At 51.9% G+C, this 57671-nt stretch carries 50 protein-coding genes, 2 pseudogenes and 1 riboswitch (1 of these 53 running past the window's edge); of the genes and pseudogenes, 42 read left to right on the top strand and 10 right to left on the bottom strand.

The window, feature by feature from the left end; genetic code table 11:
* The 6 genes from xdh to CLFS41_RS28150 form a co-directional block, all read left to right on the top strand.
* On the top strand, window positions 1-2362 hold the 3' portion of the coding sequence (xdh, locus tag CLFS41_RS28175; RefSeq protein ID WP_007860315.1) for a selenium-dependent xanthine dehydrogenase. 221 nt of this gene lie to the left of the window's left edge; 2362 of the gene's 2583 nt are visible here — the last part of the coding sequence; the start codon falls outside the window, past its left edge; its stop codon occupies window positions 2360-2362.
* Window positions 2363-2469: 107 nt separating this feature from the next.
* Window positions 2470-2955, top strand: coding sequence for a GNAT family N-acetyltransferase (locus tag CLFS41_RS28170; protein ID WP_040415668.1), 486 nt, complete (start codon window positions 2470-2472; stop codon window positions 2953-2955).
* Window positions 2956-2989: 34 nt separating this feature from the next.
* Window positions 2990-4372 carry a dihydropyrimidinase gene (gene hydA, locus CLFS41_RS28165; protein ID WP_045094252.1) on the top strand — a complete coding sequence of 461 codons (1383 nt, stop codon included), beginning with the start codon at window positions 2990-2992 and terminating at the stop codon, window positions 4370-4372.
* A 162-nt stretch (window positions 4373-4534) separates the two neighbouring features.
* Window positions 4535-4837 carry a metal-sensing transcriptional repressor gene (locus CLFS41_RS28160; RefSeq protein ID WP_045094251.1) on the top strand — a complete coding sequence of 101 codons (303 nt, stop codon included), beginning with the start codon at window positions 4535-4537 and terminating at the stop codon, window positions 4835-4837.
* A gap of 44 nt (window positions 4838-4881) precedes the next feature.
* Window positions 4882-7392, top strand: coding sequence for a heavy metal translocating P-type ATPase (locus CLFS41_RS28155; RefSeq protein WP_007860310.1), 2511 nt, complete (start codon window positions 4882-4884; stop codon window positions 7390-7392).
* 189 nt (window positions 7393-7581) lie between these two features.
* Window positions 7582-8337: an EFR1 family ferrodoxin gene (locus CLFS41_RS28150; protein WP_045094250.1), complete on the top strand. Its 756-nt coding sequence runs from the start codon at window positions 7582-7584 to the stop codon at window positions 8335-8337.
* Between the two features lie 67 nt (window positions 8338-8404).
* On the opposite strand, the gene CLFS41_RS28145 is transcribed toward CLFS41_RS28150, so the two are convergent.
* On the bottom strand, window positions 8405-8986 hold the full coding sequence (locus CLFS41_RS28145; protein ID WP_007860301.1) for a dipicolinate synthase subunit B: 582 nt from the start codon (window positions 8984-8986) through the stop codon (window positions 8405-8407).
* Between the two features lie 14 nt (window positions 8987-9000).
* Window positions 9001-9828, bottom strand: coding sequence for a dipicolinate synthase subunit DpsA (dpsA, locus tag CLFS41_RS28140; protein ID WP_045094249.1), 828 nt, complete (start codon window positions 9826-9828; stop codon window positions 9001-9003).
* 191 nt (window positions 9829-10019) lie between these two features.
* Here dpsA and dapA point away from each other — a divergent pair, with 191 nt between their 5' ends.
* The 8 genes from dapA (at window position 10020) to CLFS41_RS28100 (ending at window position 16891) form a co-directional block, all read left to right on the top strand.
* Window positions 10020-10901 (top strand): 4-hydroxy-tetrahydrodipicolinate synthase, encoded by an 882-nt coding sequence (dapA, locus tag CLFS41_RS28135; RefSeq protein ID WP_007860299.1) that lies wholly within the window; start codon window positions 10020-10022, stop codon window positions 10899-10901.
* Between the two features lie 227 nt (window positions 10902-11128).
* Window positions 11129-12190, top strand: coding sequence for a YedE family putative selenium transporter (gene yedE, locus CLFS41_RS28130; protein WP_045094248.1), 1062 nt, complete (start codon window positions 11129-11131; stop codon window positions 12188-12190).
* 15 nt (window positions 12191-12205) lie between these two features.
* Complete coding sequence (locus tag CLFS41_RS28125; protein ID WP_007860297.1) at window positions 12206-12412, top strand: sulfurtransferase TusA family protein; 207 nt, start codon at window positions 12206-12208, stop codon at window positions 12410-12412.
* Between the two features lie 240 nt (window positions 12413-12652).
* Entirely contained in the window at window positions 12653-13039 is a 387-nt protein-coding gene (locus tag CLFS41_RS28120; protein ID WP_045094247.1) for a LysR family transcriptional regulator, read from the top strand.
* Window positions 13040-13080: 41 nt separating this feature from the next.
* Window positions 13081-14106 carry a selenide, water dikinase SelD gene (gene selD, locus CLFS41_RS28115; RefSeq protein WP_045094246.1) on the top strand — a complete coding sequence of 342 codons (1026 nt, stop codon included), beginning with the start codon at window positions 13081-13083 and terminating at the stop codon, window positions 14104-14106.
* 98 nt (window positions 14107-14204) lie between these two features.
* Window positions 14205-14873 (top strand): sulfurtransferase-like selenium metabolism protein YedF, encoded by a 669-nt coding sequence (gene yedF / locus CLFS41_RS28110; RefSeq protein WP_045094245.1) that lies wholly within the window; start codon window positions 14205-14207, stop codon window positions 14871-14873.
* A gap of 48 nt (window positions 14874-14921) precedes the next feature.
* A complete protein-coding gene (gene yqeB, locus CLFS41_RS28105; protein ID WP_007860293.1) occupies window positions 14922-15752 on the top strand; it encodes a selenium-dependent molybdenum cofactor biosynthesis protein YqeB in 831 nt (276 codons plus the stop codon).
* A gap of 2 nt (window positions 15753-15754) precedes the next feature.
* Complete coding sequence (locus CLFS41_RS28100; protein ID WP_045094244.1) at window positions 15755-16891, top strand: aminotransferase class V-fold PLP-dependent enzyme; 1137 nt, start codon at window positions 15755-15757, stop codon at window positions 16889-16891.
* Window positions 16892-16943: 52 nt separating this feature from the next.
* Here CLFS41_RS28100 and CLFS41_RS28095 read toward each other — a convergent pair whose 3' ends face one another.
* Complete coding sequence (locus tag CLFS41_RS28095; RefSeq protein ID WP_007860291.1) at window positions 16944-17234, bottom strand: DUF2325 domain-containing protein; 291 nt, start codon at window positions 17232-17234, stop codon at window positions 16944-16946.
* A 321-nt stretch (window positions 17235-17555) separates the two neighbouring features.
* Between CLFS41_RS28095 and CLFS41_RS28090 the strand changes: the two genes are divergently transcribed.
* The 6 genes from CLFS41_RS28090 to CLFS41_RS28065 all read left to right on the top strand — a co-directional run bounded on the left by CLFS41_RS28090 (window position 17556) and on the right by CLFS41_RS28065 (window position 23358).
* Window positions 17556-18065 (top strand): CarD family transcriptional regulator, encoded by a 510-nt coding sequence (locus CLFS41_RS28090; protein WP_007860290.1) that lies wholly within the window; start codon window positions 17556-17558, stop codon window positions 18063-18065.
* An 88-nt stretch (window positions 18066-18153) separates the two neighbouring features.
* Window positions 18154-18849, top strand: a complete 696-nt coding sequence (locus CLFS41_RS28085) for a YoaK family protein (RefSeq protein ID WP_007860288.1) — start codon at window positions 18154-18156, stop codon at window positions 18847-18849.
* 212 nt (window positions 18850-19061) lie between these two features.
* Entirely contained in the window at window positions 19062-19928 is an 867-nt protein-coding gene (locus tag CLFS41_RS28080; protein WP_045094243.1) for a xanthine dehydrogenase family protein subunit M, read from the top strand.
* 13 nt (window positions 19929-19941) lie between these two features.
* The gene (locus CLFS41_RS28075; RefSeq protein WP_045094242.1) at window positions 19942-20433 is read left to right on the top strand and encodes a (2Fe-2S)-binding protein; all 492 of its coding nucleotides are present in this window, start codon (window positions 19942-19944) and stop codon (window positions 20431-20433) included.
* Window positions 20426-22789: a molybdopterin cofactor-binding domain-containing protein gene (locus tag CLFS41_RS28070; RefSeq protein ID WP_045094241.1), complete on the top strand. Its 2364-nt coding sequence runs from the start codon at window positions 20426-20428 to the stop codon at window positions 22787-22789. Before CLFS41_RS28075 ends, CLFS41_RS28070 begins: the two co-directional genes overlap by 8 nt.
* A gap of 287 nt (window positions 22790-23076) precedes the next feature.
* Window positions 23077-23358, top strand: a complete 282-nt coding sequence (locus tag CLFS41_RS28065) for a hypothetical protein (RefSeq protein ID WP_007860284.1) — start codon at window positions 23077-23079, stop codon at window positions 23356-23358.
* A gap of 102 nt (window positions 23359-23460) precedes the next feature.
* Here CLFS41_RS28065 and CLFS41_RS28060 read toward each other — a convergent pair whose 3' ends face one another.
* Window positions 23461-23991 (bottom strand): hypothetical protein, encoded by a 531-nt coding sequence (locus tag CLFS41_RS28060; protein WP_007860283.1) that lies wholly within the window; start codon window positions 23989-23991, stop codon window positions 23461-23463.
* Between the two features lie 319 nt (window positions 23992-24310).
* Complete coding sequence (locus CLFS41_RS28055) at window positions 24311-25198, bottom strand: TylF/MycF/NovP-related O-methyltransferase (protein ID WP_045094240.1); 888 nt, start codon at window positions 25196-25198, stop codon at window positions 24311-24313.
* 258 nt (window positions 25199-25456) lie between these two features.
* Here CLFS41_RS28055 and CLFS41_RS28050 point away from each other — a divergent pair, with 258 nt between their 5' ends.
* The 3 genes from CLFS41_RS28050 to CLFS41_RS28040 are packed head-to-tail and all read left to right on the top strand — an operon-like array spanning window position 25457 to window position 30674.
* On the top strand, window positions 25457-25972 hold the full coding sequence (locus CLFS41_RS28050) for a (2Fe-2S)-binding protein (RefSeq protein WP_007860281.1): 516 nt from the start codon (window positions 25457-25459) through the stop codon (window positions 25970-25972).
* Window position 25973: 1 nt separating this feature from the next.
* On the top strand, window positions 25974-28250 hold the full coding sequence (locus CLFS41_RS28045) for a xanthine dehydrogenase family protein molybdopterin-binding subunit (protein ID WP_007860280.1): 2277 nt from the start codon (window positions 25974-25976) through the stop codon (window positions 28248-28250).
* 15 nt (window positions 28251-28265) lie between these two features.
* On the top strand, window positions 28266-30674 hold the full coding sequence (locus CLFS41_RS28040; protein ID WP_045094239.1) for an FAD-dependent oxidoreductase: 2409 nt from the start codon (window positions 28266-28268) through the stop codon (window positions 30672-30674).
* A 9-nt stretch (window positions 30675-30683) separates the two neighbouring features.
* Here the strand turns inward: CLFS41_RS28040 and CLFS41_RS28035 are convergent, their stop codons facing one another.
* Together CLFS41_RS28035 and CLFS41_RS28030 are read right to left on the bottom strand one after the other, a co-directional pair.
* Complete coding sequence (locus CLFS41_RS28035) at window positions 30684-31019, bottom strand: hypothetical protein (protein WP_007860278.1); 336 nt, start codon at window positions 31017-31019, stop codon at window positions 30684-30686.
* Between the two features lie 112 nt (window positions 31020-31131).
* On the bottom strand, window positions 31132-32013 hold the full coding sequence (locus tag CLFS41_RS28030; RefSeq protein ID WP_045094238.1) for a TylF/MycF/NovP-related O-methyltransferase: 882 nt from the start codon (window positions 32011-32013) through the stop codon (window positions 31132-31134).
* A gap of 248 nt (window positions 32014-32261) precedes the next feature.
* On the opposite strand from CLFS41_RS28030, the gene CLFS41_RS28025 reads away from it, so the two are divergent.
* The 12 genes and pseudogenes from CLFS41_RS28025 to CLFS41_RS27970 all read left to right on the top strand — a co-directional run bounded on the left by CLFS41_RS28025 (window position 32262) and on the right by CLFS41_RS27970 (window position 44810).
* A complete protein-coding gene (locus CLFS41_RS28025) occupies window positions 32262-32972 on the top strand; it encodes a Crp/Fnr family transcriptional regulator (RefSeq protein ID WP_045094237.1) in 711 nt (236 codons plus the stop codon).
* 256 nt (window positions 32973-33228) lie between these two features.
* Entirely contained in the window at window positions 33229-34608 is a 1380-nt protein-coding gene (locus tag CLFS41_RS28020) for an MmgE/PrpD family protein (protein ID WP_045094236.1), read from the top strand.
* A 24-nt stretch (window positions 34609-34632) separates the two neighbouring features.
* Window positions 34633-36555: an aconitate hydratase gene (locus CLFS41_RS28015; RefSeq protein WP_045094235.1), complete on the top strand. Its 1923-nt coding sequence runs from the start codon at window positions 34633-34635 to the stop codon at window positions 36553-36555.
* 56 nt (window positions 36556-36611) lie between these two features.
* Window positions 36612-37979, top strand: coding sequence for an acyclic terpene utilization AtuA family protein (locus tag CLFS41_RS28010; RefSeq protein ID WP_045094261.1), 1368 nt, complete (start codon window positions 36612-36614; stop codon window positions 37977-37979).
* 2 nt (window positions 37980-37981) lie between these two features.
* Window positions 37982-38287 carry a DUF4387 domain-containing protein gene (locus tag CLFS41_RS28005; RefSeq protein ID WP_045094234.1) on the top strand — a complete coding sequence of 102 codons (306 nt, stop codon included), beginning with the start codon at window positions 37982-37984 and terminating at the stop codon, window positions 38285-38287.
* 30 nt (window positions 38288-38317) lie between these two features.
* Window positions 38318-38797: pseudogene (locus CLFS41_RS31085) on the top strand (beta-propeller fold lactonase family protein); the annotation flags it as partial.
* The gene (locus CLFS41_RS31080; RefSeq protein WP_082082713.1) at window positions 38788-39387 is read left to right on the top strand and encodes a beta-propeller fold lactonase family protein; all 600 of its coding nucleotides are present in this window, start codon (window positions 38788-38790) and stop codon (window positions 39385-39387) included. The pseudogene CLFS41_RS31085 and the gene CLFS41_RS31080, both read left to right, overlap by 10 nt.
* A gap of 17 nt (window positions 39388-39404) precedes the next feature.
* Window positions 39405-40376 (top strand): LysR family transcriptional regulator, encoded by a 972-nt coding sequence (locus CLFS41_RS27990; protein WP_045094233.1) that lies wholly within the window; start codon window positions 39405-39407, stop codon window positions 40374-40376.
* Window positions 40377-40401: 25 nt separating this feature from the next.
* Window positions 40402-41487 (top strand): tripartite tricarboxylate transporter substrate binding protein, encoded by a 1086-nt coding sequence (locus CLFS41_RS27985; RefSeq protein WP_045094232.1) that lies wholly within the window; start codon window positions 40402-40404, stop codon window positions 41485-41487.
* 14 nt (window positions 41488-41501) lie between these two features.
* Window positions 41502-41996, top strand: coding sequence for a tripartite tricarboxylate transporter TctB family protein (locus CLFS41_RS27980; protein WP_045094231.1), 495 nt, complete (start codon window positions 41502-41504; stop codon window positions 41994-41996).
* Window positions 41997-42058: 62 nt separating this feature from the next.
* Window positions 42059-43555 (top strand): tripartite tricarboxylate transporter permease, encoded by a 1497-nt coding sequence (locus CLFS41_RS27975; protein WP_045094258.1) that lies wholly within the window; start codon window positions 42059-42061, stop codon window positions 43553-43555.
* A 43-nt stretch (window positions 43556-43598) separates the two neighbouring features.
* Window positions 43599-44810, top strand: a complete 1212-nt coding sequence (locus tag CLFS41_RS27970; RefSeq protein ID WP_045094230.1) for a permease — start codon at window positions 43599-43601, stop codon at window positions 44808-44810.
* A 188-nt stretch (window positions 44811-44998) separates the two neighbouring features.
* On the opposite strand, the gene CLFS41_RS27965 is transcribed toward CLFS41_RS27970, so the two are convergent.
* Window positions 44999-46882, bottom strand: coding sequence for a PEP/pyruvate-binding domain-containing protein (locus tag CLFS41_RS27965; protein WP_007860275.1), 1884 nt, complete (start codon window positions 46880-46882; stop codon window positions 44999-45001).
* Window positions 46883-47060: 178 nt separating this feature from the next.
* On the opposite strand from CLFS41_RS27965, the gene CLFS41_RS27960 reads away from it, so the two are divergent.
* On the top strand, window positions 47061-47444 hold the full coding sequence (locus tag CLFS41_RS27960) for a BlaI/MecI/CopY family transcriptional regulator (protein ID WP_007860274.1): 384 nt from the start codon (window positions 47061-47063) through the stop codon (window positions 47442-47444).
* On the top strand, window positions 47437-50163 hold the full coding sequence (locus tag CLFS41_RS27955; protein WP_045094229.1) for a M56 family metallopeptidase: 2727 nt from the start codon (window positions 47437-47439) through the stop codon (window positions 50161-50163). The genes CLFS41_RS27960 and CLFS41_RS27955 overlap by 8 nt, the downstream gene beginning before the upstream one ends.
* Here the strand turns inward: CLFS41_RS27955 and CLFS41_RS27950 are convergent.
* Together CLFS41_RS27950 and CLFS41_RS27945 are read right to left on the bottom strand one after the other, a co-directional pair.
* Complete coding sequence (locus CLFS41_RS27950; protein ID WP_007860272.1) at window positions 50135-51577, bottom strand: alanine/glycine:cation symporter family protein; 1443 nt, start codon at window positions 51575-51577, stop codon at window positions 50135-50137. The genes CLFS41_RS27955 and CLFS41_RS27950 overlap by 29 nt on opposite strands.
* 146 nt (window positions 51578-51723) lie before the next feature.
* Window positions 51724-51821: riboswitch (glycine riboswitch) on the bottom strand.
* Between the two features lie 132 nt (window positions 51822-51953).
* Window positions 51954-52868, bottom strand: a complete 915-nt coding sequence (locus CLFS41_RS27945; protein WP_045094228.1) for a DMT family transporter — start codon at window positions 52866-52868, stop codon at window positions 51954-51956.
* Window positions 52869-52970: 102 nt separating this feature from the next.
* Between CLFS41_RS27945 and CLFS41_RS27940 the strand changes: the two genes are divergently transcribed.
* The 5 genes and pseudogenes from CLFS41_RS27940 to CLFS41_RS27920 form a co-directional block, all read left to right on the top strand.
* Complete coding sequence (locus tag CLFS41_RS27940; RefSeq protein ID WP_007860270.1) at window positions 52971-53633, top strand: cyclic nucleotide-binding domain-containing protein; 663 nt, start codon at window positions 52971-52973, stop codon at window positions 53631-53633.
* A gap of 223 nt (window positions 53634-53856) precedes the next feature.
* On the top strand, window positions 53857-54396 hold the full coding sequence (locus tag CLFS41_RS27935; RefSeq protein ID WP_007860269.1) for a DUF4489 domain-containing protein: 540 nt from the start codon (window positions 53857-53859) through the stop codon (window positions 54394-54396).
* A 29-nt stretch (window positions 54397-54425) separates the two neighbouring features.
* The gene (locus CLFS41_RS27930; protein WP_007860268.1) at window positions 54426-55007 is read left to right on the top strand and encodes a DUF4489 domain-containing protein; all 582 of its coding nucleotides are present in this window, start codon (window positions 54426-54428) and stop codon (window positions 55005-55007) included.
* 24 nt (window positions 55008-55031) lie between these two features.
* Window positions 55032-55781 carry a hypothetical protein gene (locus tag CLFS41_RS27925; protein ID WP_045094227.1) on the top strand — a complete coding sequence of 250 codons (750 nt, stop codon included), beginning with the start codon at window positions 55032-55034 and terminating at the stop codon, window positions 55779-55781.
* A gap of 292 nt (window positions 55782-56073) precedes the next feature.
* Window positions 56074-57671, top strand: a pseudogene (locus CLFS41_RS27920) (collagen-like protein); the annotation flags it as partial.

Raw genomic sequence — 57671 nt, 5'->3', positions numbered from 1 at the left:
AGAGGGGTTAAGCGATGCGGAGAAGGAAGCCTTTGTGTACGCTTTTGGCGCAATGGGATCCGTGCAGTGCGGGTTCTGTACTCCCGGTATGGTAATGGCCGGAAAGGCGCTGATCGACAGGGTTCCGGATCCCACAGAGGAGGAGATCAAGTTTGCCCTGAAGGGAAATATCTGCCGCTGTACCGGATATAAGAAGATCATAGAAGGGATCCAGCTGACAGCAGCGATCCTGAGAGGGGATGCAAAGATTGAGGAATCCCTGGAAAAAGGGGATTCTTATGGCGTGGGAGAGCGCGCATTCCGTCTGGATGTGAGGGAAAAGGTGCTGGGATATGGTGAATATCCGGGAGATGTGGAGATGGAGGGAATGGTATATGCCTCCGCAGTGCGTTCTAAGTATCCCCGGGCCAAAGTGCTGGATATCAATTTCCAGGAGGCCATGGCACTTCCGGGCGTACTGGCTGTGCTGACAGCCGAAGACGTGCCCAATAATAAGGTGGGGCATCTCCAACAGGACTGGGACGTTATGATCGCAAAGGGTGACATCACCCGGTGTGTAGGCGATGCCATATGCCTGGTAGTGGCTGAGACAAGGGATATCCTGGAAGATGCAAAAAAACTGGTCAAGATTGATTATGAGGAACTGACACCCGTATGCTCCATCCATGAGGCCATGGCTGAGGATGCGCCAAAGGTGCACGAAAAGGGAAATCTGTGCCAGAGCCGCCATGTGACCCGCGGAGATGCAAAGAAAGCGCTGGAGAATTCCAAGTATGTGGTGACCCAGACCTATACCACGCCGTTTACAGAGCACGGATTCCTGGAACCGGAATGTGCTGTGGCATTCCCGTACAAGGACGGTGTTAAAGTCTACTCCTCAGACCAGGGCGTGTATGATACCCGCAAGGAGATATCCATTATGCTGGGCTGGGATCCGGACCGCATTGTAGTGGAAAATAAACTGGTTGGCGGCGGCTTTGGCGGAAAAGAAGATGTTTCCACCCAGCATATTGCCGCACTGGCTGCATTAAAGGTACAGAGACCTGTTAAGGTGATTTTCTCCAGACAGGAATCCATTAATTTCCATCCGAAGCGCCACGCAATGGAAGGAACATTTACCCTGGGATGTGATGAGAACGGAATCTTCACAGGCCTTGACTGTGAGATCTATTTTGACACAGGTGCATATGCGTCTCTGTGCGGGCCGGTGCTTGAAAGAGCCTGTACCCATTCCGTAGGACCATACTGTTACCAGAACACGGATATCCGCGGATTTGGTTATTACACCAACAATCCTCCGGCAGGAGCCTTCCGGGGATTTGGAGTATGCCAGAGTGAATTTGCCCTGGAATCCAATATCAACCTGCTGGCTGAAAAAGTGGGCATTTCCCCCTGGGAGATCCGTTACCGCAACGCCATTGAACCGGGCAAGGTGCTGCCCAACGGCCAGATCGCAGACTGCTCCACCGCACTGAAAGAAACACTTCTGGCAGTTAAGGACGCATATGAGAGTAATCAGGGCAGGGCCGGAATTGCCTGTGCCATGAAGAATGCAGGTGTGGGCGTGGGCCTTCCTGATAAGGGACGCGCAAAGCTGAAAGTCCATAACGGCAAGGTGGAATTATATGCAGCTGCCTCCGATATCGGCCAGGGATGCGCAACCGTATTCGTACAGATGGTGGCTGAGGTGACCGGGCTTAAGAAGGAACAGATTAAGAACATGGGCGCCAATTCCGAGGTTGCACCGGATTCAGGAACCACCTCCGGTTCCCGCCAGACCCTGATCACAGGCGAGGCGGTCAGAATGGCTGCAGCAGATGTTTTAGAGGCGCTGAAGGAAGCGGGCGGCGATATGTCCCAGCTGGAGGGAAGAGAGTTCTTTGCGGAATTCTTTGACCCCACCGACAAACTGGGAGCAGATGTGCCCAATCCCAAGAGCCATGTGGCTTATGGTTTTGCAACCCATGTGGTGATCCTGGATGATGAGGGAAAAGTAAAAGAAGTATATGCGGCCCACGATTCCGGCAAGGTGGTGAACCCGATCTCCATTCAGGGACAGATCGAGGGCGGCGTGCTTATGGGACTGGGCTATGCCCTGACAGAGGACTTCCCGTTAAAGAACGGTGTTCCCCAGGCCAAGTATGGCACACTGGGTCTGATGCGTTCTACCCAGATTCCGGATATCCACGCCATCTATGTGGAGAAGAAAGAACAGCTTCCATTTGCATACGGCGCAAAAGGAATCGGAGAGATTGCTACCATTCCTACGGCTCCGGCCGCCCAGGGCGCTTATTATGCCATGGATCATATACTGCGTACCAAACTGCCAATGGAGAATACATTCTATAAGAAAAAGAAATAAAGACATTTGCCGGGCCAGATACACCCTGCCGGGCAGTGTAAAAGGACAGCGAAAGGCGGACATCCCGCTTTTCGCTTGTTCCACATAAGGAGGGAAAGATGACATCTATGGATGAAACAATAGAGTTCCGCTTTGCCAGACGTGGCGATGTGCCTCAGATACTTACTTTTATAAGGGAACTGGCTGACTATGAGGGGATGCTGGACCAGGTGGTCGCCACGGAGGAGCTGCTGACCAAATGGCTGTTTGAAAAGGAGAAGGCCGAGGTCCTTTTGGGAAGCTGCGGGGGAAAGACCGTGGGATTTGCCCTGTTCTTCCACAATTTTTCCACCTTTTTGGGCAGGGGAGGCATTTATCTGGAAGATCTGTATGTCTGTCCGGAGTACCGGGGCCGCGGATATGGCAAAGCATTTCTGATGCAGCTGGCAGCCGTTGCAGTGGAGCGGGGATGCGGCCGTCTGGAATGGTGGTGTCTGGACTGGAATAAGCCCAGTATTGATTTCTATCTGGGTATGGGAGCAAAGGCCATGAGTGACTGGACCGTGTACCGTATTGACGGGGAGCGGCTTCAGGAAATGGCGGATGAGGCATAACTTGTGTAGATCACAGAACAGGAGAGTGAGGAAGATGAAACAAGTATTAAAAGGCGGAACAGTGGTGACCGGCAGCGGCAGCTTCCGGGAGGATGTGCTGATCCATGGGGAAAAGGTGGTTGCAGTGGGAAGCCCGGAGGAGATTGAGCGCCTGACGGACCGGGATACCGGTGTGGTGGATGTGGAAGGCTGTCTGCTGTTTCCGGGATTTATTGACGCTCACACCCATTTTGACCTGCATGTGGCAGGTACTGTAACAGCGGATGATTTTGCTACAGGCACTAAAGCAGCTGTCAGGGGCGGCACCACCACCATTGTGGATTTCGGCACCCAGTATACAGGGGAGAGCCTGGCGGACGGATTAAGGAACTGGCATGAAAAGGCGGATGGGAAATGCTCCTGCGATTATGGCTTCCACATGTCCATTTCAGACTGGAACCCGTCTGTGAGCAGGGAGCTGGACGATATGATGGAGGAGGGAATTACCTCCTTTAAGCTGTATATGACATATGATACCCAGGTGGATGACAAGACTATTTTTGAGATCCTGCGCAGGTTAAAGGAAGTGGGCGGTATCACCGGGGTGCACTGTGAGAACAGCGGAATGATCGCGGCCCTTCAGGCAGAGGCCAAGGCAGCCGGAAAGATGGGAGTGGAAAGCCATCCGGCCACCCGCCCTGCGGCAGCGGAGGCGGAGGCCATTGACAGACTGCTGCGCCTGGCAGAGGTGGTGGACATTCCTGTAATCGTGGTTCATCTCACCTGTAAGGAAGGCTATGACGTGATTATGGAAGCCAGGAAAAGGGGACAGAAGGTCTATGCGGAGACCTGCCCGCAGTACCTCCTTATGGACGACAGCCTGTATTCTCTTCCGGGCATGGAAGCAGCTAAATATGTGTGTGCCCCGCCTCTGAGGAAAAAGGAAGATTCACAGTGTTTGTGGAATGCCCTGGCAGACGGAACCATCCAGACGGTTTCCACGGACCACTGCAGCTTTACCACAGAGCAGAAAGCCCTTGGCAAGGATGACTTTACCAGGATACCGGGGGGGATGCCCGGAGTGGAGACCAGGGGAACCCTGTTGTATACATATGGTGTGGATGGAGGAAGGATCACACAGGAGAAGATGTGCCAGCTGCTCTCAGAGAATCCGGCCAAACTCTATGGAATGTACCCGGTCAAGGGCGCCATCGCCCCTGGCAGTGATGCTGACATTGTAGTGCTCCGGCCTGGCGTGGATGATGTGGTGACAGCCGGGAACCAGGTGCAGAACGTGGATTATGCGCCGTTTGAGGGCACAAGGCTGACAGCCCGCATTGAAAGCGTATTCCTGCGGGGCAGTCAGGTGGTGAAAGACCATCAGGTGGTGGTTGAAAAGGCCGGCAAGTTTGTGAAGCGGGGAAAATATAATTTATAGTCATAAAAGCGCTTATGTACGCAGCTGATCACGTGCATAAGCGCCTTTTTTTATGAAAAAATAAAAAAAGGCTTGCAATATACCCCGTCAGGGTATATAATCAGCTTGTAAGCAGATACCCCATTGGGGTATATAAAAATACAACAGACAGGAGAATGCAAAGTGGAGAAGGAAACATGCTGCTGCCATAAAACAAAGGAGCGTTCAGAGCAGGAATATAAAAGCCTGATCAACCGGTTAAACCGGATCGAAGGTCAGGTGCGGGGGGTTAAGAGCATGGTGGAGAAGGATGCGTACTGTACGGATATCCTGGTACAGGTGGCGGCTGTGAACGCAGCGCTCAACAGCTTCAGCAAGGAACTGCTTGCCAGCCATATCCGAAGCTGTGTGGTAAATGATATCCGGGACGGCAAGGAGGAGACCATAGACGAGCTGGTGGCCACCATCCAGAAACTGATGCGTTAGAGATCTGAAGGATTGCTTTTAGATAGAGAAAGGAGATGTGCAATATGGAACAATATACAGTGACAGGCATGAGCTGTGCGGCCTGCAGCGCCAGGGTGGAAAAGGCAGTGGCCAAGGTGCCGGGCGTCACTTCGTGCTCGGTCAGCCTGCTGACCAATTCCATGGGCGTGGAAGGAAGCGCGTCCAGCCAGGAGATTGTAAAGGCAGTGGAAGCCGCAGGGTATGGTGCGGCTGTGAAGGGGGAGACGGCAAGTAAGCCCTCTGCGGGTGACACCGATGACATGTTAAAGGACAGGGAGACACCTGTTTTAAAGCGCCGTCTGTACTATTCCCTGGGATTTTTGATCGTCCTTATGTATTTTTCAATGGGGCATATGATGTGGAACTGGCCGGTTCCCGCTTTCTTTGCGGATAATCACGTGGCCATGGGGCTTTTGCAGCTACTTCTCACCGGTATTGTCATGGTGATCAACCAGAAGTTTTTTATCAGCGGTTTTAAGGGGCTGATACATAGGGCTCCCAACATGGATACGCTGGTGGCTCTGGGATCAGGGGCTTCCTTTGTTTACAGTGTGTATGCACTGTTTGCAATGACGGATGCCCAGGTGAACGGGGACATGGCCGGCGTCATGTCATACATGCATGAATTTTACTTTGAATCAGCAGCCATGATCCTGACCCTGATCACAGTGGGAAAGATGCTGGAAGCACGCTCCAAGGGCAGGACTACGGACGCCTTAAAGAGCCTGATGAAGCTGGCGCCCAAGACAGCCACCCTGAAGGTGGACGGCGTGGAGACGGAGGTTTCCATTGACCAGGTGAAAAAGGGGGATATCTTTGTGGTCCGGCCGGGGGAGAATATCCCTGTGGACGGGATCGTGCTGGAGGGAAGCAGTGCGGTGAATGAGTCCGCTCTGACAGGAGAGAGCATACCGGTGGACAAAAGCGCGGGTGACCAGGTTTCCGCAGCCACAGTGAACCAGTCCGGTTATATTGTGTGTGAGGCATCCCGGGTGGGGGAGGATACCACGCTGTCCCAGATCATACAGATGGTAAGTGATGCGGCGGCCACCAAAGCGCCCATTGCCAAGGTGGCGGACCGGGTATCCGGGGTATTTGTGCCGGCCGTGATCGCCATTGCGGCTGTGACCATGCTGGTATGGCTGATCGCCGGAGAAAGCATTGGATTCGCCCTGGCAAGGGGAATTTCCGTGCTGGTCATCAGCTGCCCCTGTGCCCTGGGACTGGCAACGCCGGTGGCCATTATGGTGGGCAACGGAATGGGAGCAAAGCACGGGATCATGTTTAAGACAGCCGTTTCCCTGGAGGAGACGGGAAAGATGGAGATCGTGGCCCTGGATAAGACAGGAACCATTACCAGCGGCGAGCCCAGGGTAACGGATGTGATACCCGCGGAGGGTATCACGGAACGGCAGCTGCTGGAGCTGGCATTCTCCCTGGAGAAAAAGAGCGAGCATCCCCTGGCAAAGGCGGTGCTTGTAAAGGCCGGGGAGCTGGGCATCCGGGCACAGGAGGTAAGTGATTTTAAGGCCCTTCCCGGCAACGGATTGTCCGCAGTTTTGGAAAACCGCCTTTTATGCGGCGGCAACTTTACATTTATCAGCAGCCAGGCTCAGGTGACCGAGGAGATGAAGACCCAGTCCGAGCGGCTGGCGGAGGAAGGAAAGACGCCTCTGTTCTTCAGCCGTGACGGCGTGATGGCCGGCATCATTGCCGTGGCCGACACCATGAAGGAAGACAGCCCTCAGGCCGTAAAGGAGCTTCAGGACATGGGAATCCATGTGGTGATGCTTACCGGCGACAATGAGCGCACGGCCAGGGCAGTGGGAAAACAGGCCGGTGTGGACGAAGTGATCGCAGGCGTGCTGCCGGATGGAAAAGAGAGCGTGATCCGCTCCCTGAAAAAGAAGGGCAGAGTGGCCATGGTGGGCGATGGCATCAACGATGCTCCGGCCCTTACAAGGGCTGATATCGGTATTGCTATTGGGGCAGGAACGGATATTGCCATTGACGCGGCGGACGTGGTGCTGATGAAGAGCCGTTTAAGGGATGTGCCGGCCGCGATCCGTATGAGCCGTGCAACTCTTCGCAATATACACGAGAACCTGTTCTGGGCATTCTTTTACAATGCAGTGGGAATACCTTTGGCAGCAGGTCTTTGGTATCCGGTGTTTGGATGGAAACTGAATCCCATGTTTGGAGCAGCGGCCATGAGTCTGTCCAGTTTTTGTGTGGTGACCAACGCGCTCCGGCTTAACTTTTTTAAGATGTATGATGGCTCAAGGGATAAAAAGATCAAGGTAAAAAGAAAGGAAGAAAAGAAAATGGTAAAGACAATGAAGATTGAAGGAATGATGTGCGGACATTGTGAGGCCAGGGTAAAGAAGTGCCTGGAGGGCCTGGCACAGGTGGAAGAGGCGGTGGTAAGCCACGAGGCGGGCACGGCAGTGGTGACCCTGAACGGGCCGGTGGATGACAGTGTGCTGAGGAAGACGGTGGAAGACCAGGATTACAAGGTTTTGGATATCCGGTAAAGGTGCTCTTGTCCACTGGGGGTGTATAAGTATATTGCGTGGCGGGGAAAACAGCTGCCACGCAATATTTTTAGTTTTAGGCGCTGCATCACATGGATGAAAAGCGCTTGCCGGGATCATTTCCGGGATTACATATATTTGTACTGTTCTGCCAAATGTGATAGAATAACAATTATTGGAGGTGGCAATATGAAGAACATAACAGCAGTCTATTTTAGCCCTACGGGAGGAACCAAAAAGGCGTGTATGGCGCTGGCATCAGCCATGTCACAGGATGTGAAGGAGGTGGATCTCTGCACCTCTGACTGGGAATGGACATTCGGCCCCGGGGATGTGGTGATTGTGGGGATGCCGGTGTTTGGCGGCAGGATCCCCGGATTTGCGGCAGAGAAACTTAAGCATTGCCGTGGAAACGGGGCAGTGGCGGTGACCGCTGCGGTTTACGGCAACCGGGCGTTTGAGGACGCCCTTTTGGAACTGGACGACTGCCTGAAGGCGCAGGGGTTTCGGATCGCGGCCGGAACGGCTCTGCTGGCAGAGCACTCCATGGTGGGGGATATAGCATCAGGCCGCCCCGATGAGCAGGATATGGAGGATATCCGGTCATTTGCGGCAAGGATACTGGATAAGCTGCAGGAGGAGGGCTGGCAGGAACCTCAGGTTCCGGGAAACCGCCCTTACCGCGACTGGAAGCAGATGCCTGTGGTGCCGGTTACTAATGATTCCTGCACGGCCTGCGGCCGGTGCGCAAAACTGTGTCCCGCAGGAGCCATACCCCTGGATGCCCCTGGCACAACAAAGGCAGACCAATGCATACTCTGCATGCGCTGCGTATCCGTCTGTCCCACCCGGGCCAGAAGCCTTCCGGCCCCGGCCCTTTTAATGCTGGAGCAGAAACTGTCCCCGGTAAGGGAGATAAGGCGGGAGAATGAGCTGTTCTTGTAGGCTTATCTCTCAGGCTTTCCCCGAAAGCCTGCCCTGAAAGCCTGCCCTGAAAGCCTGCCCTGCGGGCTTAACCCTGGATGACCGGTTGGATCTGCCTGCCCTCCAGGGCTTCTTTTAATGTGTTTTCAATCAGCCCGGTGCGTGCGATCATGGAACTGGGTTTTTTTACCGGGTCATCCTGGCCAAAGGGGACAAAGTAAATGTTTTTTGAATTAAACAGTTCCCCTATATTTTTAAAGTTGATTCCCAGGGCATCGTTGGTGGACACGGAGATGACCAGGGGCTTGGCGTTTCTCAGATGGGCCTTTGCAGCCATGAGCACAGGGGTATCCGTGATCCCGTTGGCCAGCTTAGCCAGGGTGTTGCCTGTGCATGGGGCAATGAGAAGGATATCCAGATATGCCTTGGGACCAATGGGCTCCGCGTCCTCAATGCGCAGGATGGGATCATTTCCCGTGATATAGGTGATCCGGCTGATGAATTCACCCGTGTCCCCAAAGCGGGAATCCATGGTCTGGACATTTCCGGAGATAATGGGGTGGAGGATGGCTCCGGTTTCCTTCAGCTTCAGGATTTCCTGTTCTATTTTTGCAAAGGTACAAAAGGACCCGGTGATGGCCAGGCCAATGTGTTTTCCTTTTAATTCCATTGTAAACTCCTTTCTTACAGATGGTCCATAACCGCCTGGCACAGGATCCTTGCAGAGGTCATGGGGGAATAAATGCCGGGCAGCCCCGGGCACAGCTTTGCCCTGACAGCGTGTTTACGGCAGGTGTCAAAATCCACGCCCCCGGGAGCTGACGCTATATCAATGACAACGGCATCCGGCTGGATGCCCATGGCCAGCGGAGCGTCCAGGACCATGGCAGGTATGGTGTTGAATATAAAGTCAAAGGTATGGATATGGGGATCCAGGTCTTCCAGCAGCAGGGTGTCATAACCATGGCAGAAGGCATGGGCCAGTTTGTCTTTGCAGCGTCCGGCAACGGTTACCCGGGCATCCATGCCCTTTAATTTAGCGGCCAGGGCCTCGGCGCACCTTCCCCACCCGGTTACCAGGCAATTGCTTTGGTGAAGGTTCATGGGGCTTAGGGAAATGGCCTCGGCAATGGCGCCTTCGGCCGTGGCAACGGCATTTTTGCAGGCCACCTCATCCATTTTCATAAAATCATAAAAGGGAACACCTGCGGATACGCAGTGTTCCTTTACAGCAGCGGGGATGTTTCCTCCAAAGAGGACGTGACCTTGTCTCAGATGCTGCAGAAAACGTTTTATTTCCAGTCCGGAAAGCCGGTTGTGGGAATGGATGTTTTTCTGGTCCTTGGTAAATGGGACCGGGCAGAGGATAATATGGGAATGCTCCATTGCTTCCTGCAAGGAGAAAGAGAGGTCGGTTTCATAATATAGGGATATTTCATGGCCTGCCTGTTTCAGGAAGCGGGCCATGTAAAGCTGTCTGGGGTCGCCCCCCAGAATGAGGAATCGGTACATCAGATTCTCCTTTCATCTCGTCTCCCTTCCGCAGATTCCACAGCGCTGTTAAAAGGCCCCTGGGGCTGGCTGGAAGAGATTTGATCCATAGTTTTTTATATGTCTGAAGGAAATAAATGGTGAATGGTACCAATGAGGAATGTTTGTCATATTTTTAATAATATAGATTATGAATTGAAGGACAGATGCTTATGAAGCGCAGTATATTTGAAGGAAGTGCAGCGGCCGTGGTCACGCCCATGGATGAATACGGAAACCTGGACCTGGATGCCATGGGCAGGCTTTTGGACTGGCTGCTTGAGGAAAAGACAGATGCCATTGTGGTAAATGGGACCACAGGGGAATCCGCCACCCTGGATGACAATGAGAAGATGGAAGTGATCGGCTTTGTGATCCGGCATGTGAACGGGAGGGTTCCCGTGATCGCGGGTACGGGAAGCAACTGTACCGAGCACGCGGTAAAGCTTTCCAGGGAGGCGGAAAAACTGGGGGCAGATGCCCTGCTGCAGGTGACTCCCTATTATAACAAGGCATCCCAGGAGGGGCTGGTACGGCATTTTACCCAGGTAGGCGACCATGTGGGGATTCCCATGATCCTTTACAATGTGCCCAGCCGCACGGGCGTGACCATACAGCCTGAGACTTACCGGATCCTGTCTGAACACCCCAATATCAGGGGGGCCAAGGAAGCGGGCGGAAACATGTCAATGATTGCAAAGACAGCGGCCCTGTGCGGGGACGGATTTGATATTTACTCTGGAAATGATGACCAGACCATACCCATCATGGCACTGGGAGGCAAGGGTGTGATCTCCGTGCTGGCCAACATCATGCCCAGACAGACCCATGACATGTGCAGACTGTTCCTGGAGGGTAAGCTGGAGGAGAGCAGGAAAATGCAGCTGTACCTTCTGGATATCATGGAGGCGCTGTTCTGGGATGTGAACCCCATTCCCGTAAAAGCCGCCCTGTCCATTATGGGGATGTGTATGGACAGCTGCCGCCTGCCTCTCACACCCATGAAGGCCGGTGAGAAAGCAAAGCTGGAGGCGGTGATGAAGCGGTACCGGTAAGCGGTTCCTTTGACCGCGGCCCGGCCTTATAAGCCCTGTCTCATAGGTGAAAATCCCTTTGACATGGGTGGAAGGATATGGTATATTTTAAAGGTAAAGAGAATAACAGTTTGGAGCTTTCCATGAAAAGATAAAAAGCCGGCTATGACCAGAGTCCCAATATGGTCATGCCGGCTTGTTTATTAAAAGCGTTATTCTTTGAAAAATATAACGAGTGGAGGAAGAAAATGGAGAGGAAATGGGATGGAAAAGTAATGTTATTGGTTTGGGGAGGGCTGTTGGGGCTGGTTGCGGCCGTGCTTGCCTTTATGGGCAATCCGGGGAATATGGCGTTTTGTATTGCCTGTTTTATCCGGGATATAGCGGGAGCTGCAAAATTCCACACCGCAGCGGTGGTGCGGTATATGAGGCCGGAAATCGTGGGGCTTGTGGCAGGTTCCTTTGCCGTGTCAATGGCGGCTAAGGAATACCGGTCCACATCAGGCTCCTCTCCCATGATCCGGTTCCTACTTGGAATGGTGACCATGATAGGCGCCCTCATATTCCTGGGATGCCCGCTGCGGATGGTGCTGCGCATGGCGGCCGGTGATCTGAATGCTTATGTGGGACTGGCTGGGTTTGTTCTGGGAGCGGCTACAGGATGCTTTTTCCTGAAAAAGGGATTCAGCCTGGGGCGGGCATATGATACCAGGCCGGAGAGCGGATACATACTGCCGGTAATCCTTGTTGTTATGCTGATCCTCAGTGTTACCACCACATTGTTTGCAGTGAGTGCCGAGGGACCGGGAAGCATGCACGCGCCTGTTCTGATCTCGCTGGCCGGCGGACTTGTATTCGGAGCCGCTGCACAGCGGGCGAGAACCTGTTTTGCAGGCGGGATCCGGGACGTGATCCTTATGAAGAATTTTGATCTGCTCACCGTGATCGCAGGATTGTTTGTTGTTATGGCAGTGTACAATCTGGCCACGGGCGGTTTTAAACTGGGATTTGAAGGACAGCCGGTTGCTCATACCGAGGCTGTGTGGAATGTGCTGGGAATGTATGTGGTGGGATTTGCAGCCGTGCTGGCCGGAGGCTGTCCGCTGAGACAGCTGATCCTGGCCGGACAGGGATCAGGAGATGCTGCAGTCAATGTGGTGGGAATGCTGGTAGGAGCTGCGGTCTGCCATAATTTCGGACTGGCATCCAGCGGAACGGGCACCACTGCTGCGGGCAGGATCATGTGCGTTGTTTGCATTGTATTGCTGTTTGTTATTGGATTTTCATGCAAAGGAAAACAGGGAAAGTAGGAAGGGGAGGATCGTATGAGTGAGATTGATGTAAGAGGGCTTTCGTGCCCGGAACCGGTGCTGATCGTTATGGATGAGATGGACAAACATCCTGGTGTAAAACTGACCGTATTGTCTGATGCGGCCCATACCAGGGACAACATTGTGAAACTGGCAAAAGAATACGGAAGGGAAGCCGCCGTGGCCATGAGAGGCAGGGATATTGAGATAACCATTTTTTGAGATGGAGGCAGCCGTATGTGCCGACCATGTTTCCGTTGGATCAAGTGCTGTTTTAAGAGGAAAAACCATTTGCATAATGGACTGAATCTGCTATAATAGAAGCAGTGAAAGAATAGCAGTTTGGAGCTTTATGCGTATAAAAGTGAAAGCCGGCATTGGTCATTGTCTTATGAATGGCAGGTTCGGCTTTTTTCGTTGGAAACGTTATTCTTTTGAAAATATAACCAAGGAGGCCGCCAGATGAAACAGAACCAGCCGAACCAAGATCATCTGCACTATGGCATATCACTGAAACTGTATTTTGAAAACAAGGCATTTGGCCCTGGAATGTCCGCACTGCTTCGGGGAGTGGAGGAGACAGGATCCCTCCAGGGGGCTGCACAGGGCATGAACATGGCCTACAGCAAGGCATGGAAAATGTTGAAGGAGTCTGAAAAGGCATGGGGATTTCCTCTGACGGAACGTGAGACCGGCGGTAAAGATGGAGGAGGTTCCACCCTTACCGTCCAGGCGGTCCGGCTGCTGGAGGCATATGACTCCTTTATGAAGGAGGCCAGGGAGGAGCTGGACCGTTTGTTTGAAAAGCATTTTTCACAGGATATGGTAGAGAAACTTAAAAACAGTTAAATGAGTCCCTTTGCCGGGGCTTATGACAAGGAGGAAGGAACGTGAAACAGGAAGAGATCGTATTTTGTAAAGGGGGAGGGTGTACGGCCAAGCTTGGACCGGGAGCGCTTGCAAAGGTACTGGACAAACTGCCCAAGACCTATGACCCCAATCTGCTGATCGGCTATGAAGGGTCGGATGATGCGGCTGTCTATAAACTGACGGATGATCTTGCCATGGTCCAGACGCTGGATTTTTTCCCTCCCATGGTGGAGGACCCATATGTTTTCGGGCAGATCGCGGCAGCCAATGCCCTGAGCGATATCTATGCCATGGGCGGTGATGTGAAGACAGCCCTTAATATTGTGTGTTTTCCTGAGGCCATGGATCTGAATATACTGGGAAAGATCCTCTTAGGCGGCAGTGAAAAGGTAAAGGAAGCAGGCGGTGTCCTGGCAGGGGGCCACTCCATTGCGGATGCGGACGTGAAATACGGTCTGTCCGTTACCGGGACCATTCATCCGGACAAGGTGTTTGCCAACAGCGGATGCCGGGAAGGGGATGTGCTTCTTCTCACCAAGCCTCTGGGCGTGGGGATCGTGTGCACGGCTTCCAGGGTAGGGGAAAAGACCGGCGCTGCCATGGATCTGGCTGTGAAGTCCATGACCAGCCTGAACAGGTATGCCTCAGAGATCGTAAGGAAATACAGGGTCCACGGCTGTACGGATGTGACAGGCTTTGGTTTCCTGGGACATCTGTGCGAGATGCTGGGAGACAGCTACACGGCTCTGATCCATAAGGACAGGATTCCCTTTATACCGGGGTGTGAGGCGTATGTGGAGGAGTTCTATATCACGGCGGCCGGGCAGAGAAACCGGAACCATGTGGGGGCCAAGGTGGAGTTTGTGGACTGCAGTTTTGCCCTGGAGGAAATCCTGTATGATCCTCAGACGTCAGGAGGTCTTCTTGTATCCATGGAACGGCAGGATGCAGACAGGGCGCTGGAGGAGCTTCGGGGCCTGGGCTTGCCCTGTGGCATGGTCGGGGAGATACAGGCCAGGGGTGAAAAGGCAGTGGTTGTGAGTTAAGCAGTGACCGTGGGCCTGCAGAGCCAAAGGCGAAAAGGCAGTGGCCGTGGGCTGACAGGGAGTAGGGCGGCAGATAGTAAGAGAGGAAGGAAAAGCATATGAAATTAGACGAACGTGGCAAGCAGTGTCCGTTGCCGGTGATCGATACAAAAAAGGCACTGGACAGCAGCAGTGACGGGGAAATCGTAGAGGTTTTGGTGGACAACGAGATCGCGGTCCAAAATCTGCGCAAGATGGCGGACCACAAGGGGCTTGTGTCATCCTATGAAAAAATCGGCGACAGGGAGTTTCAGGTAAAGATTACGGCCAAAGGCCGGGAAGCGGGGGGCGCCGAAGATCTTAAGTCCCAGTCAAATGAGGGAGCGGCAGACGGATCCATGGAAGAAAACAGTTCTTTGGAAGATATTGCCTGCCAGCCGGACAGCAGAAGAAAGGGCATGGTCGCGGTCATCTCCTCCAATCTTATGGGTCAGGGGGACGAGACCCTGGGCGGGATCCTGATGAAGGGGTTTGTATACGCATTGACGCAGCAGGACAACCTGCCTGAGGCCGTGCTTTTGTATAACAGCGGCGCTTATCTTTCCTGCGAGGGCTCTGATAACCTGGAGGATCTAAAGGAGCTGGAAGCCCAGGGAGTGGAGATACTTACCTGCGGCACCTGCTTAAACCATTATGGGTTGGGAGACAAGCTGAAGGTGGGCGGCGTCACCAATATGTATGAGATCGTGGAGCGTATGACAGGAGCAAGGCTTCTGGTGCGCCCCTAAGGAGCATGGACCAAACATGCTCTAACACATGGAAGGATATGAATTGAAATGATGACAGACAGGAAGAAACAACTGATCGTGGTAAGGGGCGCGGGAGATATTGCCACGGGGACCATACACCGGCTACACCGCTGCGGCTACCCCGTGCTTGTGCTGGAAACCGGGTTTCCCTCAGCGATCCGCAGGTGCGTGGCTCTGTCGGAAGCTGTATATGACGGAACTGCGGAAGTGGAGGGGGTTACCTGTATCAAATGCGCCGGCTATGAGGAAGCGTGTGCCGTGCTGGAACAGGGAGATGTTCCGGTCATGATCGATGAGACATGCCGGGTGCTGGAACAGGTGAGACCCTGGGCCCTGGTGGATGCCATACTGGCCAAGAAGAATCTTGGGACCACAAGGGATATGGCGGACAAGACCATTGGGCTGGGCCCCGGATTTACTGCAGGACAGGATGTGGATCTTGTGATCGAAACCATGAGGGGGCATAATCTGGGCAGGATCATTGGAAACGGAACGGCTGAGCCCAATACCGGCATACCGGGCGTCATAGGCGGCTTCGGAGCGGAACGTGTCATCCATTCTCCGGCCAGGGGGATTTTCTTTGGAAAAGCCCTGATCGGCGATATGGTGGAGAAAGGACAAAGGATCGGAACCATTGTCACCGGCCAGGGGGAGGTGTCTGTGGAAGCATCCCTCACAGGTTTGCTGAGAGGGATCATAAAGGATGGATATCCTGTGGTCAAAGGATTTAAGATCGCAGATATCGATCCAAGAAAAAGCGAGTATGAAAACTGCTTTACCATTTCGGACAAAGCCAGATGCATTGCAGGCTCTGTTCTGGAAGGTCTGCAGATGCTGGAAATGAAACAGGGGTATTGATCATGATCTATTTAGATAATGCGGCGACATCATATTACAGGCCGGATACCGTGGCCGAGGCAGTGGCCCAGGCCATACGGACCATGGGAAACTGTTCACGGGGCGCCTATGAGGCCGCCCTTACAAGCGCCAGGGCCGTGTATGGGACAAGGGCTCTGGTGTCAGAACTGTTCCATGGGGAAGGTCCTGAGCAGGTTGCCTTTACCGCCAACTCCACAGAGAGTCTGAACATAGCCATAAAAGGAGTGTTGGAGCCCGGGGACAGGGTGGTGGCCACGGTTCTGGACCACAACAGTGTTCTGCGTCCCCTCTATGAGATGGAAAGACAGGGCGCAGAGCTGGTAATTGTGGGATGCACGGATGAAAAGGACAGGGGATGCCTGGATTATGGGGCCATGGAGGCGGCTATCCGGCCGGGGACCAAGGCGGTGGTGTGCACCCATGCCTCCAATCTGACAGGTAACCTGGTAGATATCCGCAGGATCGGCGGGTGGTGCAGGAAGGCAGGAGCCCTGTTTATTGTGGATGCTTCACAGACAGCCGGGGTATTTCCCATTGACATGGAACGGGATATGATCGATATCCTTTGTTTCACCGGCCATAAGGGGCTTATGGGCCCCCAGGGCACAGGGGGGATGTGCGTCAGGAAGGGAGTAGGGATCAGGCCGCTCCTGTCCGGCGGGAGCGGTATTATGACGTATTCCAGGACACATCCGGACAGTATGCCCACGGCACTGGAAGCCGGAACCCTGAATGCCCACGGTCTGGCAGGACTTCGGGCCTCCCTGACCTATATCAGGGAGCAGGGCGTGGATGAGATCCGGGAAAAGGAGATCGCGCTGATGCGGCGTTTCTATGACCAGGTAAAAACCATTCCCGGCGTACGGATCTACGGCGATTTTGAACAGGAGCAGAGGGCTGCCGTGGTGGCCCTGAACCTGGGGGATGAGGATTCAGGGGAGGTCAGCGATTATCTTGCCCAGGAGCACGAGATCTATACCCGCTCGGGCGGGCACTGTGCCCCTCTCATGCACGAAACCCTGGGAACCAGGGAACAGGGGGCTGTCAGATTCAGCTTCTCGCATTTTAACAGGGAGGAAGAAGTTGACATGGCCTGTCTGGCTCTCAGGGCCTATTAAGGGGGCTGTTGGGCGTAAGGCGGCTTAAGGATATCAGGACTTAACCAGAGTGTTATCCGGCACAGACCGCGCATTTTTCCTCAAGGATCTCTGTGAGGGCTGTGCCGCTGCTGGTGTGGCAGCGTACAATCTCCGTACCGCTTCCCACCTCGTCCAGGGCGCAGCGGATCATCTTATGGGAGACAGTGTTGGTGAACAGAACCAGAAGGTCCGGTTTCCCGATCTGTTTGTCCAGGCTGGCGCTCATCTGGGTAAATACCTTTGCTTTGCATTTGTAATTCTTACAGATCTTTTTGTACTGACTGACCATGCGGTCGTGTCCTCCGATAATGACAACGCTCATAAAAATTCCTCCTACTTATTTGTGGTGATCCTGTATAATGGGCGTCATATTCCATATAACGCTTGCTGCATGTGGATAGGTGTTCCAAATAGTTAGCTTAAACTAACTTATGAAAATATCATACAATATAGCCATGGAAATGTCCAGCCCCTTATTTGAGAATGTTTATCACAACCGGCGCATAGAATAGATCTTAGTTGTGTTTTCACAGCCAAAAACATATGGGGGAAGAAGGATAGGTTTACATAAATCAAAAAGTGTGCTATACTATATAAATACCCCGTAAACAGTTGAACAGAACGTGTTCAGAAAGGTGGGACTTTGTTCAAAAAAGGAGCGAATATCCTCTATGGAACAGTGGGCGTATGCCAGATAGAGGATATATCTAAAACTGATTTCTCAGATAACGACAGACTGTACTATTATCTTGTACCAAGATTTGAGAAAGAGACCACGATCTACATTCCGGTAAACAGTGATAAGGTAAAGATGAGGGAAATTATGACCCGTCAGCAGGCGGAACGCTTTGTGACGGCCTGGCCCTCTGTACAATGTAAAAAGTATGCCAGCGACAGGGAAAGACCGCAGGCGTACAAGGAAGTACTCCAGTCCGGCGACTGCCTGGAGCTGGCATCCATGATCAAGGAGATCGCCAACATGGAGCAGTCCCGCAGGGGAAATGGAAAGATGCTGTCCATAAGGGAGAGGGATGGTGTGAAATGTGCCCGTAAGCTTTTGTTCGGGGAACTGGCGGCTGCCCTTGATATCCATCCGGAGGAGGTGCCGGATTATATCCAGGACCAGACCGGATGCAGCACCGGAACGATATGATGATTTTATATTTCATTTTTCCGTGACCTGTGGTAGAATCTTGAGTTGGAAATAACAGTGACCGAACTCAGGAAAGGTGGCAGGTGAGATGGAAAAAAGGATCTATACCCGTGGACAGATGTCGGAGGCTGTTTCAACGGGTATTTTTCTGACTTTATCCGGCGGATTTCAGGATGCTTACACGTATTATTGCAGAGGCGGTGTGTTTGCCAATGCCCAGACAGGCAACATTGTCCTTATGGGAAGCCATCTGGCTTCCAGGGAGTGGGGGATGGCTTTCCGTTACATGGCGCCCGTGGCGGCATTTGCCTGCGGCGTATATATGGCCGAACACATCCGGCGCCAGCATAAGCATAACCGGCAGTTCCACTGGAGGCAGATGGTGGTGGCCATTGAGATCATCCTTTTGTTTCTGGTAGGATTTATGCCGCAGTCTATGAATATGGCTGCCAATATCGCGGTATCCTTTGTGTGCGCCATGCAGGTCAATGCGTTCCGCAAAATTAAGGGAAGTCCTTATGCCACCACCATGTGTATCGGGAACCTGCGCAGCGGTACGGAGCATTTTTACACATACCGCCATACAAAAAGCCCGGAGAGCCGCGATCAATGCATCCGGTACTATGGGGTGATTGTTATTTTCCTGGTGGGTGCCGTATTGGGAGCCGTGCTCACCGCCCGGCTGGCTGAGAAGACCATATGGGTCAGCTGCGGCCTGCTTTTGATCAGCTTCCTTATCATGTTCCTGCAGGAGGACATGGGGGAACGTGAGAGGACACAGTAAGGGGCCGGCAAAACCATAAGATATATGTTAAAAGCACACGGGAGGGCAGGTGACTGCCCTCCTGATGTGCTTTTATCTTACTACACCTGTAACAATTGCAACATATGTGATATACACTTCTGGCATGTTCCTTCATTTCCCACTACAATCAAGCTACAGGGAGAACGTAACCATTAACAGGCAAAAACGGAAATGTAAGGAGGAAAATGTAAATGGTATTACCTCAATTCGAGTATCTGGCTCCTAAGACCATAGGGGAGGCATGTAATCTGCTCCTTGAGCTTGGAAGCCCGGCAAAAGTCATGGCAGGAGCAACGGATCTGATCCCGCCCATGAAAGACAAAGCGATTTTGCCGGAGTATCTCATTGATCTGAAGAAGATCCCGGATCTGGATTATCTGGAATATGATGAAAAGGAAGGGTTAAAGATCGGCGCACTGACAACCCTGCGCACCATTGAGACCTCACCTTTGGTAAAAGAAAAGAACCCGGCTGTGGCCCATGCCGCCAAGGTAGTGGCTTCCACACAGATCAGGGCAAAGGGCACCATGGCGGGAAATATCTGCAATGCTTCCCCCTCCTGTGACACGGCGCCCAACCTTTTGGCCCAGGGGGCAAAGATCTTAGTACAGGGGCCCAACAAGGACCGTATCATTCAGGCGGAGGATTTTTTCCTGGGTGTAAAGAAAACCTCACTGGAACCGGGGGAGATCGTAACAGGGATTGTGATCCCGCCCCTGGCAGAGAATGAAAGGGCTGCTTACATAAAACACGCTGTGAGAAAAGCCATGGATCTGGCCATTATCGGTGTTGCGGTTAAGATCAAGGTGGAGGACGGCATATGCACGGATGCGCATATCGCCCTGGGCGCAGTGGCAGCCACACCTATCCGCGCCCCCAAGGCAGAGGAGGCTCTGATCGGCAAGGCCCTTACCGATGAGGTTATTGTAAAGGCATCGGAGGAGGCCATGGATTCCTGTCATCCTATTTCTGATATCCGTGCATCAGCCGAATACCGCAAGGATATGATCCGTGTATTTACCAAGCGTGCCGTCAGGCAGGCCATGGAATGTTTATAGGGAGGGCAGGAAAATGAAGCATAGTATAAGTTTAACCGTTAACGGAGACTGCGTTGACGCCGTTGTGAAAGATAACCTGACACTGCTGGATTTCCTTCGTGACCAGCTGTTTTTAACCGGTACAAAAAAAGGATGTGAGGAAGGGGAATGCGGCGCATGTACGGTTATGCTGGACGGGAAAACGGTCAATTCCTGCTGTACCCTGGCCGTGGAGTGCGATGGCCATGACATTATCACCGTGGAAGGCATTGCAGAGAACGGAATGCTCCACCCCATCCAGAAGCAGTTTATTGAAAAGTGGGCCATGCAGTGCGGTTACTGTACCCCGGGCATGATCATGTCCGCCAAGGCATTGCTGGATGTTAACCGTCATCCCACGGAACTGGAGATCCGGGAAGCCATTGAGGGCAACCTGTGCCGATGTACCGGCTATGCCAAGATCGTGGAGGCGATCCAGGCTGCCGCCGCACAAATGAACTGGGAGGAGGAATCAGAGAATGCATAAAGACTGTGACAAACATTATTTTAAAAAGCCGGAATTCTACCGTCTCACCGGTGAGAATCATTATGTGAGGATTGACGCGGAAGACAAAGTGACGGGCCACGGCCAGTATGTGGGCGACATCATGTTTCCGGATATGCTGACCGGCAAGATGGTGAGAAGCCCCTATGCCTCGGCCAGGATCCTTTCCATTGACACCAGCGAAGCCGAAAAGCTGCCGGGTGTAAAATGTATCCTCACGGCAAAGGACTTTGAGTGGAAGTCCTTGGTGGGCAACGGAGAGTTTGCCGCTGAATTTGCAGACAAGGAAGTACTTTGCTCCGAGAAGGTCCGCCAGGTAGGGGATGATGTGGCGGCAGTGGCGGCAGTGGATGAGGAGACGGCCCAGAGGGCGGTTGACCTGATCAAGGTGGAGTATGAGGTGCTTCCGGGTGTATTTGATCCCTTTGAGGCCATGGAGGAAGGCACTCCCGAGGTCAACTGGGAGGGCAAAGGACTTCACAATATCGGTATGCAGTCCGTGATGAAGGCGGGCACGGACATTGACCAGGAGTTTGACAACGCGGGCTATGTACAGCACAGGGATTACAAGACCCACCGTATGGTCCATGCGGCCATGGAGCCCCACGGCGCGGTGGCCACGTTCAGAAACGGCACCTATACCATCTGGATGTCCACGCAGATGTCCTATGTGGACCAGTTCTGGTATGCCCGCTGCCTGGGCGTGGGGGAGAACCAGGTGCGCGTGATCAAGCCGCTGGTAGGCGGCGGATTCGGAGGAAAGCTGGATTCCTATTCCTTTGGACTCTGCGCTGCCAAGATGTCGGAACTGACCGGACGGCCTGTGCGTATGATCCTGTCCCGTGAGGAGGTATTCCAGACCACACGTAACCGCCATCCCATCTATATGCACATTGACACTGCCTTTGGCGCGGACGGAAAGCTGCTGGCGAAAAAATGCTACCATGTGCTGGACGGCGGCCCCTACGGCGGTTCCGGTGTTGCGGCCTGCGCCCAGTCCACACTGTGGGCCAACTTCCCATATAAGATGAATTCCGTGGATTTCCTGGCAAGACGTGTGTACACCAACAACCCGTCAGCCGGTGCCATGAGGGGCTACACGGCGTGCCAGGTGCATTTTGCCCATGACCTGAATATGCAGTTTGCAGCGGACCAGATGGGGATCGACCCGGTTAAGTTCCGTAAGATGAGCGCGGCGGACCCTGGATATGTGGCTCCCGCGGGGCTGGCTATTACCAGCTGCGCTTACAAAGAGACTTTGGATACGGCTGCCAGGGAAATTGGCTGGTATGATAAAAAGGATCAGATGAAAAAGGGCGAGGGCATTGGCTTTGCCGGAACCGGATTTGTATCCGGAACCGGATTCGCGGTGCTGGAAGCTCCGAACCAGAGTTCTGCGTGCGTGACACTGCGCATGAACAAGCGGGGCATGGCAACTCTTTACATTGGTTCCCATGATATCGGCCAGGGCTCAGATACGGTCATGACAGCGATCGTGGCAGAGGAACTGGGCCTTCCCATGGATATGGTAAAGACATTCATGTCCGATACCTTCCTGACACCCTGGGATTCCGGTTCTTACGGAAGCCGTGTTACCTTCCTTGCGGGAAATGCTGCCCGCCGCGCTGCCGTGGATGCAAAGCGCCAGCTGTTTGAGGTGATCGCTCCCATGTGGGGTGTGATGCCTGAAACACTGGAGTGTCTGGACGGCAAGGTGATCAGCAAAGAGAACGCAGAGCTTCAGATGCCCATTGGGGACGCCATGTTTAAGTATATGACCGTTAAGGGAGGCGATGAGCTGGTGGGTATCGGCTCATATTACCACCGCACCGACAATTCCCAGTACAATGGTACCAATACCACCAACTACGCGCCGGCTTACAGTTTTTCCACAGGAGCGGCCCATCTGACCGTGGATGAGGAGACAGGCGTGCTGGATATCGATGAGTTTGTATTTGCCCATGACTGCGGCCGCGCCCTGAACAAGAGGGCTGTGGAAGGCCAGCTGGAGGGTTCCATCGGCATGGGACTTGGATATGCGGTCTACGAGCACAACGTGACCAAGGAGGGCAAAATATTAAATCCTAATTTCCGTGATTACCGCCTGCCAACCGCCCTTGACATGCCGAAGATGCGTACCTTTTACGATTTTACACCGGATGAGGAAGGACCTCTGGGTGCAAAGGAAGCAGGGGAAGGCTCGGCAGCGCCGGTGGCGCCTGCCATTGCCAATGCGGTCAACATGGCTACCGGTGTATATTTTACGGAGCTTCCACTGGATCCCGAACATATCTGGAGAGCGCTCCATGGACTTAAGGATGACAGGAATTCCAAATAAAGGGCCGGCGTGACCTTCATTCAGGGGATAAACCCGCCGCAAAGGTGGGGGCCGAGGAGACTCCGGGAGTACACCTTAGAAAAGCGGAGGTTGACTTTGTCAACAAAAGAAGGCGGCTCTATGCCGCCTTTTTAACATTACGGGGATTGCACTGCGGCGGAAGGGAAGATGCCGCTGAAGCGACCGTCCGCAGGCGGAGAAGCCTGCGAGCAGGATTCTTTGTTTCATTCAGTACAGGAACTCTGCCCCAAAGGCAGGGAAAAGAACAAGTAAAGGGGAGAATGTATATGGGACACCAGTTAAAGAAGATGCGCCTGCCGGGCGGTATGGAAGCGGAAGAGAGGGCCTGCGGGGATTATGTCTGTCGATACTGTAAGGGAAAGGCCACGGCCTGTAACTTCGTAGCGGATATGTGCCTTCAGGTATATGCCCGCCACAACGGGCTCTGCGGCGCCTATGTTGAATCCGATCAATATGTGGGATATGTTACGGACTGTACGACCTGTACCTATGAGGGACTGGCCGGGGACTGCCGGTTTGGGGATCAGGGATCAGCCGCCCATGGCTGACGCTCATACCGGTGACAAAATAACAGCCTGCGGGAAACAGGTATTTCCCGGCGGCTGTTGTTTTTGTACCAGCATCAACTGTGACGGCAGTGACAGCAGGAATCATGCATTCACATTCTGGGGTGAATGGGGGGATTTCAGCTCCCCCACGGAGGAGCGCGCGATTTTTATGGCGGCTTTTGTCACAAAGAACGCAAATATGTAGCTTATGATAAACATAATAGGCCAGTCGTGTATCACGCTCTGGGTATATACTGCTGAAACACTGGGGATAAAGCCGGCTGCAGCGGCTGCCTCTATCTCCGGATTGTTAAAGACATTGACAGCGGTGAGCACAAGGGTGGCCGTGGTGTTAAAGAACAAGGTGGCCACAAAGTTTTCAAGGAGTACATGGGGCAATGTCTCGGGCTTCAGCCCCATTTTCCTGCCAAGGGCAAAGGACCAGTCCGTGAGGGGAAAGATCATGCCTGTCAGGGAGATCACAAGGAATGCGGTTCCCCAGTTCTTAACCAGCAGCGGCACTGTGAATGTGAGTTTGTCTACGAAGATTGCCGAGGTAGCCATGATCAGGGAGATGCAGATGGCTACCACGGATGATATGATCATACCAAAATGATTTTTGTAAAAATTCATAAAATACGTCCTTTCTGGTCTTTAATACAAAGCTTGGCGGTATGGATCCGCCATTCGATTTCTTTACAACCAGGGTTGGATAGCCGATACAAAGCGCTGCACAGGCCGGCAGACCTGTATCGGTGTTTCGTTTATACCCCCTAAATACTTTCTTTTCCTATCCCTCCTTAATCGTGGTGAACCAATGATGGACACCGTTTTATGGCGGCGGGCAGCGCCCTTTACCATCCATAAATGCGGTTAAAAACCAGGAGAACGCACAGGGTTTGTTTTCAGCCGCATCCTTTGCCGAATGAGATCATGGGTGCACAGGATTGAGTTACGGGTGCACGATCATAAGGGTGTCATCCAGTCCGCCAGCAGGCAGCATCAGCAGGGCGCCGTATTTGGCTTCCAGGTCCTCCACTGCCTTGGCAACGCCTCCGTATCCCACGTGGCGGCCTCCCTTTAGCAGGATAACGCCGCCCCGGGCCATGCGCGGAAAAAAGAATTCCAGTCCGGAAAAGGTGGGATTGTACAGGCAGGCATCCATATAAACCAGCGCAAATGTCTCATCCTCCATGTCAAAGGCGGTTTCAGGAAACCAGCCCTTTTTAATGATTACCTGTTCTTTTACCGGCATGCGCTCCATCAGTTTTTCTTCGTCCGCACCGGAGAACTGGCCGGCTTCTGCATTGGAACATGCGAGCTCCTGTTCTTTGGCGGTATCCCTTGGGTCAAATCCCTCAAAGGTGTCAAAGAGATAGAGCCTGCGGTCAGGCATCAGGGCATTGAGCTGCCAGGAGGTATCTCCGCGGTAACATCCCAGCTCCGCCACATTTCCCTCTATGCAAAGGCCTGTAAGCCGGCGGCAGATACGGCGCAGAACATTGCAGGTGGCGGAAAACTGCTGGCAAAGGTCCCGGATAAAGATGAGGTCGTTTAAAAATCCTGCCCGGATCGCCATGTATTGCAGTGCATGGCTTTTCTCAGGGTCCGTGGTGGCGATGACAATGATATCCGGCTGAAGGGCCACAGCCAGGTCAATGGGCATCACAGGCATGCCCTGGATCTCCTCCTTTAGCTCTCCTTTTTCCAGATCGGAGAATACGTTCCAGGTTTCAGCCCTGGTATCTCCCAGACCCACCAGTTTCATTTCACGTGGATTCAGCATATCCGCCACAGCCATCCCCATACTGTCGGCTCCAAGAATTACAACGGTCTTCATTTTCCAGCCCTCCTTGTCATCTATTTAACAATATTGTAGGGCGGCCAGGGGGAAAGGGCAAGTAGTGCAGGTCACACCTGATGCTATATTACATTTGTTGTTTGGCTTTCATCTGTAACCTGCCATACTTAATTATGGGGAAATGAAATGATATCATAGAAACATGATCTGACACATCCGGTGTGACGGGGAAACGGCCGGAAATACGGTGTACTCTCGGAATCTCCTGGAGTACACCACGAAAAACAGGAGGAAACTATGGACAAGGTTTCAATATGGATTAACGGGGTTGAGCGGAAATTTATCATTGGCGATGCGCAGGGGTGCGTCAAGCCTTCCGAGACGCTGGTCCACACGCTCAGGGACCGGCTGGACCTGACCGGCACCAAGATCGGATGTGACCACGGGGCATGCGGAAACTGTACGGTCATTTTAAACGGCGATCCGGTGGCATCCTGCATGATCTTAACGGCCGACTGCCAGGGGGCAGAGGTGACCACCATTGAGGGCCTGGAGGACCAGGACACAGGGGAGCTGAGCATACTACAGCAGGCATTTGTGGACAATTCCGCGTTCCAGTGCGGATTCTGCACTCCCGGCATTGTGATGTCCGCAAAGGCGCTTTTAGACAAAAATCCCGATCCCACCAGGGAGGATATCAGGGAGGCGCTGTCCGGCAATTACTGCCGCTGCATCAGCCATTACCAGGTGGAGGCTGCCATTGAGGACGCCATCAGGAGAATGAAGGATCTCAGAGCAAAGGGGGAGGCATAGTATGGGAGACAACAATTACAGATACATAGGCAGGCATGTAAACCGTGCAGACGGACGGGAGCTGATCTCCGGCCGCCGCCAGTTCATCGATGATGTCCGTATTCCCGGCATGCTCACGGCCAGGGTACTGAGAAGCCCTTATCCCCATGCCAATATCGTGGACATCCACGTAGAAAAGGCAAAGGCCCTTGCGGGAGTTAAAGCGGTACTGACTTATAAGGACGCCCCTGACTGGAAATGCGGACTGCCGCAGCACAGGAGAGTGCTGGACCGCAGGGTGCGTTTCACTGGGGACAGTGTGGCGTTGGTGGCTGCAGAAACCCTGGAGGCCGCTGACGAGGCATGCAAGCTCATAGAAGTGGAATATGAGGAGCTTCCCTTTGTATTGGACTGCGAGGAGGCGATCAAACCGGAGGCACCCCAGCTCTATGAGGAATTTCCGGGAAATGTCCTTCCAAAAGTCACACCATTTTCAGAGGAGCCCTTTAATCAGATCCATGTGGGGGATGTTGAGAAGGCCTTTGAAGAAGCAGCCTATGTGGCGGAGGGATATTACTGCTATGACAAGCTGCCACACCCCCTTCCGCCTGAATCACCTGGTGTGATCGCGCAGTGGACCAGTCCCAGCGCGGTAACCCTTTATTATAACGGCGGCGCACCCCATCTTCAGAAGTTTAACACGGAAGCATCCATTCCGGGGGTGGCGGTGCGGGTGATCGCATGCCATTCCGGCGGTTCCTACGGCAGCAAGCAGCTGATCCCCCATCTGGCCCTTCAGGCCATTGCCCTTGCACGTGAGACGGGCAGGGCTGTAAAGCTGATGATGGACCGTACGGACCATATGCTGTCCTATGAACTGCGCCAGGGAAGCCGTATCCGCGGCAAGGTGGGGATCACAGAGGATGGTATCATAAGTGCCATACAGGGCATGTGGTATATTGATTCAGGCATGTCCTCCACCTATGCCCAGGCAATGACCGCGGTAGGGCTGGGGGAAGCCCAGGCATTCTGCGGAAAATGCAAAAACTGGGATCTGGATACCATGCTGATCGCGACCAACCACAGTTCCCAGGCCCCCATCCGCGGTTTTGGCGGCCAGGAGTTAAAGGGCGCTTTGATCCCGCTTGTATGTACCGCCATCCGGGCAGCCCATATGGACCCCTATGAGGTGTTTAAGAAAAACTTTGTAAAGGCAGGGGATTCCTACATATGGCGTGATTACAAGTGGTGGGAGGTGCGTTCCGTGGACTTTACCGCCGCATTTGAGGAGTCAGCTGCCAAATTTGGATGGAAGGATAAATGGAAGGGATGGGAGGTTCCCACCTGGGTCAGTGAAGACGGAAAGCGTGCCATCGGCGTGGGCGTAGGGGTGCACGGCAATGCGGATATCGGGGAAGACCCTACGGAGGGATTTGTAAAGCTCCATCCCTTTGGAAGCGTGACCGTGGAAATGTGTATCGGAGAAACAGGAGGCGCCCAGCGCCATGCCATCCAGAAAATGGTTGCCGAAGTCATGAAGGTTCCCTTTGACGGTGTCCAGCTGGTGAATTCCGATACCCACGGCACAGGATATGATGCGGGAATGATCGGTTCAAGGGGAACTATTACCATGGGAACCTGTGCGGTCAGAGCTGCCAATGATGCCAGAAAGAAGCTGCTTAAGATGGCGGCGGAGAAACTGCACATGGGTGTGGATGACCTGGATACGGAGGATTTTCTGGTATTCCCCAAGGCTGATCCGCAGATGCGCCTGCCATGGATCGCTATTACAGGAACACCTGAGATGACCATCACCGGCATGGGACTTTACCAGCAGAACTTTGACAAACCCAACTTTGCCCTGTACTTTGCGGAGGTGGAGGTGAACCTGGAGACAGGGGAGGCAAAGCTGCTCCGTGCCCTGGAGGGTACGGATGTGGGACAGATCATTGACCCGGTGAATGTGCGGATGCAGGCTGAGGGATCCTTTGGCGCAGCGGGCGCGGATACAGCCCTGTTTGAGGAAATGGTCATGGACAAAAAGCTGGGCCGGTTTGTCAGCGGCAATATGATTGACTATAAATGGCGTACCTTTAATGAATTTCCGCCTTTTGACACGGTGATCCTGGAGGGACAGTTTGACACGGAATCCTTCCACGCATTGGGATTTGGTGAGATCAGCGGTTCACCCGCGCCCTCCGCCATCCTGATGGCAGTTTCCAATGCCATTGGAACGGAAGTAAAGGAATATCCCACCACGCCCACCGTTGTGTTAAAAGCCATGGGAAAGATCAAATAGAGAGGGAGGTATACCATGAAACAGTTTGAGCATGTAACTGTATCCAGCTTCGAGGAAGGGGCGAGGATCTTAAAGGAGGGCAAGGGAAAGCGTCAGGCCATGGCCGGGGGCTCGGATCTGCTTGGTATCTATAAGGACGGGATCCTGAAAACACACCCTGAGACAGTGGTGAATCTGAAGCAGATACCGGAATTTGACACACTTGAGGAAACGGACGGCTGGCTGGACATCGGGGCCGGATGCAAACTGAACAGGATAGCCGGGGACCGGGCAGTGAAGGATCTGTGCCCTGCACTGGCAGAGGCCGCCTATTCGGTTGCTTCCCCGCTGATCCGTTCCATCGGCACCGTGGGAGGAAATATATGCCAGGACGTGCGATGCTGGTACTACAGATACCCGGATACCATGGGAGGAGCGCTGGACTGCAAGCGAAAAGGGGGCAAAACCTGCTATGCTATCAATGGGGAGAACCGCTATCATTCCGTGTTTGGGGGAATGGCCTGTCATGGTTCCCCATGTGCCGGATCCTGTCCGGCGGGTACCGATGTGCCGGCTTATATGGCAAGACTGAGAAACGGGGACTGGGATGGGGCTGCCAGGATCATTATGGAGTATAACCCCATGCCCATGATGACCTCCCGTATCTGTCCCCATCCTTGCCAGGACGACTGCAACCAGTGTACATACGGCGACAGTGTGAACATCCATGGGGTGGAGCGGTCCCTGGGAGATTATATCCTGGAACACGCCGACATCTACTATGCAGCCCCGGAACATGAGACAGGAAAGACGGTCTCCATTGTGGGCGCAGGTCCGGGCGGATTGTCTGCAGCCTATTATCTGCGCAGGTCCGGCCACCAGGTGGTGGTATATGACCGCATGGAGAAGGCAGGAGGTGTGCTCCAGTACGGCATTCCCCACTACCGCCTGCCAAAGCATATAGTGGATGCATATGTGAAAGCGCTGGAACATATGGGAGTAGAGTTCAGGCTTGGCGTCCACGTGGGAAAGGATATCACCTTAGAGGAGATCAGGAAAAACTCCCACAGGGTGTACGTGGGGACCGGCGCCTGGAAACAGCCTGTGCTGGGTCTGGAGGGAGAGAACCTGACCCAGTTTGGCCTGAACTTCCTGGTGGAAGTCAACACATATCTGGAAAAGGCCATTGGAAGCCAGGTACTTGTATGCGGGGGCGGAAACGTGGCAATGGATGTGGCCCTTACCGCAGCCAGACTGGGAGCTAAGCATGTGAATCTGGTCTGTCTGGAGCAGGAACATGAGATGCCTGCCACGCCGGAGGAGGTTGCAAGGGCAAAGGAAGAGGGGGTGGAGATCTATCATGGCTGGGGCCTGGGAAAAGTGGTCACGGACAAAGACAAAAAGGTCACCGGCCTGGCAGCTAAAAAATGCCTGTCTGTTTTCAACGGGGAACACCGCTTTGCCCCTGTATATGAGGAGACGGAGCAGACATTCATCGAGGCAGATACCATCATATTGGCAACCGGCCAGAGGGTGGACCTGGATTTCCTGGGAGAGCGGTTTGGGGAACAGCTTAAATCCGCCCGAGGGCTGATCGAGGCCGACCTGGAATCCTTCCGGACAAAAGAGGAGGGAATCTATGCAGGCGGAGATGCTGTTACCGGACCTGACATTGCCATCCGCGCCATCCTTGCGGGGCGTGTGGCAGCTGCGGGGATGGACCGGGAGCTGGGAGAAAAGGGAAGGATGATGCCAGGAGGGGATCCTGTTTCGGATGCCGGTTCGCCCCAGGCGGATCCATGGCTGCACTTTGACCCCAAAGCAGTGGAAGAGGAGGCGGCCCATAAGCTGGCGGAGGTTTCCCCGGAGGAGAGAACGCTGACAGGGGAGGACACGGCTTCCTTTGACCGGGAAACGGCCCAGGCCGAGGCGGGGCGCTGTATGAACTGCGGCTGTTATGCGGTGAGTCCATCGGATATAAGCCCGGTGCTTGTGATGGCAGGAGCAAAGATCATAACAACAGAGCGCACCTTGACGGCACAGGAACTGCTGACAAGGGAACTGACCGTACAGGATATCCTGGAACCGGGGGAACTGGTAAAGGAGATCCGGGTACCAAAGCTTAAGGGTGAGATGCATTATGATAAAAAGCGTGTGAGAAATGCCATTGATTTTGCTATTGTTTCCCTTGCGTCCTGCCTGGAGGTAGGGGATCATGTAATAAGGGATGCCCGGATCGTGTTTGGAGGCGTTGCGCCAATACCGTACCGTATGCCGGAGGTGGAGGAGTTCCTCAGAGGAAAAAGGGTGACGGAAGAGATGGCAGAAGAGGCAGCCGCGCTGGCTGTTCGGGATGCTGTTCCCATGGGGAAGAATGAGTACAAATTATTCATGATAAAGGAGCTGCTGGTAAATGCTGTCTTAAGGGCAGACAACAAACAGTAAAGGGAAAATTCAGTCCGTGATGAAGGGATAAAACTGTCCGTCATCACGGACTCCGGCTTTCCTCATCCTCAGGCTGGTGCTTAGGATGATATCCCTGCCGGTACAATCAAGATTGATCCACAGGGGATAAAAGCCCTCTTTCCATGTAAAAAGATGCAATACCTCATTGAAGGTACAGGTCCTCTGCCTTGGGAGAAAGAGAAGTCTCATCATATCATCTGCAGAGGAGTAGTTTTTGTTTTTCTCCATAACAGGGCACACGGTGAAAAGACGATGCTGGTAATCCTTTATGCCCATGTGGGTGCAGGCATGGATGAAATGCTGTTTGAAATCAATGTTGTCCATTTTGTCCCTCCAGATATGTGCCGGTCAGGAAGATGAGCCGTCCTGAACTGTTACTGTCTGTATTAAAAATACACTATAAGACAAACAAAATCAAGTAAGAAAATGCGGCCGTTTAAGGCCGCACGATCACAGCGCTTCCATGAAGGTCGCAAAGGGGGACCAGTACAAGAGGATGGCGGCATTTCTCATAGTCCTCAACCGCCTGGCGTGCTCCCTGGAAGCGTTCATTGTTATAATCATGGAGAAGGATCATGCCTCCGGGGGACAGACGGGGATAAAAGTACTCCAGCCCGGATAAAAGGGGGGCGTAGAGGTCTGCATCCAGACTGACCAGTGCATAGTTCTCATCCTCCAGACCCTGTGCAGTTCCCGGAAAATACCCTTTACGTATCACTGCGTTTTGGGGAAACGGAAGACGGTTCAGTACGGCTGTTTCACTTGTATCCGAAAATTCACCCTTTCTTGCCCGGGAACATCCAAGGGCTTCCTCCTTCTCAATATCCCGCGGATCAAATCCCTCAAAGGTATCAAACAGATACAGCCTTCTGTCAGGAAACAGCGCGTTCAGTTTCCAGGCGGTATCCCCTTTATAGACCCCCAGCTCCGCTATATGGCCGGGGATTTTCTGGCAGTGAAGACGCTTGGCCATCTGGTTTAAGGTAGCGCTCCTTATGTCAAACTGCTCATAAAGGTCCCGGAGAAGAATAAATTCTCCGTGGAAACCAGAGTGGACCGCCTGGCTCTTTAACTGTCCGGACCGTGCCGGGTCCGTAACGCCCGTGATGATATAGTCAGGTTCCAGGCGCACTGCCTGGTCCACGGAAAGAATGGGAACATCTGCCGGGAATCCCCTTTCCTGTTTCTCTGTTTTGTTTAAATGATAGAGGGACGGATCATTATCTCCAAATCCCACTAATTCCATATATTCCGTATTAAGAAGCCTGGATATCCCCCGTCCAAACTGGCCCGCGCCCAGGATGATGACAGTTTTCATCGTTCCCTCCCATTGGTCTTCCGCCTTTTCAGGCGGTGATTATATTCTCTCTGTATAACATAATACTGGAAACTGTAAAAGAAATCAATGCTACCATTATAGCACTTACATCACCTGTAAATATTTGATATAATGTAGCATATACTACTGGTTGTTAAAAACATGACAGTGTTATAATATTGTTAAAACGAAACGGGAAATTTTGGGGCTGTTGTAGTGAAAATTCACAAAAAGAGAGGGTGGGTTGGGTGAATCAAGTACCGAGTGCTGCTGTGCAGATGCCGCATGCAAACTTTGTCTCGCGTCTGTTGTATCTTCCAAGGGGAATATCCAGGCTGGAAAAGCTGGGACAAAAGAAATCATTTCCCAAGAACCATATGCTAGTCCAGGCGGGAACCAGGACCAACTATTGCTACATTGTAAAAAAGGGCAGGGTGGCTGCCTTTGAAACCACTGTGACGGGGGAGGAAAGGATCTATAATTTCAATGAAAGCAATTCCATTGTTCTGGAAGGAAACCTTCTCTTTGACCAGGAATCCCCTGTGAATTTTAAGACGGTCCAACCGTCAGAATTAGTCTGTATCACCAAGGAGATGCTGCTGGAGGGGATTGCCGGCGATCCGCAGCTGGCCATGGATATCATGGAATCCCTTTCCACCAAGTTCCTGTCCGCAATGGAGCAGGTACGGCATACGAATTTTCACAATGCCGGGTGGAAAATCTGCGATCTCCTTCTTATTTTTGCGGAGCACTACGGCGTGCCCTATGACGGGAAGATCCTGATCAAGGAAAAGATAAGCCAGCAGCTGCTCTCCAACCTGCTGGGAATAAACCGCGTTACGGCGGTGAGGGCCATCAAGGAGCTGAAAGAGATGGCGCTGATCGAACAGATCAATGGATTTTATTGTATCAGGAGCCTGGAGCAGCTGAAGCGGCACCAGGAGCGGATCTGCCAGTGATTGTGATAACTGGCAGCAATAAGCTGAATATGGCTCGGACAGGCCATTTCCGGAATGATGTATAACTGGAAATGGCTCGTTCGGGCTTTTGCTATGCCTATATTGCTTATACAACCCCCTCCATTGTATTATAGGTTTAATCAATACATAGGATTTGTTTTAAGTATTTTACATTTTGAAGGGAAAATATTATAATTCTTCTGTAAGATAGTTACAATAGTCTGTCATTTATAAACTATGAAAAGGAAGGTCAAACATGGGTATTGCAACGGAATTATCAAACTATTCACTAAACCTGAAGTACACAGATTTGCCAAAAAAGGTGGTGCATGAAGCAAAGCGTGCATTGCTAGACTCCATTGGCTGTGCCATTGCCGCATATGACAGCGAAACAGGCGTTATTGTGCGCAAGGTGATCGATGCCTTTGAAACAGGCGGCGGATCTACCATTATTGGAAGCGGAAAGAAAACCCTTCCCCATTATGCCGCCCTGGCAAACGGCGTTATGCTGCGTTACTGGGACTTTAACGACAGCTATCATTTTCCCATGGGAAAGATGCTGAGCGGCAGCCATCCAAGCGAGATCATCCCCACTTGCCTGGCAGTGGGAGAGGGGGAACAGATTGACGGAAAAGAACTTCTTACCAGTATTGTCCTGGGATATGAATTGTCCGGGCGGTTTATACGGGCTATCCGGCGTCTTCCGCTGGAAAACAGGGGCTGGAACTTTGACAGCCGCGGCGCCTTCATCACTCCCCTGGTAGCAGGCCGTTTGATGAAGCTGAGCAGGGAACAGATGGAGAATGCCTTTGGAATTTCCGGTTGCAGGGACATGATACTGGGAATCCTGGATGCCTCAGGTGAGACTTATACCATGGCAAAGAATATGCGTTTCCCCTATTCAGGACATAATGGTATCCTTGCAGCAATGCTTGCAAAAGAGGGATTTACCGGTCCGGTGCGTGTACTGGAAGGCAACCATGGATTTAACAGTGTGGTGGTATCCAATGATTTTGACTTTGAGGAATTATTAAAAGAGGACGAGTTTAAGATCCTGGACAATGACTATAAGCCCATGGTTGCCAATCGTTCCTCACAGGGCCATTTAAGCGCCACCTTGGAGAATGTGCGTAAATATGACATTAAGCCGGAGGATGTGGATCATGTGGAGGTATTTTCCACGGCCCGTGTTGCGGAGCATACCGGGGATCCCGCGAAAAAATATCCCACAAACAAAGAGAGTGCGGACCATAGCGCATGCTTTATGACAGCAGTGTCAATTGTGGACCGTTCCCTGGGAATTGCCCAGTTTACGCCCGAAAAATACAACGATCCTGTGATCAAGGATTTGATTGGGCGGATTACTATTTCAGCGGATGCAACATTGGATAAATATGACTGCGGCGGTATCTCTGTGATATACATGAAGGATGGGACCGTACATAGAACCCTGGTGGAATATCCTCTGGGTTCCCGGAAGAATCCTATGACAGATCAGGTGCTGGAGGATAAATTCATGGGAAATGCCATGCTTTTTATGAGTAAAGAGAACGCTAGGAGAGTGGCTGATGCCATCTGGAATATTGACCAGTGTGGCTGTGTGGGAGATTTTATGAAACTGCTTGTAAATGGCTGATTTGATTGGGAGGCGTTGAGATACATGACTGAAAACCTGACCAGAAGACTGATACGGGAACATCTCGTTTCAGGCGATATGAAAGCGGGGCAGGAGATTGCCCTGAAGATCGATCAGACTCTGACACAGGATGCTACAGGCACAATGGCATATCTGGAGTTTGAGTCCATTGGAATCCCCCGGGTTAAGACAGAACTTTCTGTCAGTTACATTGACCACAACTGTGTCCAGATCGGTTACCGCAATGCAGATGATCATGTGTTCCTTCAGACCCTGGCAGCTAAATATGGAATCTATTTGTCAAAGCCGGGAAATGGTATCTGCCATCAGGTACATCTGGAACGCTTTGGGATTCCCGGCAAGACCCTTCTGGGGTCGGACAGCCATACACCTACGGGCGGCGGCATCGGAATGCTGGCAATTGGTGCAGGCGGGCTGGACGTGGCAATGGCAATGGCCGGAAAACCATTTTATGTAAAAATGCCCCAGGTGGTAAATGTCAGGCTTCACGGGCGGTTAAAACCTTGGGTCAGTGCAAAGGATATTATTCTTGAGATCCTGCGCCGCCTGTCAGTTAAAGGGGGTGTGGGAAATGTATTGGAATTCAGTGGTGAGGGGGTTGACTCACTTACCGTCCCCCAGCGCGCGACTATCTGTAATATGGGGGCAGAGACAGGAGCCGCCACCTCCATCTTTCCCTCTGATAACCGGACTTATGAGTTTCTAAAAGCCCAGGGCAGGGAAAACTGTTACAGAGAACTTACTACAGGAACCGGCTGTCAATATGACCAGGTTATGGACATCAGTCTGGAGGAGGTGGAGGCCCTGGTGGCACAGCCACATATGCCTGACAGGGTAGTTCCTGTCAGGGAATTAAAGGGGATGAAGATAGACCAGGTATTTATAGGTTCCTGTACCAATGGTTCCTACACGGATTTGGTGAATGTGGCGAAAATATTAAAAGGACGCACCGTACATCCTGATATTGAGGCAGCTGTCTCCTGCGGTTCAAAGCAGGTAATGCATATGCTTGCGACTAATGGATATCTGGCCGACCTGATCGCCTCCGGTGTGAGGGTGCTTGAATGTGTGTGCGGTCCCTGCGCAGGAAACGGATATTCTCCCAGTACAGGGGGAGTCTCTCTTAGAACGAATAACCGTAATTTCGAGGGACGCTGCGGTACGAAGGATGCAAAGATTTATCTCGTAAGCCCGGAGACAGCAGCAATGTCTGCCCTGACCGGCTGCTTGACGGATGCCCAGGAAGCAGCGGACCGGTTGAGAGATGTACAAATACCGGAGTATTTCTATTGTGATGACCGCATGGTCATTCCTCCGGCAGATTCTGGGGATGGACTTGTTGTTATAAAGGGGCCCAACATTAAGGGTCTGCCCCAGTTTTTACCCCTGCCTGAACGGATCAGCGTCAGGACTGTGATCAAAGTGGGTGATAATATCACCACAGACCATATCATACCTGCCAATCCGGACATTGTACAAATGCGTTCCAATATCCCGGCTATTTCACGGTTTGTGTTCCATGGGATAGACCCCGGATTCGCAGACCGGTGTGACGTCTTTGGCCCGTCTGTTATTGTGGCGTCCCAGAATTATGGACAGGGTTCCAGCCGCGAACATGCTGCTCTGGGGCCAAAGTATCTGGGGGTAAAGGTGGTTATGGCCAAGTCATTTGCCCGTATCCACAGCCAGAATCTGGTGAATTTTGGGATCCTGCCATTGGAATTTACGGATGAACAAGACTACGAGGATATATGCCAGGGAGATGTGATCGAGATGGAACATGTGGCGGATAATTTGGAGAGGAATGAAATCCAGGCCAAAAACCAGAGGAGCGGTCATACCTACAAATTACATCATACCCTAAGCGGACGTCAGATCGAGACCATAAAGGCCGGAGGCCTGTTAAGACAAGCAGGATTGGAATAAGAGCAGGCTGGGATAGGGCATTCTTGTCTTTTATGAGCGACAGAGAGGAAATCAATATGAATAAATGTAAAGTGTTCGTTCCATATGGCGGATTGGGCATGGGAATCAGTGAGGAATCATTTCAAAGAGCCATTGCCATGAAGCCGGATATTATCTCCACTGATGCGGGGTCCACAGATTCAGGACCTTATTACTTGGGAGCCGGAAAATGTAAATATGCCAGGGAAGCGATTAAAAATGATACCAAAAGAATGATCGTGGCTGCTCATAAACTTCATATACCTATTACCATTGGCAGCTGCGGCACCTGTGGTGTGGATGACGGCGTGGATTTTATGGAAGACGTCTGCCGGGAAATCTGCCGGGAGGAGGGTATTACGGTCAAGGTTGCAAAGATCTATTCTGAACTGAGCAGGGAGACTGTCAATGAAAAGCTGGGCAGTGGGAAGATTAAGCCGCTTGAACCTGTGATGGAACTTGACCAGGAAAAGGTTAACAAATGCAGCCACATAGTGGGGGTGTTGGGGGCAGAACCATTTATAGAGGCCCTGAAGAACGGCGCAGATATAGTCCTGGCCGGGCGTACTACGGATACGGCTGTCCTGGCCTGTATGCCTTTGCTGAAAGGATGCAGCCCTGCCGCGGCCTGGCATGGTGCAAAAGTATGTGAGTGCAGCGGCACATGTACCACCAGCCCGCAGAGCGGCGGTATTGTACTTACGGTTGACGAAAGCGGATTTGAGGTGGAGTCCCCTGCCAGGGACAGCATTTGCACTCCCTTTACGATTTCCGCCCATCTTTTATATGAGAATGCAGACCCCTTTTATCTGGTGGAACCAGGTGTGATCGTGGATGTCTCTGAGGCGGATTATATACAACTTCCCGAAGGCCGTGTACGAGTGGAAAACACCAGGATCTGGCAGACCTCCTATACCATGAAGCTGGAGGGAGCCGGACCGGCAGGTTATCAGACCATAACACTTGTGGGGATCCGAAACAGGATTGTGCTTAAGGATCCGATGAGCTGGCTTGACAAGCTTTCCGCTCATGCGGACCAAAAGCTGGGATCATTAGGGTATGACCCTGATTCCTATTCTTACAGCCTTCGTCCTTACGGCTATCAGGCAGTCTATGGAGGAGATGTGCCTGAGGGTTACATCCCTAATGAACTGGGGGTTCTGCTGACCGTTACCGCAGATGACCAGGAGACAGCCACAAAGATAGCAAAGGTGTTTAACCCCATTTTGCTTCATTTTGAAGTGGCAAAGAATACTCCAAAGCCTTCTTTTGCATTTCCCTTTTCTCCCGCTGAGGTGGAGAAGGGAAGGATTTATGAATTTCAGTTGAACCATGTGATCGAACTGGATGATCCCTTTGAACTGATACGCATGGAATATGTGACCATAGATGGGAAGGAGGAATAAAATTGGAAATATTTAGCGAAGTGGCACACTATATACGCTCTAAAAATGCAGGCCCCTTCTGGATCACTATTGACGTGTTCTGTGGGGATGAGGAACGGTACAAGGTACTTTCTAAATCCCCAAGTTTGAATCCGGAGGTGATCGCCCGGGCTTATAAGGTGAATCCGGATAGCGTCCGAGTGTTCTTTCTGCCGTCTATTCATACCATTAAAATATCATATCCCAGGGCCCGGCCCCAGGGTTCCAAGTATGAAAGGGATATGCATGCCGGGCAGCAGTATGTGGAGTTGGGAAATCTTCCTGTGTAATGAAAAAATATCATATTGGCAGGTGAAATTATGAAACGATATGCATATATAGGCTGTCGTACAACCCGGGAGAGAGATGCCTGTGGAAATGGGATCGAAGTTTATCAGGTCAATGACATTACCGGCGGATGGCAGCATATGGGAACGGTTAAGACCTTGGAAAACCCATCTTATCTTGCATTTGACAAAGAAGGGCAGTATCTGTACGCAGTACATGGGGATACCACCAAAGCCAGTGCTTTTTACCTGGAACCAGGGACCGGTATGCCTCAGGCAATTAATTCCGTTGAACTGAAAGGGAGCAATCCTGTTTTTCTTCTTCCGGACCATACAAATCAGGACATGCTGATCGCTTGTCTGGGATCCGGCAACATAGTGGCGGTCCAACGTAGAGAAGACGGGGGCCTTGGAGGTGTTGATGCACAGTATATGTTTCCTGGTAATGAAGATGTGCAAAAGATGACCTGTCCTCATCAGATCTACTATGATATGGATGAGAAATATCTGATCGTATCCTTAAAGGGCATAAAAAAACAACAATTCCTGCTAAGGAGGGACTGGCCGTTTTTCGGTTTACCCCCGAAGATGGATTCCATAAGATCCAGAGCATCAGCGGCAGGAATTTTGACCATTGCCGTCAGGTCACCGTCCACCCGGGAAATCGTTTTGTCTATCTGCTCAACGAACTGCAGAGCCGGGTTATATCACTTTATCTGGAACAGTCCACCGGCCATATGACTCCATTCCAGGTGTCCCAGACACTTCCGGATAATTGTGTAGATACCGGTTCCCTACTGGCAGGTACCCTTTGCTGTACCAGGGATGGACGCTATCTGTACGTTTCCAACAGGGGACATGACAGCATTGCAATGTTCCGGGTGGAACAGGAGACCGGAAGGTTATTAAATATCGGATGGGTTCCCTCTATGGGGCACCAACCAAGATTCATATGCCTTGATCCATTATCCCGTTATTTGTATGCAGCCAATGAAAAAAGCCATACGATCATCCAATACAGAATTGAGGAAAACGGCCTGTTAACCTATACAAACAATGTAATTGAAACCGGCAGCCCGGTCTGCATTATCTTCGGGCCCTGACGTTTGGAGGAACGCGGATGGATATTCGTGAGTTCAGTTATATATTAGCAATTGTTGAACATGGAAGTTTTACAAAGGCAGCTAATGCCCTGTATATTTCCCAGCCGTCCCTGAGCCTGTACATTAAAAATATCGAGAGGCGTTTGGGATTTACCTTTTTTAACAGAGCGAACAGAAAATTAATTTTGACCGAAGAGGGGCAGGTATATGTGGATTATGCCCGGAAGATCATGGAACTTAATAATGATATGATGGAGGATCTGGAGCGGCTGGCGGTCAGGAGGAAGATCTACTGCCGTGTGGGGTTGACAATGACGCGGAGTATGGATCTGATGCCTTTGTTTATGTCAAGGATGCAGGAACGTTATCCAGGTATATGTGTGGAGGTGGTGGTTAGTAAAACCAATGATCTAATCAACAGTGTACTCAGCCAGGAACTGGATTTTATCCTAATCAACAAGGCATTTGAAAATAGTGAACTGGAGTACGTCAGCCTGTATGAGGATCAGATGGTGATTGCAGTCAACCGGAAAAACCCGGTGAGACAATATGCGCAGGAAGTGCCGGGTTCGGATCTTCGCAGCATTGATATGAAATTCCTGACCGGAGAACCGGTGGTCACGTTTCAGGCCGGAAACTGGCAGCGCCGTATGATGGAATATCTTTTCAGCATGCAGGATGCAACTCCTAATATTATTTGTGAAACCAATAACCACTTATCCGCGCTGGCACATGTGAAAGCCGGGCTGGGTATTGCAACACTTGTGAAAAGCGGCATCCGCAGATTTGTGGATGATGATGCGCTGGAATTCCTTTCCGTGCAGAATCCTTATCCCTGTATAGAGTTTGTAATTGCATACCTTAAGAACAGAGCAATGTCCGATACTGCCAATAGTGCTGTAAACGTAATTGAGGAAATTATCCACTCTTCCTATAAGGAGGAGACAAATAACGCAAGTGGTCGTCAAACATGGAATAAGAGCACGTGAACGTGCAGGAAAGGATGGATAGAATATGAAAAAGAGTCTAAGAATCAGTACCCTGTTATTAATAATGGTTATGCTCATGTGTGGATGCAGTGCAAATTCAAAACCTGAGGTTCAGAGCGGTTCCCAATCCGGCTCACAGCCGAAAGCCAGTGCGCCTTCCAGCAGTGCAGCGGGTAAGGCTGGAGCAGGAACTGAGGAGGATTACCCCAAGAATCCTATTACCCTGGTTGTTCCATTCTCAGCCGGAGGTTCCATCGATACTTTGTGCCGTACCCTGGGGCCATTTATGGGAAAAGAGTTAGACACCAATTTTGTGATTGAAGATATGCCTGGCGCCGGTTCCCAGGTAGGCCTGACCTACCTGGTCCAGACAGCTAAAGCAGATGGGTATACTCTGTCTGAGGTTTCCGAACCCCATATGAGTTTCTCCATTGCGGTCCAGAAGGCTCCTTATACAGTGGATGATTTTGCATTCCTGGGTATGATCCAGGTGGATCCGGTTGCCATGATCGTCAAGCAGGAAAGCCAATGGAATACCATGGGTGAACTCATCGATTATATTAAGCAAAATCCTGGAAAAGTTGCTATCGGGTGCACACAGATGAGCGGCCCTCAGGTGGTGATGCTTTATATGCAGCAAAGTATGGATCTGGATTTTACCATTGTTCCATATGAAGGCGGAGGCGAAGGAAGGGCTGCCCTGATTGGTGACCATATTGATGCTTACTTTGGTTTTGTGCAGGCAAACTACAGCATGAATGATATTGGTAAGTGCCTGGCGATCGGATCCGACCAGCGTTCCCAGCTGTGGCCTGATGCGCCAACCATTGCAGAGGCGGTTCCTGATGATTCCGGATTTGCAGATATTGCGGTTCAAATGGCAAGCTACAGGACCATTGCTGTGCCTGCTGCTTTTAAAGAACAGTATCCGGAGCGGTTTGAAAAGCTGGCGCAGGCACTGGAAACCGTATTTAACAACACCGAGTATCAGGCTGAATGTGAAAAGACAGGCCAGTTGGAAATTATGGAGTGGCATGACAGCGCAGAGGCAACGGAGATGGTCCATCAGTCCTTTGAACTGCTTTCTGGTATGGCGCACTATTTTGAATAAAGGAGGTGTGGGAGTTGAAAATCGGAAAATACCGTATTGGGTTAAAATCTTCCACCTGCCTGCTGGTACCGCTGATCATGTGGGGAATCGTGATCGCTTATATGCTGCAAAGCAGAAGCCTGTATTCAGATAATGCGATGCTGCTTGTAAGATGGTGCTTTTATGCAATGATCATCTTTACCATCCTTTCCGTGAAAGGGGATCTGACCATTCAGAGGGAAGGGGATATAAAGGATGAGCCGGTGAAAGGAAATGCACCGGGAGGATTAAGCCATGAAACAATCAGGCTGTTTGTATTTATTGTTAGCATAGGAGTTTATCTGGTGATCATGGAGTGGCTGGGATTTATCATCACAACACTGGTCTTTATTGCTGGTATGATGTTTTATCTGGGGGTGAGGAGTAAAAAATTAATGGTTTTAGTTCCTGTCTGCCTTACGATGCTGATTTATCTTATGTTTGATGTGTGGCTGTCAATCACCCTTCCCGTCAGCATATTTGGCTTTTGACAGATGCGGACAGACAGTTCTGTCCGTACCTGCTGAAAGCAGAAAGGATAATTGGATTACTTATGATTGAATGGACTTCATTTTTTGCCGGAGCATGCCAACTTCTTAATCTGCAGATCATCCTTCTGATGATCGCAGGCATATTTTTTGGTATACTGTGCGGCGCGATCCCGGGTTTTAGTGCAAGTATGGCAGTAGTAGTGGTACTTCCCCTGACCTTCAGCATGGAGCCTTTGGTTGCAATGGTATTTTTGTGCTCCATCTATGTGGCGGCGGTCTATGGGGGGTCTATTACTGCAATTTTAATCAATACACCGGGTACTGCTAACTCTGCGGCCACATCTTTTGACGGGTATCCCATGACATTACAGGGAAGGGCGGGTGAAGCTTTAGGACTGAGCATTGGCGCTTCCTGTATCGGCGGTGTGATCAGCTACGGGTTTATGCTGGTATTGATGTATCCGATCGCGGCATTTGCCGTGAAGTTTGGTTCTGCGGAAATGTTCCTTTTGGCAGTATTCGGGCTGACCATTATCGGGGGGATCAGCGAAGGCGGACTTTCCAAGGCGCTTCTGGCCGGACTTTTTGGAGTGATCGTTTCAACTGTGGGGATTTTTCCTGCCGGTTCCATTAGAGGTCACTTTGGCAGTCCATGGCTCTTGGACGGACTTCCTACTGTCCCCACCATCATCGGATTCTTTGCCCTGTCAGAAATGTTTAATATGCTGAATAAGGATTTTGTGGTCGAGGGGACGAATGTAAAGCGCAGTGTAAAGGAGATTGTAAAAGGAACCCTAAAGCCTCTAAAGTCTCCTGGCAACCTGTTCCGTTCCAGCCTGATCGGTACCTTTATCGGGGCTGTTCCGGCGGCGGGAGGTACGATCGCCAGCTTTATCAGTTATAATCAGGCTAAACAGGCATCAAAAGATCCGGACAGCTTTGGAAAGGGAAATCCGGAGGGAGTGATCGCCAGCGAGAGTTCCAACAACGCGTCCACCGGAGGGGCGCTGATCACCATGTTTGCATTGGGGATTCCAGGAAGTTCCACTACGGCAATTATGATGAGTGCCCTGATGATACAGGGACTTCAGCCAGGACCCCAGCTGTTTATGAACCAGATGCCCCTTGTTTATGCCATTATCATTGCATTGTTTCTGAGCCAGGTGGTGATGTGGATTGCAGGTGTGATGTTTTCCTACTCCCTGTCCGGCGTGCTGAACGTATCCACCAAGATCCTTGTTCCGGTGATCAGCGTGCTGTGTATGATGGGGGCGTTTGCCATCAGGAAGAGTATGTTTGACTGTGTGCTGGTCTTGATCTTTGGCATCATCGGTTATCTGATGAAGAAAAACGGATACCCAACCATTGCCACAGTGCTTGGTATTATCCTTGGCCCCATTGCAGATACGAATCTGATCCGAACCACCATACGCTTTCAGGGAGATTATTCTGTATTCTTTACCCGTCCGATCTGCATTGGTCTTTTGATTTTAACTGCTGCAGGGATCCTGGTTCCCATTATAATGCGCAAACGCCGTGAATCAGGACGGGCATCATAAAACGATTATATTAATTTAGTTAAGGAAAATGGAGGAGGAGGTCATGTCCTTTGTTCTGAATGGGGTTTCTTACCTGATGCTGTCGGTATTTGTGATATCGGCCCTTGGGTATATGCTTGGTCGGATTACGATCAGGGGCATCAGTCTTGGTACGGCAGGTGTATTTATCATCGCACTGATTTTTGGTGCATTGTTTGGTGATGATCTGGCCGCACAATTTGTTATAGTGGATGTGAGCTATGCATCGCAGACGTTGAAGATCGTTGAAAATCTGGGTCTGATCTTTTTTGTATCCGCGGTTGGTTTTATTGCAGGTCCCAATTTTTTTAAGAATCTGAAAACAAACTATAAATCCTATGTTTTGTTGGGCCTGGTGATCATTATTGCAGGGGGGCTGAGCGCGGTCGGGTGCATCTGTGTGGGGCGTTTACTGGAGTCCCATCACCCGCTGTTTGATTCCAGGGAACTGACAGCCATCATAGCCGGTTTGTTTTCAGGTGCACTGACCTCTACACCTGCTTTTTCAGCCATTAAAGAAACTGTTGCAGCCCCCTATCAGGATGCAGTGACTGTTGGCTATGGCATAGCATATTTGTTTGGTGTGATCGGAGTGGTGCTGTTTGTGCAGATCATGCCGAAGATTGAACACGTGGACATGGAGGAAGAAAGAAAAAAGATCACATCGGTGGATATGGGAACAGTGAAAACAAGCCAGAGAGAGCTGATCCATATGGACCCATACGGCTTTATGCCCTTTGCGGCCGCAGCTGTGGCAGGGATATTGGTGGGTACCATGAAAATTTTCCATTTCTTTTCACTGACAACAACCGGCGGAACGCTGCTGGTTTCCCTTTTGTTTGGTCATTTTGGCCACTTTGGTCCTGTTAATGTGACTCCGTCAAAAAAGGTTTTGGAAACCTTCCGTGAGCTTGGCTTGATGTGTTTTCTTATAGGCGCAGGATTTGCAGGGGGAATGAGTTTTGTAAAATATTTTAAGGCAGTCTATTTCCTGTATGGTATTGTAATGACTGTTGTACCAATGCTTGCAGGGTACATTGTGGCGAAATATTTATTGAAAATGAGTCTGTTGAACAGCCTTGGCTCCATTACCGGAGGAATGACGTCCACACCGGCCCTTGGCACATTGATCCATGTAGTGGGGTCCGATGACATTGCGTCAGCCTATGCAGCCACTTATCCCGTTGCATTGATAGCAGTAGTGCTTATATCACAGCTGATTGTGATTCTCCTCTAAAAAGCCCGCACAATACCGGAAACTAAGGGAACCTGATTCTGGTTCTTGATTTTCTTCCAAGTTCTGTTTTATAGTATTAAGAACCTGGAGTGTCTGGTTGAACAGATTGAAAAGGGCCGCCCTCCTCTGCGGGAAACCATGAAAGGTGAACTGGTGGAGCGGAAATCCGTCCGCGGGCTGGAAGAGACTTAGTCATTGCAGCCTGCGGCGCCCCTGATCCGGCAAACTGCGCGCCCTTCCTTGGAATCCAGGGTCAGGGTGGCGCGGGATCCGCTGACATCATACAGCTTTACAATGTCTGCCAGTTCCTCCTCCTGGGGCCACAGCTCCTTCAGAATCTCAGGACATCTGGCCAGCAGGCCGGGCTGGTAAAGGCGGGTCTTACTGTTGTCGTTGATAGCGCCGTAATAAACGTCTGCCTCCACCATGTCCTGGAACATGTGGCTTCCGTAGGACAGGTCGGGATGATAGCCGGCTTTGTCATAAGCCACCTCGCAGATGGCATTGAACTGGCTGATCTCTGAATAGACCACCGGAACTCCAAGTTCAGGGGAGGAGGTTCCGATCCGTCCCGGAACAAGAAGCATCAGCTTCTTGTCCGTATCCTCAAAATGCTGGTTGATCCGGCTGATGAGCCGGGCCACGTCCGGCTTTTTTGCATATGGGTATTCATAGTATTTCTGGGGATCCACCCACACGATATAATCCATGGTTTCTTCCTTGGAGCGCCGCATGGAGGTCCTGCGCACATCAAATAAAAGCTGATGGTCCACACCCTCAGGTATATGGACCTGTTCCGAAAGGGCAGCCTGCAGGGGGCGGCACTGCAGCAGATTCAGGCGCCATATCCCTTCCTCCGGGCTGGTAATGGCAAATTCCACATCCACCGGCCGTTCATAAGCTGTTTCCAGCATTTTCATCAGATCGCGCATCATATGTATAAAGTCTAAGTTGTCCACCAGTCCCTGACAGTCCGCAAAATATACCTTTCGGTAAATATGCCGCTGGGCCAGCATGTCCTCCGCCTCCGTATCATGGCTTAGGACCATTTTTCCCTGCCATTTTGGAAGCAGTTCTATGATCTGCTCCAAGGGTTTGGTACAGAGCTGTCCGGCGGTAAAGTCCAGCACATCCACCTGGCGCTGCGAGAACTTATGCCTCTCAGCCATGGTGGTGCGCAGATTGGCCTGGGCGCGGTCCAGGCATATAAGCCGTGGGTAATCCCCCGGAGTCCGTTCCACCGCCCTGGTCCCAAGCCCCATGACCATGCGGAGCATACCGGCCTCCGGGTTCAGCTGTTCCATCCATTTATAGGGATTGTAGGAACAACCCATGCCTGCAGCCACCGGCAGATAGAAATCACCGTACGCCTGTCCGGCCACGGGCTGGATCAGCAGGGCCATCTGTTCATCCACATCCAGTAAATGGCGTTTCCTGCGGTATTCAATGGCCTGCTCGTTCATTACGCTGGCATATACCCTGCGCACCGCGCATTCCAGTTCCTCCAGCCGATCTTCCTTTGTACCCTGGTTCATGCAGAAAACGGATTCATATTTTCCTGAAAAGGCATTTCCGTATCCATCCTCCATGATGCTGCTGGAGCGCACAATGATGGGGGTGGACCCATAGTGGTCCAGCATTTCTCCCAGCTCTTTAAGTATATCATCCGGAAGGCGGCCGTTTTGCAGCCTGTTTGTCAGCTCGTCCGTTTCCTTAAAATCATCTTTTTCCAGTCTGTGCCGCGCTTTTAACTCAGAGCAGCGGTTCAGGACCAGATACCTGTAAAATACATCCGTACCGATAAAAAAAGAATCGTGAGGTTCCACGTAGGCCGCGTAATCCGCCATCATAAGTTCGATCAGCTTTCTGGCCACAAGAAGTCCGCAGGCTTTGCCGCCAATGACGCCTCCGCCTATTTTCCGGTCCCACACATGTCTGAAATCATCATCTGTAAAATGTTTCAGGATCAGCTGCTCCATGTGGCTTTCCGTTGTCATGATCTGGTTGCAGATGCATTTGCGTTCTTCTCTTGTTAAATTTTCTTTTATTAAGATCTGTGGATAGTCTGCCATTTGCCATCCTCCTGATAAGGTAGTGTTTGTCTTACTATTATAACAGAAAAAAGGCCGGATGGAAGAAAATTGATCATTTCTATTGACATATATCCTGTATGGATCTACAATTTAGTATACAAATGTATACTAAATTGTAAGTAAAGCAATAAAAGGTACGGATAAAGGAGATCTGCATATGGATAAGATCAATCTATCGGACGGGGAATGGAAACTGATGAACCTGCTGTGGCAGAACCCGCCCAAGACCATTACCCAGCTGACAAAGGAGCTGGAGGAACTGACCGGATGGAAACGTAATGTGATCATTACCATGCTGAAACGTTTGGAGGCCAAGGGCGCCATCCGCCACCGGGAAGGAGAGCGGGCCAAGCTGTTCTACCCGGCGGTGGACAGGGAAGGGACTGTCCTGGAGGAGACGCGGGGATTTCTGAACCGGGTATTTCAGGGCAGCTTCAGCCTGATGGTTAATGCCATGGTAGATTCCAGGGAACTGTCCGATCAGGATATAGAGGAGCTGAAGGAAATCCTGGAAAAGGCAGAGGAGGAGAGGCATGATTGAGACACTTATTACCTCCTCGGCTCTTATTGCGGGAATCTGCCTGCTGCGCCTTTTCCTGAAAGGGAGGATCAGTCCCGGAATACAGTATGGAATTTGGGCTACAGTGGCACTGCGCCTTATGATCCCTTGGTTTTCTCCTTTGTATTCCTGGTTTAGGACCATTGAAAGTCCATTCAGTGTGATGAATGCGGCGGATAACCTGCGTGAGATGGCAGCTGTCCGGCCGGTAGCGGAACCTCTTTTAGATAATCTGGGCACAGGGCAGGTGATTCCCTATGCTGTCCCGGCAGCCGTGGCTGGGAGGGCCGCGGGCCATGACTGGAATCTGATCATTCTCACGCTGTGGATATTGGGAGGAATCCTGCTGTTTGCCCGCATGATGTGGACCAACCTGCATTTTTCATGGAGCCTCTATATGCGGAGGGAGCGGTATCTGGGGGATACATATGGGATCACAAAGCTTCCCGTTTACTGCGTTCAAGGTCTCAGTACCCCATGCTTTATGGCGTTTCTCTGTGACCGGGCCATCTATATCCCTTGGGACATGGCAGAGGATGAGGGGAGGCTGCGCCATATTTTGATCCATGAAGACTGCCATGCCAGCCACCATGACCATATATGGAGTATGCTGCGGTGTATCCTGCTGTGCTATTACTGGATCGATCCGCTGGTCTGGGCAGCGGCTTTTTTATCCAAGAGGGACAGTGAACTGGCCTGCGATGCGGCTGCGGTACGCCGGCTGGGGGAGGGAGAGAGAATCGCCTATGGCAGGACCCTGATCAGCCTGATGGAAAAGAGGCGGCATAGGGCAGGGGTCCTGAATGTTTCCCCGGACATGTGGAATGGGAAAAGGGCTGTGAAAGAACGGATCGCCATACTGGCAAAACACCCGGTGACCACCAGGGTGATGGCCTGCATCCTGGTCCTGATCCTGACGGTTCTGGTGGTCTGCACCTATACGGGAAAACAATCCCAGTCTGACATCACTGCACGCACCGAGGCGTGGGCCAATGCTTTTTGCGGCAGGGAGGGGAACACCCTTAAGGACATGTTTGATCCGCAAGATCCTGACGGGTTTTATAAAATGGACCAGGTCCAGTCACAGCCGGGGGATCCGGCGATCGGTTTTGGCTGGTCCAGTCCATGGCCCATGGATCAGTTGTACGAAACAGAGACAGAAGGCAGCCGGTCGGAAATTACCTATTATGCCATGACGTCAGATCCCCACCGGTGGGTTTGGAAAGAGCACCTTACCTGGAAACAGGAAGATGGGATCTGGTATGTGGAGCAGGAGACATTGAAGGAATATGACAGTATTCTATCTGCCCGGGAGTTTTATGAGGCGTATGGACGGGGAATCGCAGGAACCCCTATGGATTACCGGAAAGACGGAATGGCAGAAATCCTGAATGAACATGCCGCCTCGGACCCGGTGTTGGGGGATCTGAGATATCCCGACCTGGCAATGGAGTATCTGCTGAATCTCCACGGCGGAAAGGGTACGGTAGTGGAGAACTTGGACACGGCGGCGGAGGACACGGGGACGGCGGCGGAGGACATGGGGACGGCGGCGGAGAGCAAAAGTAAGGTGGTGGTTTATACATTTCCGGACAAGAGCAGGGCGGCTGTCACCATGATACAGCCCTTTGGAGGGGAAGGAATCTGGATACCGGAGGAGCTTACGGAGATTCCGGAATCAGCCTTGGATAAAAGAGAGGATGGGGAGAGCAGTCCAAAAGAAAAGGCGGAACGGGCGGAGCGAACGCCAGAGGGGGCGTTGGATGGGACGTTAAAGGGAACGGAAGATGGGACGGATCGGATTTCAATGGATGACGTCCTTAGGCTGGCCGGTGTGACGGATGCCGCGTCACTTGCAGAACGGACGAAGAACTTTCCGGAACCGGACAGGGTGGATGGAGACGAGGATGAAAATTCCCTTAACCGGGTGGAACATTATCCGTTTGTCCATTTGGATGAACCGTATGAGATCCAGGTATCCTATGAGAACAGGTCAGGCGATCTGGATTACATCAGCCTGCAGCGTCTGACCACAGGGGAATGGCTGAATCTGTACCAGACTCCGGAAGCTGTTAAAAAGTATGGAATAAAGCTGGCGGACAGAGGGGAGATAGAGGTTTTTTTTGCCACTCACAGGAAGATGTCTGATTACCTGACCTACCGCCTGCCCGGTGAACTTTCAGATGGAGATTATATGGAAGCCCTGGGAAACAGCAGCGGAGGAAATCTGTTCCTTACCTCAGATCAGGCCGCCCAAAGACGGCTGGAGGATTTGAACAGATATGTGGATACCTCTGCAGTCCCTCAGGAATGGAGATCAGCCGGAGCGGTACAGCGGTTTACGGGAGACTGGCTTTACCGGAGATTTGAACAGGGGGAACTGATGGAGATCGGGTATCCGTGGAACCATTCCATGTTTATCAGCGAACCGGTATCCGTCATTGACTGCGAGGTCCCTGCCCTGCTCATACTTGTAAGCCATGATATGTACACATCTGCATCCCTCACAGATGCAGAGGCTGAGCACGGCCCCATACCAGAGGAGGACAGGACTTCCCGCATGTGGTATATATTTTTTGCAGAATCGGACAGTGATGAGATGTATGCCATCTCACTGAACGGGGATCTGTATCATGAATCGGATCTGCTTAAGATCGCGCGGACCGTTCACTTTACAGAGAATGCCTGGACAAAGAAGTGAGGCAGGATACACGGTCCTTTTGAAAGAAACGTTTGGTCTCATCCGTTACCACACCGCTCAGTGCAAACAGCGCGATCATATTGGGCAGGGCCATAAGGCCGTTGAATATATCAGCAATGGTCCACACGGCCTTTACTGTCATGTATGGCCCGATGAAAACAGCAAAGATATACAGCCAGCGGTATGCCTTGACCACCTTCATGTTGCCGCCGGTGAGGTATTCCAGGCACCGCTCGGAATAATAATCCCAGCCGAGGATGGTGGTAAAGGCAAAGAACACCAGGCAGAGCATTAACAGGAATGAGGAGACAATGGCCGGAAGAGGAAGGCCGCTGTTAAATGCATAGTTTGTGATGGCCACTCCGGTCAGACCCTCCACCTGCCATGCACCGGTGAGCACGATGGATAGGCCTGTCATGGTGCAGATCACAATGGTATCAATAAAAGTGCCTGTCATGGAAACCAGGCCCTGGCGCACCGGCTCCTTTGTCTGGGCAGCTGCAGCGGCAATGGGAGCAGAGCCAAGTCCGGCTTCATTGGAGAAAATGCCTCTGGCAATCCCTTTTTGCATGGAAATGATCATGGTGCCCACAATACCGCCCGTGACGGCAGATGGGTTAAATGCGCCTGTTACAATGGTCACAGCTGCCTGAGGGATAGCGGACAGGTTGCACAGCAAAAGGGCAACTGAGAGAAGGATATAGACCACGGCCATAAAAGGAACGATCACCTGGGATACATTGGCAATGCGCTTGATTCCCCCAATGAGGACCAACGCCACGCACACGCTGAGGATCAGGGACGCGATGACCACGGTCCAGGAATAGGTTCCGATCCCTGGAATGGTCACGGTCCAGGACTGATTGGGATCAAAAAAATGATTCACTGCTGAGGAGATTCCATTGACCTGGGAAAATGTCCCGATTCCAAACAGACCCACACAGACGCCAAAAAATGCAAAGATCCTGGCCAGCCACTTCCAGTTTGCGCCCATTCCACGTTCAATATAATAAAACGGCCCGCCCAGCACATGGCTGCTGTCATCCACCACCCGGTACTTGACCGCTAGCAGCCCTTCCGCGTATTTGGTGGCCATTCCAAGAAATGCCGCCAACTCCATCCAGAACAGGGCGCCCGGCCCGCCGGCGGCAATGGCAGTGGCCACGCCCACAATATTGCCTGTTCCAATGGTGGCTGAGAGGGCGGTACAGAGGGCTCCGAAGGAGGTCACCTCCCCTTCGCCGTTTTCTTCATTTTTAACCATCCATTGAAGCGCCAGTGGGAGCCTGCGGATCTGAAGAAGGCCCAGCCTTGCTGTAAGCAGGATGCCCCCGGCCAATATGAGGACCATAAGGGGAACGCCCCATACCAGATCATCGATTTGTTCAAGTACCTGATTGATTGTCTGCCACATGTTTTAATTCCTCTTTTCTGCATTGATTGTTCAACATTAAAAACAGCAAAAAAATGAGACTGCCTCCAGTCTTCTGGAATCAATCTCACGTAACGGAATCAGGGAATAGGGACCCATGGAGGTCCTGAATGCGTACTGTATCATTCAAATCTTTCTCTGTCCTTTTGCCTGAGAGATTGGTGCGCTCTGCGCACTTTGCACCTTCGGCCCCCGCACTGAAGCGGGTTTCTCCAGAGTTACATCCGTCCATAGTCTTTTTCCGCCGGTGCGGAAGCCTGAGAGTGTTACTCCTTCGGCAAGCCATTGCTTTTTCCTACGAACATCATCTGTTGTTTTTTGTTGACGGTATCAAAAGTATCATATGATAGGCCGGTTGTCAATAGGATTTTCCGTTTGGTTTTCTGACCGCGGACACATGTTCGTAAACCAGATTGAACACCATGCCGACCGCAACCACAATGCCCCCCACAAAGGAGGTGCCGGGGTAGGTGTTTTTTGAACACAGATCCAGAAGGATTCCTGTAAAAAGCTGTCCTACAAAGGTCAGAAGCGTAAGACGGAAGGCAGATACCCTGGGAACCGTGATATTGCAGAGCAACACCGTGGAAACACCCAGGATCCCTCCGCAGTATATCCATGCCTGAGTTGAAAAAACAGACGGACAGGAGAGATCGGCAAATGCTGCAGGATCCCGCATGATGACCAGGGCGGCGACCACGATCGTAATGGGAAGGCCCACCAGGTGGTTTACAAGGGAACCCTGAAGATCGCCTGTATGCCGGGCCAGGCATGCATTTACGGTACGTGAAAGTACCACTGAAACACCTGCCGCCAGGGAAAAAAGAGCGGCGCAGGCAGCGGAACCCACGGTACGGTCCATCATGATAAAGATGCCAAATAGAGAAAAGCCAAGGCCGATAAAGGATTCCCTCTTAAAGGGATGCTGCTCCATGCCAAACAGACCCAGGCAGTCAGTGGCCAGGGACGCTGCGGTCTGGCCTAACAGTCCCAGTGCAACAATGCTGGTCATGCTGATCTTTCCGAAGGCAAAATTATTAAAAACAGTGGTCAGGACGCCGATTGCGCCGCCCAGATAGATCCACAGGGGCTGATGCTGCCTGGGCGGAATCCGTTTTCCCTGTGCGGCGCACAGCACAAATGCAAATACCACCCCCACTATATGGATGATAACAGCAGCCACAAAAATCCCGTAGTATTCTGATAGACCTCCGTTGATAAATACCATTACGGCAATGACCACCCCGGTTAAAAAAGACAATGCGTGATACATTTTCCCACCTCCCTGCCTATATTGTACTGTGAGATATTGACAGCTGCATAGGACATATGTCATACTAGTCAAAACCTGTATCATGTATAATGAAAGGGGAAAATGATGCAAAGAAAGCCTTTATCGGACCAACATTGTGTGAAACTGGCCGAATATGGATTACAGGCCATTCCGCTGGATTCCTGCGTATGCCTTAAGTTTCACGCAGGGGAAACTATTTTGCAGGAGGGAATGCCCATCACATACCTGTTTGTGGTGGTATCGGGCAGCGCAAAGGTCTGCTCCACTGCCAGGAACGGCAAAAACCTTGTGCTTTGTTATTATATTTGCGAAGGTCTGATGGGAGATCTGGAACTGATGACAGATACCTATATTGCCACCACCAGCATTGTGGCTGTGACGGATTTTGAATGCATTGCCATACCTTTTCAGCGCAATGCCCTTTACCTTAAATCCAATGTCCGGTTCCTAAACAGGCTTGGGAGTGAACTTGCACTGAAGTTGATACGCAGTTCACAAAACTTTGTGTCCGCTTCCCTGTATTCGGGGGAAGAGCGTCTCTGTGCGTACATCCTTCAAACTTCCCACAATGGGATCTTCAGCGATATCCTTACCGATACAGCCTGTTCCGTGGGGATGAGTTACCGACATATGTTCCGTCTTTTGAACCGTCTTTGTGAAGACGGGGTGCTGGAAAAGCGGGAAAACGGATACAGGATCCTGGACAGGGAGTCATTGGCTGAAAAGGCAACGGAATTTTTATAAATGAAACGAAAAGACAGGATAAAGGCAGGAAAAAGCAGGATCCTGTCTTTTTTGTTGGAGAAAAACAGGCGGCCGATCAATTTTTTGAACATGCCTTAAGGCGGATGGGGGAAAGAAAAAGAAAAAAGTCAAGCCAGTCACACTTTTGTCCGAATTTAATATATTATACTATACCAAATCGGTATTAGAAAATATAGTAATGCTAATTTAGTGGAGGTTCATTATGAGCGATACAAATTATAATAATTGTGAGAGTGAAAATAGAGAGTCCTGTTATGAGTGCAAATGCTGCTGCGAGTGCGACAGGCCCCAATATCTTCCTCCTAACAGGACCCTGTTAAAGTGCGGCTGTCCTGGTGCTGTTACCCTTCCTCTGGCTACCATAGCAGGAACCAACTTTACAGTGGCTTCTGTGAACGTGGATACAAGAGGATTCCGCAAACCATGCATCAAATTTGAGTTTGCAAGCAATATCGTAACCACTGCAGGCGTACTGACCCTTAACCTGCAGATCTTCAAACAGTGCAAGAACCAGCTGGTTCCTATTCCGGTAGGTCCCGTATGGACGTTCTCACGTCTGGTAGCTGTTACTGAGAGCAATGCCTTTACGTTCTTTGTTTGCGACTGTGATATCTGTGAGGAAGAATGCTGTAACTACAGCGTGGTTGCAACTGTTGCAGGCGTGGCAACTGTTGGTGTTACTTCCATCAACAATGCAACTCTCTCTGCAATTGTAGTTGACAACGGGTGCGGCTGTAAATAAATTGATTCCATGAACAATGAGGAGCGGCTATGTATAACAGTAATTTCAGACGCTGTGGGTTTGGGTGCTTTGGAACAGGCAGGTGCAGACCCCAATCGAATTATCCCATGAAGAACCGTGTTGAGTCACGCCCAGGACGTGATGTCAATGGCAGTGTGTGTTCCGGCAATGGACATGAGAACAGCAAAAGGTTACTGTTAAAGAGCTCCTCATTTGGGGGACTGGTTTTGCCCGAAGGCATGGCGGGGGAGGCCACGTATCATGTGGCTTCCCTGAATCTGGATACATCCGGCTGTAAGGATTTTCTGGTGCTTTTAAATTTTTCATGCAATATAACAGCCAATGTATCCGGTTTTCATTTAAGGTTTCAAATGTTTAAGCAGGAGAAATGCCAGCCGTTTCCTGTTCCCGTCAGCTCCGGCGTACTGTATACCAGAGCAGTGGCCAACACAGGATCCGATTCATTCACATTGTCGGCATGTGACCGTGATTCAATGAAAAGTCCATGCTGCAGCTACAGTGTGCAGGTGGAGGTGGCAGGTATAAGATCCGGCGGAACAGGGCTGATTGCAAACCCGGTCCTGATTGCTACCATCATGGAAAATAATTAATCTATCTGATAGGAGGAACTCCCTATGGAGGCACAAAAAATAAAAGAATATAACGTTTCCCGTATGTCGATTGAGAAAAATGTTATAAGCTGGGAAGGCCATGCGGTACGGCTTCCGGGAGTTGTCCGCATATGGGTGGGTGATAGTCCTAGAAGAACATTTCCAATCAGTATGGTACTTATCCTTCTTATGATCGCGCTGTCCGGACCGGGGATCGTGAACAAGGCTGTCATGCTGGCGGTCCTGGGCATATACATGGGCATTCATCTTAGATCCGGGAAAAAAACGGATATGCAAACAGGCGGAAAGGATCATGTATATCTGGAACTCTGCAGTGGGATGGTCTGTTCATTTGAGTCGGGAAGCGAATCCTTTGCCATGGAGTTTTATGAGGTGTTAAAGCATCATATGGAAGGGGATGCAGGTATGGCCCACTGTGAGATTGTTTTTGAAAACGGCGGTGAGATCATTAACCAGACAAAACAGGAAGAACCTGAAAAAGCATCCAGCGTCCTGGAATTGAATGTATCTGGGGGACTGAATGGCCAGATCGTGCAGGAATTGAAAAGGCTGTACGGCAGCTATACAAAGAAAACAGATACCAACAGCGAAGTGCTGTTGCTTATAAACGAAGCAGCCAGCCTGATGGAGAAAAATGACAGGGTTGGGTTAAAGTCTGTTTTTGAGAAGTTCATTACACTGGGCTTGATCAATGACTGTAATGAGCTGGGATTGGATTCCCTTCTTCAGGAAATAAGAGCCACCATTTATTAGGATATTAGTTATCATACATTTACAGCCTCTGCAGCCATCAGGATTTACCATGGCGGCGGAGGTTCTTTGCTGTGGGAGGCAGAAGGGGCATTGCACCTTAGCGGCCTGTCCGTCATATAGTAATATAGAGCTGACAAGCATCCCCACTTATTTTGAAAATATCCCCCGGATTGCAGGTATGCAGACAAAATACGGCGGATAGTAAGGCTGGATCTTATGAGCCATAAAGAGAGGTCAGCTATGCAGGATAGGCTTTCTAAAAGCGAAAATCTATGAATAAGGAGCAATCAATATGAATGAATTAAACAGACCAGGATACGAAGGTAATGTTCCATTCAGCAGAAACCGATGCAGCAAATCTGCGGCAGATATGTGCAGCTCATGCGGCTGCGGCGGCTGTAACTGCTGCTGCGGCCGTGGAGCAACCGGGCCGACCGGGGCAACCGGGCCGACCGGGGCAACAGGAGCAACCGGGCGGACTGGGGCAACAGGGGCGACTGGAGCAACCGGGGCGACTGGAGCAACCGGGCGGACTGGGGCAACTGGGCCAACCGGGCTAACCGGGGCAACAGGAGCAACCGGCCCTGCTGGTCCCACAGGGCCTACTGGAATAACCGGGCCAACAGGAGCAACCGGCCCCACAGGAGCTACGGGAACCACTGGAGCAGCCGGTCCTATTGGACCTACTGGAATGACAGGCCCCACGGGAGCAACTGGCCCCACGGGAGCGAATGGAGTGACTGGGGCAACCGGAGCCACGGGAGCAACTGGCCCCACGGGAGCAGATGGAGGAATAGGCCCCACCGGTCCCACAGGAGCGGATGGAGTAACGGGTCCTACAGGGGCTGCCGGAACAACAGGAGCGGATGGAGCAACCGGCCCCACGGGAGCCACGGGAGCAACTGGTCCCACGGGAGCAGATGGAGGAATAGGCCCCACCGGTCCTACAGGAGCGGATGGAGTAACGGGTCCTACAGGGGCAACCGGAGCCACGGGCATAAATGGAGCTACTGGTCCAACAGGACCTACGGGAGCCACCGGAGCTACCGGGGTACCGGGAATCATAGGCCCTACCGGTCCCACGGGAGCGGATGGAGCAACCGGCCCTACGGGAGCAGCTGGGGCTACGGGAGCGAATGGAGCAACCGGTCCAACGGGATCAACTGGAGCAACAGGGGTTACGGGAGCCACAGGAGCGATAGGCGCTACCGGTCCCACGGGAGCGGATGGAGTAACCGGCCCCACCGGAGCGATTGGAGCTACGGGAGCATCAGGCGCTACGGGCCCCACCGGTCCAACTGGCGCTACGGGTTCCACTGGATCAACCGGAAGCATAGGTCCCACCGGCCCCACGGGAGTAAGTGGGGCTACAGGTCCCACGGGGGCAACCGGAGCAACAGGAGCGGACGGAGCCACCGGTTCTACGGGAGCAACCGGAGTTATAGGCCCCACGGGAGCAACCGGGGCCATAGGCCCCACCGGCCCCACGGGCGCTGATGGAGCCACCGGTTCTACAGGCGCCACAGGTCCCACGGGAGCAAATGGAGCGGACGGAGCCACCGGAGCAACGGGCGCTATAGGGCCTACCGGAGCAGCGGGAGCAACCGGCCCCACCGGCCTTACCGGAGCAGCGGGAGCGACCGGTCCTACCGGAGCCACCGGAGTGGCAGGAGCAACCGGCCCCACCGGAGTCACCGGCCCTGCTGGGCCTACCGGAGTCACTGGAGTGGCAGGAGCGACCGGCCCTACTGGACCTACTGGAGCCACCGGCCCTATCGGGGCCACCGGAGTCACTGGAGCAGCAGGAGCGACCGGCCCTACCGGAGCCACCGGAGTCACTGGAGTGGCAGGAGCGACCGGCCCCACCGGAGTCACCGGCCCTACTGGACC

The organism is Clostridium sp. FS41, assembly GCF_000954015.1.
In the GTDB taxonomy this organism is placed as follows: Bacteria; Bacillota; Clostridia; order Lachnospirales; family Lachnospiraceae; genus Enterocloster; species Enterocloster citroniae.
The sequence above is the reverse complement of the archived record's forward strand: the minus strand, read 5'-3'. Positions and strand labels throughout refer to the sequence as shown.

Excerpts from the sequence above, each read along its gene's own strand:
- CLFS41_RS28170 (WP_040415668.1), top strand. The coding sequence starts at position 2,470 with ATGGATGAAACAATAGAGTTCCGCTTTGCCAGACGTGGCGATGTGCCT.
- hydA (WP_045094252.1), top strand. The coding sequence starts at position 2,990 with ATGAAACAAGTATTAAAAGGCGGAACAGTGGTGACCGGCAGCGGCAGC.
- CLFS41_RS28155 (WP_007860310.1), top strand. The coding sequence starts at position 4,882 with ATGGAACAATATACAGTGACAGGCATGAGCTGTGCGGCCTGCAGCGCC.
- CLFS41_RS28150 (WP_045094250.1), top strand. The coding sequence starts at position 7,582 with ATGAAGAACATAACAGCAGTCTATTTTAGCCCTACGGGAGGAACCAAA.
- CLFS41_RS28145 (WP_007860301.1), bottom strand. The coding sequence starts at position 8,986 with ATGGAATTAAAAGGAAAACACATTGGCCTGGCCATCACCGGGTCCTTT.
- dpsA (WP_045094249.1), bottom strand. The coding sequence starts at position 9,828 with ATGTACCGATTCCTCATTCTGGGGGGCGACCCCAGACAGCTTTACATG.
- dapA (WP_007860299.1), top strand. The coding sequence starts at position 10,020 with ATGAAGCGCAGTATATTTGAAGGAAGTGCAGCGGCCGTGGTCACGCCC.
- yedE (WP_045094248.1), top strand. The coding sequence starts at position 11,129 with ATGGAGAGGAAATGGGATGGAAAAGTAATGTTATTGGTTTGGGGAGGG.
- CLFS41_RS28125 (WP_007860297.1), top strand. The coding sequence starts at position 12,206 with ATGAGTGAGATTGATGTAAGAGGGCTTTCGTGCCCGGAACCGGTGCTG.
- CLFS41_RS28120 (WP_045094247.1), top strand. The coding sequence starts at position 12,653 with ATGAAACAGAACCAGCCGAACCAAGATCATCTGCACTATGGCATATCA.
- yedF (WP_045094245.1), top strand. The coding sequence starts at position 14,205 with ATGAAATTAGACGAACGTGGCAAGCAGTGTCCGTTGCCGGTGATCGAT.
- yqeB (WP_007860293.1), top strand. The coding sequence starts at position 14,922 with ATGATGACAGACAGGAAGAAACAACTGATCGTGGTAAGGGGCGCGGGA.
- CLFS41_RS28100 (WP_045094244.1), top strand. The coding sequence starts at position 15,755 with ATGATCTATTTAGATAATGCGGCGACATCATATTACAGGCCGGATACC.
- CLFS41_RS28095 (WP_007860291.1), bottom strand. The coding sequence starts at position 17,234 with ATGAGCGTTGTCATTATCGGAGGACACGACCGCATGGTCAGTCAGTAC.
- CLFS41_RS28085 (WP_007860288.1), top strand. The coding sequence starts at position 18,154 with ATGGAAAAAAGGATCTATACCCGTGGACAGATGTCGGAGGCTGTTTCA.
- CLFS41_RS28080 (WP_045094243.1), top strand. The coding sequence starts at position 19,062 with ATGGTATTACCTCAATTCGAGTATCTGGCTCCTAAGACCATAGGGGAG.
- CLFS41_RS28075 (WP_045094242.1), top strand. The coding sequence starts at position 19,942 with ATGAAGCATAGTATAAGTTTAACCGTTAACGGAGACTGCGTTGACGCC.
- CLFS41_RS28070 (WP_045094241.1), top strand. The coding sequence starts at position 20,426 with ATGCATAAAGACTGTGACAAACATTATTTTAAAAAGCCGGAATTCTAC.
- CLFS41_RS28065 (WP_007860284.1), top strand. The coding sequence starts at position 23,077 with ATGGGACACCAGTTAAAGAAGATGCGCCTGCCGGGCGGTATGGAAGCG.
- CLFS41_RS28060 (WP_007860283.1), bottom strand. The coding sequence starts at position 23,991 with ATGAATTTTTACAAAAATCATTTTGGTATGATCATATCATCCGTGGTA.
- CLFS41_RS28055 (WP_045094240.1), bottom strand. The coding sequence starts at position 25,198 with ATGAAGACCGTTGTAATTCTTGGAGCCGACAGTATGGGGATGGCTGTG.
- CLFS41_RS28050 (WP_007860281.1), top strand. The coding sequence starts at position 25,457 with ATGGACAAGGTTTCAATATGGATTAACGGGGTTGAGCGGAAATTTATC.
- CLFS41_RS28045 (WP_007860280.1), top strand. The coding sequence starts at position 25,974 with ATGGGAGACAACAATTACAGATACATAGGCAGGCATGTAAACCGTGCA.
- CLFS41_RS28040 (WP_045094239.1), top strand. The coding sequence starts at position 28,266 with ATGAAACAGTTTGAGCATGTAACTGTATCCAGCTTCGAGGAAGGGGCG.
- CLFS41_RS28035 (WP_007860278.1), bottom strand. The coding sequence starts at position 31,019 with ATGGACAACATTGATTTCAAACAGCATTTCATCCATGCCTGCACCCAC.
- CLFS41_RS28030 (WP_045094238.1), bottom strand. The coding sequence starts at position 32,013 with ATGAAAACTGTCATCATCCTGGGCGCGGGCCAGTTTGGACGGGGGATA.
- CLFS41_RS28020 (WP_045094236.1), top strand. The coding sequence starts at position 33,229 with ATGGGTATTGCAACGGAATTATCAAACTATTCACTAAACCTGAAGTAC.
- CLFS41_RS28015 (WP_045094235.1), top strand. The coding sequence starts at position 34,633 with ATGACTGAAAACCTGACCAGAAGACTGATACGGGAACATCTCGTTTCA.
- CLFS41_RS28010 (WP_045094261.1), top strand. The coding sequence starts at position 36,612 with ATGAATAAATGTAAAGTGTTCGTTCCATATGGCGGATTGGGCATGGGA.
- CLFS41_RS27990 (WP_045094233.1), top strand. The coding sequence starts at position 39,405 with ATGGATATTCGTGAGTTCAGTTATATATTAGCAATTGTTGAACATGGA.
- CLFS41_RS27985 (WP_045094232.1), top strand. The coding sequence starts at position 40,402 with ATGAAAAAGAGTCTAAGAATCAGTACCCTGTTATTAATAATGGTTATG.
- CLFS41_RS27975 (WP_045094258.1), top strand. The coding sequence starts at position 42,059 with ATGATTGAATGGACTTCATTTTTTGCCGGAGCATGCCAACTTCTTAAT.
- CLFS41_RS27970 (WP_045094230.1), top strand. The coding sequence starts at position 43,599 with ATGTCCTTTGTTCTGAATGGGGTTTCTTACCTGATGCTGTCGGTATTT.
- CLFS41_RS27965 (WP_007860275.1), bottom strand. The coding sequence starts at position 46,882 with ATGGCAGACTATCCACAGATCTTAATAAAAGAAAATTTAACAAGAGAA.
- CLFS41_RS27960 (WP_007860274.1), top strand. The coding sequence starts at position 47,061 with ATGGATAAGATCAATCTATCGGACGGGGAATGGAAACTGATGAACCTG.
- CLFS41_RS27955 (WP_045094229.1), top strand. The coding sequence starts at position 47,437 with ATGATTGAGACACTTATTACCTCCTCGGCTCTTATTGCGGGAATCTGC.
- CLFS41_RS27950 (WP_007860272.1), bottom strand. The coding sequence starts at position 51,577 with ATGTGGCAGACAATCAATCAGGTACTTGAACAAATCGATGATCTGGTA.
- CLFS41_RS27945 (WP_045094228.1), bottom strand. The coding sequence starts at position 52,868 with ATGTATCACGCATTGTCTTTTTTAACCGGGGTGGTCATTGCCGTAATG.
- CLFS41_RS27940 (WP_007860270.1), top strand. The coding sequence starts at position 52,971 with ATGATGCAAAGAAAGCCTTTATCGGACCAACATTGTGTGAAACTGGCC.
- CLFS41_RS27935 (WP_007860269.1), top strand. The coding sequence starts at position 53,857 with ATGAGCGATACAAATTATAATAATTGTGAGAGTGAAAATAGAGAGTCC.
- CLFS41_RS27930 (WP_007860268.1), top strand. The coding sequence starts at position 54,426 with ATGTATAACAGTAATTTCAGACGCTGTGGGTTTGGGTGCTTTGGAACA.
- CLFS41_RS27925 (WP_045094227.1), top strand. The coding sequence starts at position 55,032 with ATGGAGGCACAAAAAATAAAAGAATATAACGTTTCCCGTATGTCGATT.